The organism is Streptomyces sp. NPDC056628, assembly GCF_042792555.1.
Taxonomy (GTDB): Bacteria; Actinomycetota; Actinomycetes; order Streptomycetales; family Streptomycetaceae; genus Streptomyces.
The window spans coordinates 1-51,731 of sequence record NZ_JBHTWG010000001.1; the positions used below are offsets into that span (position 1 = coordinate 1).

The 51,731-nt window shown below is 72.8% G+C and carries 35 protein-coding genes and 2 rRNA genes; 17 read left to right on the plus strand and 20 right to left on the minus strand.

Annotation, left to right across the window (positions count from 1 at the left end; all coding sequences use genetic code 11):
- Together ACFRAC_RS00005 and rrf are read left to right on the plus strand one after the other, a co-directional pair.
- A 23S ribosomal RNA gene (locus tag ACFRAC_RS00005) occupies positions 1-73 on the plus strand; the annotation flags it as partial.
- An 88-nt stretch (positions 74-161) separates the two neighbouring features.
- Positions 162-278: ribosomal RNA gene (gene rrf, locus ACFRAC_RS00010) — 5S ribosomal RNA — on the plus strand.
- A 109-nt stretch (positions 279-387) separates the two neighbouring features.
- Here rrf and ACFRAC_RS00015 read toward each other — a convergent pair.
- The 5 genes from ACFRAC_RS00015 to ACFRAC_RS00035 are packed head-to-tail and all read right to left on the minus strand — an operon-like array spanning position 388 to position 6,004.
- Positions 388-1,698, minus strand: coding sequence for a DUF58 domain-containing protein (locus ACFRAC_RS00015; protein ID WP_382918995.1), 1,311 nt, complete (start codon positions 1,696-1,698; stop codon positions 388-390).
- Positions 1,698-2,687, minus strand: a complete 990-nt coding sequence (locus ACFRAC_RS00020; RefSeq protein WP_382918996.1) for an AAA family ATPase — start codon at positions 2,685-2,687, stop codon at positions 1,698-1,700. Before ACFRAC_RS00020 ends, ACFRAC_RS00015 begins: the two co-directional genes overlap by 1 nt.
- Complete coding sequence (locus tag ACFRAC_RS00025) at positions 2,687-3,898, minus strand: DUF4350 domain-containing protein (protein ID WP_382918997.1); 1,212 nt, start codon at positions 3,896-3,898, stop codon at positions 2,687-2,689. Before ACFRAC_RS00025 ends, ACFRAC_RS00020 begins: the two co-directional genes overlap by 1 nt.
- On the minus strand, positions 3,895-4,671 hold the full coding sequence (locus tag ACFRAC_RS00030; protein ID WP_382918998.1) for a DUF4129 domain-containing protein: 777 nt from the start codon (positions 4,669-4,671) through the stop codon (positions 3,895-3,897). The genes ACFRAC_RS00025 and ACFRAC_RS00030 overlap by 4 nt, the downstream gene beginning before the upstream one ends.
- A gap of 4 nt (positions 4,672-4,675) precedes the next feature.
- Entirely contained in the window at positions 4,676-6,004 is a 1,329-nt protein-coding gene (locus ACFRAC_RS00035; RefSeq protein ID WP_382919000.1) for a glycerophosphoryl diester phosphodiesterase membrane domain-containing protein, read from the minus strand.
- 140 nt (positions 6,005-6,144) lie between these two features.
- Here ACFRAC_RS00035 and mtnA point away from each other — a divergent pair, with 140 nt between their 5' ends.
- From mtnA to ACFRAC_RS00075, 8 genes are all read left to right on the plus strand, one after another.
- Entirely contained in the window at positions 6,145-7,296 is a 1,152-nt protein-coding gene (gene mtnA, locus ACFRAC_RS00040; protein WP_382919002.1) for an S-methyl-5-thioribose-1-phosphate isomerase, read from the plus strand.
- A 490-nt stretch (positions 7,297-7,786) separates the two neighbouring features.
- Positions 7,787-8,593 carry a hypothetical protein gene (locus ACFRAC_RS00045; RefSeq protein ID WP_382919004.1) on the plus strand — a complete coding sequence of 269 codons (807 nt, stop codon included), beginning with the start codon at positions 7,787-7,789 and terminating at the stop codon, positions 8,591-8,593.
- 320 nt (positions 8,594-8,913) lie between these two features.
- The gene (mtrA, locus tag ACFRAC_RS00050) at positions 8,914-9,603 is read left to right on the plus strand and encodes a two-component system response regulator MtrA (protein WP_382919006.1); all 690 of its coding nucleotides are present in this window, start codon (positions 8,914-8,916) and stop codon (positions 9,601-9,603) included.
- A gap of 1 nt (position 9,604) precedes the next feature.
- Positions 9,605-11,683 (plus strand): MtrAB system histidine kinase MtrB, encoded by a 2,079-nt coding sequence (mtrB, locus tag ACFRAC_RS00055; protein WP_382919008.1) that lies wholly within the window; start codon positions 9,605-9,607, stop codon positions 11,681-11,683.
- The gene (locus ACFRAC_RS00060) at positions 11,673-13,511 is read left to right on the plus strand and encodes an LpqB family beta-propeller domain-containing protein (RefSeq protein WP_382919009.1); all 1,839 of its coding nucleotides are present in this window, start codon (positions 11,673-11,675) and stop codon (positions 13,509-13,511) included. Before mtrB ends, ACFRAC_RS00060 begins: the two co-directional genes overlap by 11 nt.
- A 304-nt stretch (positions 13,512-13,815) precedes the next feature.
- Entirely contained in the window at positions 13,816-14,802 is a 987-nt protein-coding gene (locus tag ACFRAC_RS00065; protein WP_382919011.1) for a ComF family protein, read from the plus strand.
- A gap of 316 nt (positions 14,803-15,118) precedes the next feature.
- Positions 15,119-15,811 carry a ribosome hibernation-promoting factor, HPF/YfiA family gene (hpf, locus tag ACFRAC_RS00070; protein ID WP_382919013.1) on the plus strand — a complete coding sequence of 231 codons (693 nt, stop codon included), beginning with the start codon at positions 15,119-15,121 and terminating at the stop codon, positions 15,809-15,811.
- Positions 15,812-16,010: 199 nt separating this feature from the next.
- Complete coding sequence (locus tag ACFRAC_RS00075) at positions 16,011-16,757, plus strand: response regulator transcription factor (protein WP_361352044.1); 747 nt, start codon at positions 16,011-16,013, stop codon at positions 16,755-16,757.
- Positions 16,758-16,782: 25 nt separating this feature from the next.
- Here ACFRAC_RS00075 and ACFRAC_RS00080 read toward each other — a convergent pair whose 3' ends face one another.
- Together ACFRAC_RS00080 and ACFRAC_RS00085 are read right to left on the minus strand one after the other, a co-directional pair.
- Entirely contained in the window at positions 16,783-17,955 is a 1,173-nt protein-coding gene (locus ACFRAC_RS00080; protein WP_382919014.1) for a winged helix-turn-helix domain-containing protein, read from the minus strand.
- A 73-nt stretch (positions 17,956-18,028) separates the two neighbouring features.
- Positions 18,029-18,610, minus strand: coding sequence for a GNAT family N-acetyltransferase (locus ACFRAC_RS00085; protein ID WP_382919016.1), 582 nt, complete (start codon positions 18,608-18,610; stop codon positions 18,029-18,031).
- Positions 18,611-18,905: 295 nt separating this feature from the next.
- Between ACFRAC_RS00085 and secA the strand changes: the two genes are divergently transcribed.
- Positions 18,906-21,755 (plus strand): preprotein translocase subunit SecA, encoded by a 2,850-nt coding sequence (gene secA / locus ACFRAC_RS00090; protein ID WP_382919017.1) that lies wholly within the window; start codon positions 18,906-18,908, stop codon positions 21,753-21,755.
- Positions 21,756-22,379: 624 nt separating this feature from the next.
- On the opposite strand, the gene ACFRAC_RS00095 is transcribed toward secA, so the two are convergent.
- Positions 22,380-22,985, minus strand: coding sequence for an Rv3235 family protein (locus ACFRAC_RS00095; RefSeq protein WP_382919019.1), 606 nt, complete (start codon positions 22,983-22,985; stop codon positions 22,380-22,382).
- A gap of 341 nt (positions 22,986-23,326) precedes the next feature.
- Here ACFRAC_RS00095 and ACFRAC_RS00100 point away from each other — a divergent pair, with 341 nt between their 5' ends.
- Both ACFRAC_RS00100 and ACFRAC_RS00105 read left to right on the plus strand, forming a co-directional pair.
- Positions 23,327-23,839, plus strand: a complete 513-nt coding sequence (locus ACFRAC_RS00100) for a DUF6912 family protein (protein WP_382919021.1) — start codon at positions 23,327-23,329, stop codon at positions 23,837-23,839.
- A gap of 85 nt (positions 23,840-23,924) precedes the next feature.
- Positions 23,925-24,590 carry an HAD family hydrolase gene (locus tag ACFRAC_RS00105; protein WP_382919023.1) on the plus strand — a complete coding sequence of 222 codons (666 nt, stop codon included), beginning with the start codon at positions 23,925-23,927 and terminating at the stop codon, positions 24,588-24,590.
- 41 nt (positions 24,591-24,631) lie between these two features.
- On the opposite strand, the gene ACFRAC_RS00110 is transcribed toward ACFRAC_RS00105, so the two are convergent.
- A complete protein-coding gene (locus ACFRAC_RS00110) occupies positions 24,632-25,198 on the minus strand; it encodes a DJ-1/PfpI family protein (protein WP_361352023.1) in 567 nt (188 codons plus the stop codon).
- Between the two features lie 673 nt (positions 25,199-25,871).
- Here ACFRAC_RS00110 and ACFRAC_RS00115 point away from each other — a divergent pair.
- Positions 25,872-30,806 (plus strand): NAD-glutamate dehydrogenase, encoded by a 4,935-nt coding sequence (locus tag ACFRAC_RS00115; RefSeq protein WP_382919025.1) that lies wholly within the window; start codon positions 25,872-25,874, stop codon positions 30,804-30,806.
- A 101-nt stretch (positions 30,807-30,907) separates the two neighbouring features.
- Positions 30,908-32,392 carry a hypothetical protein gene (locus tag ACFRAC_RS00120; protein ID WP_382919027.1) on the plus strand — a complete coding sequence of 495 codons (1,485 nt, stop codon included), beginning with the start codon at positions 30,908-30,910 and terminating at the stop codon, positions 32,390-32,392.
- A 5-nt stretch (positions 32,393-32,397) separates the two neighbouring features.
- Here the strand turns inward: ACFRAC_RS00120 and ACFRAC_RS00125 are convergent, their stop codons facing one another.
- From ACFRAC_RS00125 to ACFRAC_RS00140, 4 genes are all read right to left on the minus strand, one after another.
- On the minus strand, positions 32,398-34,059 hold the full coding sequence (locus ACFRAC_RS00125) for a glycosyltransferase family 2 protein (RefSeq protein ID WP_382919029.1): 1,662 nt from the start codon (positions 34,057-34,059) through the stop codon (positions 32,398-32,400).
- Positions 34,056-36,278, minus strand: a complete 2,223-nt coding sequence (locus tag ACFRAC_RS00130; RefSeq protein WP_382919031.1) for a CDP-glycerol glycerophosphotransferase family protein — start codon at positions 36,276-36,278, stop codon at positions 34,056-34,058. The genes ACFRAC_RS00125 and ACFRAC_RS00130 overlap by 4 nt, the downstream gene beginning before the upstream one ends.
- 93 nt (positions 36,279-36,371) lie before the next feature.
- Entirely contained in the window at positions 36,372-37,205 is an 834-nt protein-coding gene (locus tag ACFRAC_RS00135; RefSeq protein ID WP_382919033.1) for an ABC transporter ATP-binding protein, read from the minus strand.
- On the minus strand, positions 37,198-38,118 hold the full coding sequence (locus tag ACFRAC_RS00140; RefSeq protein WP_382919034.1) for an ABC transporter permease: 921 nt from the start codon (positions 38,116-38,118) through the stop codon (positions 37,198-37,200). The genes ACFRAC_RS00135 and ACFRAC_RS00140 overlap by 8 nt, the downstream gene beginning before the upstream one ends.
- A gap of 248 nt (positions 38,119-38,366) precedes the next feature.
- On the opposite strand from ACFRAC_RS00140, the gene ACFRAC_RS00145 reads away from it, so the two are divergent.
- Positions 38,367-38,990: a TetR/AcrR family transcriptional regulator gene (locus ACFRAC_RS00145; RefSeq protein ID WP_361352002.1), complete on the plus strand. Its 624-nt coding sequence runs from the start codon at positions 38,367-38,369 to the stop codon at positions 38,988-38,990.
- Between the two features lie 20 nt (positions 38,991-39,010).
- On the opposite strand, the gene galE is transcribed toward ACFRAC_RS00145, so the two are convergent.
- The 3 genes from galE to ACFRAC_RS00160 form a co-directional block, all read right to left on the minus strand.
- Positions 39,011-39,994, minus strand: coding sequence for a UDP-glucose 4-epimerase GalE (gene galE, locus ACFRAC_RS00150; protein WP_382919036.1), 984 nt, complete (start codon positions 39,992-39,994; stop codon positions 39,011-39,013).
- A gap of 51 nt (positions 39,995-40,045) precedes the next feature.
- Positions 40,046-41,659 (minus strand): glycosyltransferase family 2 protein, encoded by a 1,614-nt coding sequence (locus ACFRAC_RS00155; protein ID WP_382919037.1) that lies wholly within the window; start codon positions 41,657-41,659, stop codon positions 40,046-40,048.
- Positions 41,660-41,892: 233 nt separating this feature from the next.
- Entirely contained in the window at positions 41,893-42,360 is a 468-nt protein-coding gene (locus tag ACFRAC_RS00160) for a MarR family winged helix-turn-helix transcriptional regulator (protein WP_382919038.1), read from the minus strand.
- 155 nt (positions 42,361-42,515) lie between these two features.
- Here ACFRAC_RS00160 and ACFRAC_RS00165 point away from each other — a divergent pair, with 155 nt between their 5' ends.
- Positions 42,516-42,929 (plus strand): organic hydroperoxide resistance protein, encoded by a 414-nt coding sequence (locus ACFRAC_RS00165; RefSeq protein WP_382919040.1) that lies wholly within the window; start codon positions 42,516-42,518, stop codon positions 42,927-42,929.
- Between the two features lie 10 nt (positions 42,930-42,939).
- On the opposite strand, the gene ACFRAC_RS00170 is transcribed toward ACFRAC_RS00165, so the two are convergent.
- The 4 genes from ACFRAC_RS00170 to ACFRAC_RS00185 all read right to left on the minus strand — a co-directional run bounded on the left by ACFRAC_RS00170 (position 42,940) and on the right by ACFRAC_RS00185 (position 51,476).
- Positions 42,940-44,538 (minus strand): hypothetical protein, encoded by a 1,599-nt coding sequence (locus ACFRAC_RS00170; protein WP_382919042.1) that lies wholly within the window; start codon positions 44,536-44,538, stop codon positions 42,940-42,942.
- Between the two features lie 78 nt (positions 44,539-44,616).
- Positions 44,617-46,854, minus strand: a complete 2,238-nt coding sequence (locus ACFRAC_RS00175) for a CDP-glycerol glycerophosphotransferase family protein (protein ID WP_382919044.1) — start codon at positions 46,852-46,854, stop codon at positions 44,617-44,619.
- 1 nt (position 46,855) lies between these two features.
- A complete protein-coding gene (locus ACFRAC_RS00180; RefSeq protein WP_382919045.1) occupies positions 46,856-49,063 on the minus strand; it encodes a CDP-glycerol glycerophosphotransferase family protein in 2,208 nt (735 codons plus the stop codon).
- A 169-nt stretch (positions 49,064-49,232) separates the two neighbouring features.
- Entirely contained in the window at positions 49,233-51,476 is a 2,244-nt protein-coding gene (locus ACFRAC_RS00185) for a CDP-glycerol glycerophosphotransferase family protein (protein ID WP_382919047.1), read from the minus strand.
- Positions 51,477-51,731: the final 255 nt, after the last annotated feature.

Genomic DNA, 51,731 nt, shown 5'->3' on the forward strand with positions numbered 1-51,731 from the left:
GTTGATAGGCCGGATCTGGAAGCACGGTAACGTGTGGAGGTGACCGGTACTAATAGGCCGAGGGCTTGTCCTCAGTTGCTCGCGTCCACTGTGTTGGTTCTGAAACCACGAACAACCCCATGCCTGGTCACGGTGTGGTGCGGTTGAGAGTTTCATAGTGTTTCGGTGGTCATAGCGTGAGGGAAACGCCCGGTTACATTCCGAACCCGGAAGCTAAGCCTTACAGCGCCGATGGTACTGCAGGGGGGACCCTGTGGGAGAGTAGGACACCGCCGAACAATTTTTGGGAAAGGGCCCACACCTTATGGTGTGGGCCCTTTCTGCATTTCCGGCTCCGTGTGGGTCAGGCCCTTTTCTGGTGACAGAGAGGGCCTTTTCCTTTTCCGGCTACAGGCGGCCGGCTGTCTTGAGGGCCAGGTAGGCGTCGGCCAGCGCTGGGGCGAGGTCGTCCGGTGCTGCGTCCACGACGGTCACGCCGTGGCGGCGCAGTTGTTCCGCCGTGCGGTGGCGTTCGGTCTGGGCCTGGGCCGCCGATGCGGCCTCGTAGACGGCATCCGTGCGGCCGCGGGCTTTCGCCATGCCCGCGATGTGCGGGTCCGCCACGGAAGCGAGAAGGACCGTGTGGCGCCGGGTCAGTTGAGGAAGGACCGGGAGCAGGCCCTCCTCGATGGGGGCCGCGTCGAGTGCCGTGAGCAGGACGATCAGGGAGTGGCGGGGAGCCGTACGCAGGGCGGTGGACGTGAGTCCGCGGGCGTCGGTCTCGAGCAGTTCGGGTTCCACCGTGGCCATCGCGTTGACCAGGGAGGGGAGGACGTCTCGGGCCGTGCGGCCCTGCACGAGGGCGCGGACCCGGCGGTCGTAGGCGAGGAGGTCGACGCGGTCCCCGGCCCGGGAGGCCAGGGCGGCCAGTAGGAGAGCGGCGTCCATGGAGGCGTCGAGCCGCGGGGCGTCACCGACGCGGCCCGCCGACGTGCGGCCGGTGTCCAGGACGAGAAGGATGTGGCGGTCGCGCTCGGGGCGCCAGGTGCGTACCGCGACCGCGGAGTGCCGGGCGGTGGCCCGCCAGTCGATGGAGCGGGTGTCGTCGCCGGGGACGTACTCGCGCAGGCTGTCGAACTCGGTGCCCTCGCCGCGGGTGATCAGACTGGTGCGGCCGTCGAGTTCGCGGAGGCGGGCCAGCTTGGAGGGCAGGTGCTTGCGGCTCGTGAAGGGCGGCAGCACCCGGACGGTCCAGGGGACCTTGTGGGTGCCCTGGCGGGCGAACAGGCCGAGGGGGCCGTAGGAGCGGATCGTGACGCGGTCGGCCTGGCGGTCGCCTCGGCGGGTGGGGCGGAGGCGGGTGGTCAGGCGCCGGCGTTCCCCCGCGGGGATCTTCACCTGGTGGCGGGAGGACGTGACCTCGGTGCCGGGCTGCCAGCTGCTCGGTGGCCAGGCGTCGCGGAGGTGGGCGCGCAGCGGGCGGTTCGACGGGTTGGTGACCGTCAGGGTGACGTCGGCCGTGTTGCCCAGGCGTACGGAGGTGTCGCCCGAGCGGGTCAGGCGCAGGCGCCGTACGGGGGCCGCGAGGGCGAAGTCGCAGACGCAGGCGGCTGCCAGGGGCGCGTTGACGGCGAGGATGCCCGTCCAGCCGGGGTCCCAGATGCCGACGGGGAGGGAGCCTAGGGCCGCGAGGAGTGCGGCGCGTCCGGTGAAGGCCATCAACGCGGGACGGGGGCGTGGGCGAGGATCGCGTTGATGACGGAGTCGGCGGTCACGCCCTCCATCTCGGCCTCGGGGCGGAGTTGGACGCGGTGGCGCAGGGTCGGCAGGGCCAGGGCCTTGACGTCGTCGGGGATGACGTAGTCGCGGCCGGTGAGCCAGGCCCAGGCGCGCGCGGTCGCGAGGAGGGCGGTGGCGCCGCGCGGGGAGACGCCGAGGGCCAGGGAGGGCGATTCGCGGGTGGCGCGGCAGATGTCGACGACGTAGGCCGTGATCTCGGGGGAGATGGCGGTCTTGGCGACGGCCGCGCGGGCGGCTTCGAGGTCGGCGGGGCCCGCTACGGGGCGTACGCCGGCCGCGTGCAGGTCGCGCGGGTCGAAGCCCTCGGCGTGGCGGGTGAGGACGTCGATCTCGTCCTGGCGGGACGGCAGCGGGATCGTCAGCTTGAGGAGGAAACGGTCGAGCTGGGCTTCGGGGAGGGGATAGGTGCCCTCGTACTCGACGGGGTTCTGCGTCGCGGCGACGAGGAACGGCTCCGGGAGGGGGCGGGGGGTGCCGTCGACGGTGACCTGCCGTTCCTCCATGGCCTCCAGGAGGGAGGACTGGGTCTTGGGCGGGGTGCGGTTGATCTCGTCGGCGAGCAGGAGGTTGGTGAAGACCGGGCCGGGCTGGAAGGAGAACTCGGCGGTGCGGGTGTCGTAGACGAGGGAGCCCGTGACGTCGCTCGGCATGAGGTCCGGGGTGAACTGCACGCGCTTGGTGTCGAGTTCGAGGGCGGACGCGAGGGTGCGCACGAGCAGGGTCTTGGCGACCCCGGGGACGCCTTCGAGGAGGACGTGTCCGCGGCACAGGAGGGCGACGACGAGGCCGGTCACGGCGGGGTCCTGGCCGACCACGGCTTTGGCGATCTCGGCGCGCAGGGCCTCCAGGGAGGCTCGGGCGGTGCCCTGGTCCCCGGTCTTCCCGGCGTTGTCAGTGGTCGGGTCCATCATGGACGGCGTACCTCTCTTTCGAGGGCGTCGAGTTGGTCGGCGAGGGAGACGAGTGCCGCGTCGTCGCCGGGCGGCGGGCCGAAGAGGAGAGTGTGCAGGGTCTGACCGTCCCCGCCGTGGTGGTGGAGGTGGGCGGACAGCGCGGGGAGCAGTGCCTCGGGCGTGTGCGCCTGGGTGAGGGGGACACCTACGAGGGGGGCGAGGCGGATGCGTGTGGTGGAGCGAAGAGCGGTGGCCGCGCGGTCGCGGGCGTTCGCCTTCCGGTAGAGGCGGGCCCGGCCTTCGACGGTCTCGGAGGCGCGGATCGCCACGGGGAGTTTCTCGGGGACCAGGGGGCCGAGCCGGCGTGCCCGCCACAGGGCGGCCACAGCGGCGGCGACGAAGAGCTGCAGTGTGCCCCAGAACCAGCCCGAGGGGAGCAGGTCGAAGAAGCTGCGCCGGTCGTCCGTGCCGGCGGCCGAGGCGTCGGAGAGCGTGGGGAGGTACCAGACCAGATGGGGGCGGGAGCCGAGGAGTTGCAGGGCGAGCGAGGCGTTGCCCTGCTCGTCGAGGCGGTCGTTGAGGAGGATGTCGGGTGCGCCGATGACGACGGTGTCACCGGTGCCGTCGCCGCCGCTCTCCGGGATGCGCAGGAGGGTGGCCAGGCGGTTGCTGGGGTAGCACTCGTCGGCCGCGAGGTGGGTGGTGGTGTAGCGGATGCCGCCGATCTCGGCGGTGCCGGCCCGGCGTGCGGCGGGCAGGGCGCAGTCGGGGGAGAGCGCCGCGTCGAGGCTGTTCGCGGGGTCCGCGGTGACGCCGGGGGCGAGCCGTTCGACCGACGGGCTGCCGGGCGCGACGAGGATCGTGCGGCCTCCGGCGCCGGCGGTCGCCGTGCGCAGTGCCCTCTGCTGCCTGTGGGTGAGCAGGTCGGGCGCGGCGACGAGGAGGGTGGTGTCGGTGTCGGCGGCGGCGCGGGCCCCGTCCAGGGTGGTGACGACGGTCGTGTCCACCCCGCGGTCGGCGAGGAGTTCGGCGACGGCTCTGCTGCCCTGGCGGTCGGCGGAGCGGGGGTCGAGGGTGCCGTGCCGGGCGTCGGAGCGGATCGTGGCGATCGCGACGGCCGCCGCCAGCAGGAGGACGACGGCGAGGGCGATGCCTCGCGTACGGGTCCACACATGGCGGGCGGTGGGCGAGGCCGAGGTGGACGGGTGCGTGGCCTCGGTCGTCATCCGGCGGCTCCCTGGCGGTCTTGGGCTGCCGTGCCGGGGGCCTGGGCGGCGAGTTGCGGCTTGGTGCTCTCCAGGTCGCGGTCGAGGGCCGCGAGGTTCTCGTACGTCTGCCGGTTCGCGGCCCGTCCGCCGTACGTGACGTCGTCGAAGGCGCGGGCGGCGGCCCGCAGCCGGTCGGTGTGGGCGGGCAGGGAGCGGCCGGCGTCGGCGGCGGCCTCGTCCGCGGTGCGGCCGGGGCGGACGTCGAGGAGCGCGCGTTCCTCCAGGGCGCGGACGATGGCGCGCATGCGCTCCTGGACGGCTCGGTTCCAGTGGCCCTGGGCGGCGTGGGCCTCGGCGGCGGAGCGGTGGTCGGCGGCGCTGCGGGGGCGGTCGTCGAACAGGGCGGCGGACGAGATCGGTTCGCGGCGCGGGGTGCCCAGGCGCCACCACAGGAGGCCGATCACGGCGAGGACGACGAGGATGACGACGACCAGGCCGAGTGGGCCGCCGGGGGTCACCGCCGAGGCGCTGTCGAACAGGTCCTCGACCCAGGCCCAGAAGGCGTCCAGCGCGCGCTGGAACCAGCTGGGGTCGTCCTCGTGGTACATGCTCTTGGACAGCTCGCGCCGGGCCGCCTCCCGCGCGGGGTCGCGCGGCGTCGTCAGCGGCGGCGTGTCGTCCGAGGCCGCCGCCGACGCGCGTACGGCGGTGTCACCGGCGCGCAGGAAGGCGCGTGCGGCTGCCCCTGGCAGCCCCGGTACCGCTGTGAGAACTCCCCCCGACGGACTCACCGATTCAGCTCCCCGGAGTGCCGGTGCCGGGGGCCTGGACGCCGGCCGCGCGGGCCAGTTCGAGGTCGAGTGCCTCGCGGCGGATGCGCTGGTCGATGTAGAGCAGCACGGTCACACCGGCCGTGATGGGCAGGGTGATCATGGAGCCGATCACCGAGCCCACACCGCTGACGATGAGGAACGTCCAGCCGAAGTCGGTGGTCCCGTCGAGGACACTGGCGGCGCCCTCACCGCTGACCGCGCCGGCCAGGAACGTGAACGGGATGACGACGATCGCCGCGACGACGTTCGCGATGATCATGGCGAGGAACTGGATACCGAACACCCGCCACCAGGAACCCTTGACCAGCTTCGCGGAGCGACTCAGCGCCTTCCTGATGCCCTGCTTCTCCAGCATCAGCGCGGGGGAGGCGAGGGAGAAGCGGAACCACAGCCACAGCGCGACGACGGACGCGGCGATCGCTCCCAGGGCGCCCAGGGCGATCCCCGCTTCGCCGGCGCCCGAGGCGGCCAGGACGATGCCCGGGACGACGCCCGCGAGGGCCACGCCCCCGGTCATGAGGAGCAGCACGAACAGCAGGCCGAAGAGGCGCGGCACCTGCGGACGGGCGTCGCGCCACGCCTCGCCGGTGCCGACCGGCTTGCCGAGCACGGCGCGGCTGGTGACGGTCGTCAGCAGGGCGGTGGCGATCACGGTGCCGATCGCCGAGATCAAGAGGATCACGCCGGAGTTGAGCATGGAGTCGCCCATGGCGCGGGTGAGCTCGCCGAGGGTGGCGCTCGGGTCGTTGAGGGCGTCGGTTCTCACACGGTCGTCCAGGAGGAAGCCCTGGACGAGGATGACGAGGATCTCCGTCACGACGGCGACGGTGAGGGAGATGCCGAGGACCGTGCGCCAGTGCGTGCGCATGGTGGAGACGGCGCCGTCGAGGATCTCCCCGACGCCCAGGGGGCGCAGGGGGATCACGCCGGGCTTGGCGGCCGGCGGAGGTCCGCCCCAGCCACCGCCCCAGCCGCCGTATCCGCCGGGAGGTCCGTAGCCCTGGGGGGCGCCGCCCCAGCCGCCGGGCGCGCCGGCCGGGGGCCTGGCGCCCCAGCCCGGGCCGGGCGGCTGGGGCGGCGCCTGGCCGGGGGCCTGGGTGCCCGTGGGGGCGGACCACTGGCCCGCCGGCGGCTGCTCCTTGGACCACTTCGGACCGGGGGCCTGCTCGTCCGCCGGTGGCTGCTGCGTGGAGTCGGCGCTGTCCGCGGGCTCGGCAGGACCGGACGCACCGGGCTCCTGCCCGTCGGACGGGGCGGATCCGGGCGAAGCCCAGCCCGGAGTGTCTTTCATCGTCGCTCCTTCACGGTGCGCGTCCGCGGTCGCGGCGGCAGTTCGGCAGCCATCGTGCCATGGGGCCATCGGGGAGGTACCCGCCGAGGTATGGCCTGCTTCCCTTCAATTGTCCGCCGAATGCGGGGCAGACTGACGGCATGGCTGATCAGTACGCGCATTGTGGCGAGGACGACAGGCCGGCCGAGATACCGGCGATCCGGTGGGACGAGCCACCGGAGGGGCCGGTTCTGGTCCTTCTGGACCAGACGAAACTGCCCGCGGAGGAGGTCGAGCTGGTGTGCACGGACGCTTCCGTGCTGGTGGAGGCGATCCGTTCGCTGGCCGTGCGCGGGGCGCCGCTGCTCGGGATCGCCGGGGCGTACGGGGTCGCGCTCGCCGCCGCGCGCGGGTTCGACGTGGACGCCGCGGCCGACGAGCTGGCGGCTGTCCGTCCGACCGCGGTGAACCTCGCGCTCGGGGTGCGCAGGGCGCAGGACGCCTACCGTGCCGAGCTCGCCGCGAGCGGGGACGCCGAGCGGGCGGCGTCAGCAGCCCTCGCGGCGGCGCGTGCGCTGCACGCGGAGGACGCCGAGGCGAGCGGCAGGATGGCGGAGCGGGGACTGGCCCTGCTGGACGAGCTGCTGCCCGCCGGCGGGCACCGCATCCTCACGCACTGCAACACCGGGGCGCTGGTGTCGGGCGGTGAGGGCACCGCGTTCGCGGTGGCGCTCGCGGCACACCGGGCGGGGCGGGTGAGGCGGCTGTGGGTGGACGAGACGCGGCCCCTGCTGCAGGGGGCGCGGCTGACGGCGTACGAGGCGGCGCGCACCGGCATGGCGTACACGCTGCTCGCGGACAACGCGGCGGGTTCGCTGTTCGCGGCCGGTGAGGTGGACGCGGTGCTGATCGGGGCGGACCGGATCGCGGCCGACGGTTCGGTGGCGAACAAGGTCGGGAGCTATCCACTCGCGGTGCTGGCGCGCTACCACCATGTGCCGTTCATCGTGGTGGCGCCGCTGACGACCGTTGATCCGGCGACGCCGGACGGGGCGTCCATCGAGGTGGAGCAGCGTCCTGGCTTCGAGGTGACGGAGTTCGCCGTGCCACAGGCGCCCGGCGTGGGCGGGAGTCCGGGCAGCGGGATCCCGGTGGCGCCGCTGGGCACGCAGGCGTACAACCCGGCGTTCGACGTGACGCCGCCCGAGCTGATCACGGCGATCGTGACGGAGGAGGGCACCGCGTCTCCTGTGACGGCCGAGGCGCTGGCCCAGCTGCGCGCGAGGGCGGGGTCGACAGCGCGAACGGCATGATCCGGCCGTGGCGGCAGGGTGGGCGGAGGGGGTCAAGCCCCCTCCATGGGTCTCGCATTACGTTGTGGACGAGGGCAGACAGTGCGGATGACCTACGACTGAGGTGAACTGTCCCACCCCTGCCTTCGCCACCGTCATGAGAATGGGATGCTCCCGCCCTGATCAACGGAGACGGCCCCTCTGCCTGCGGCGACGCGCGAGGGAGAGGGGCCGTGACATCCAACAACCCCTCCAGGCCACTGATTCCCAGGCCTAGGAGCGGTCGCAGCCTTCAGCATGCGCTGCGTCATGCTCCAGGCGCATGCTGGATGAGCGGCGACGGACCTGGCTGAGGGGGCAAGGGTTCCGCGACACCGCCTGGGTGGGAGCCGCGATACATGAAGGTCCTGGTGACCTGGGGCGCTGGCGCCGAGCGCGCGCCCGCAGACCTCGCGCCCGAGTATCGCCCGAAGCCCGGGCACGCCTCGATCGTGACCACGAGGAGCGCGCGATGTCGGATCAGTTGAACGTCGCACTTTCCGGACAGGCCCCCACGGCGCTTGCCGAGGACGTCTCTCTCGCGACTCCGCTGACGGCACCCCGCATCGCCGGTCGCGACGCCGCTTCGGCAGCTCTCCGTACGTACCACCAGGCGCTCGCCGCGCCCGAAGCAACAGTCCGGCTCAAGGGAGACGAGCTGGAGGGGGTCGTGTACAGCGCGAGCCCCGGCGGACGAGAGACAGAGATCGCCGCGCTCGCCCGGCACGACGCAGCGGGCCTGATCGCCACCGTCGACGTCTACGGTCGGCCGTGGCCATTCATGGCCGCTCTGCGCGACGTGATCGCGAAGACGGATCCCGCTCTGGCGGACCCGAGCCTCGGATCCGGACCGTACACCCCGGAGGGGCCGACACCGGTCTGGGTCGACCACCCGGCCGTCCCGCCGCTGGCGCAGGACGTCACCCTGTACTCCCCGATCCTGCGCGAAGAGCCGACGGGGAAGGCTGTCGTCGGGCCCGTCCTCGAAGCAGCGGCGCAAAGCTTCAGCGACCTCAAGGTACGTGCCGTCCTCGACATCGTGGGCCAGCCGGGATTCGCGGTGGTGATCGACGAATACGTGGACGGCGGTCACGTTCAGCAACTGGTCGAAGCCTTTACGCTCAACGACGCGGGCGAGGTCGGGGGGATCCGAATCTTCACCCGCCCGTGGCTCGTGACCGCCCACTTCCGGAAGAGCATGTACGCCCTGCTGAAGGACACTCTCGGCCCCGAATTCTGGGAGGCGCCCGAGTCGGAGGATGCCTTCCTGACACCCTGACACCCTGACATGAGGGCCGGACCCTGCCGGAACGGCTGATCAAGCGCCGCCGTTCCGGCGGGGACGGGTGGTCCCTACTGCGGCCCGCAGGATTCGGGGGCCGGAAGATGCGCGTACATCGTGGCGAGTGTGGTGGGGCCGTCCCGTCCGCCGTCGGCCCAGGCGTGACACCTGTGAGTGCTCTCTCGGCCACCTGAGCTGACATCCCTGGGTGACATCAACGGCGGCGGACGAGGGCAGACAGTGACAGCCCAGTACGACTAAGGTCACTGGCCGGTGACCTACCTCACCTGAGTCTTCGCCACCGTTATGAGAATGGGATGATGTCGTTTATGAAGGGACGAGTCCTTGTCGTCGACGACGACACCGCACTGGCCGAGATGCTCGGCATTGTGCTGCGTGGTGAAGGTTTTGAGCCGTCTTTCGTAGCCGACGGCGACAAGGCGCTGGCCGCATTTCGCGAGACCAAGCCCGATCTGGTGCTGCTCGATCTGATGCTGCCCGGCCGGGACGGCATCGAGGTGTGCCGCCTGATCCGTGCGGAGTCCGGCGTGCCGATCGTCATGCTGACGGCGAAGAGCGACACGGTCGACGTCGTCGTCGGCCTGGAGTCCGGCGCCGACGACTACATCGTGAAGCCGTTCAAGCCGAAGGAGCTCGTGGCCCGCATCCGGGCGCGACTGCGGAGGTCGGAGGAGCCGGCGCCGGAGCAGCTCTCCATCGGCGACCTGGTCATCGACGTGGCGGGGCACTCCGTGAAGCGGGACGGGCAGTCCATCGCGCTGACGCCTCTGGAGTTCGACCTGCTGGTCGCGCTGGCCCGCAAGCCGTGGCAGGTGTTCACGCGCGAGGTGCTCCTCGAGCAGGTCTGGGGCTACCGGCACGCGGCCGACACCCGGCTCGTCAACGTCCACGTCCAGCGACTGCGTTCCAAGGTCGAGAAGGACCCCGAGCGCCCTGAGATCGTCGTGACCGTCCGCGGAGTCGGATACAAGGCAGGGCCGAGCTGACATGTCCCAGGACAGTGCCGCTACGGCCCCCGGTCGGACCGGGACCCGTCGGGAGCGGCCTGTCGGCCGGAAGACGGCGGGTTCCCGCTGGGGGCGGTTTCTGGAAGGCGGGCTGCTGCAAGGAGGGGTCCAGGGCAGCCCGGTCCTCCGGCTGCTTCTGCGCTGGGTGCGCCGGCCGTTGCTGCCGGTCATGCGGCTGTGGCGGCGCAACATCCAGCTCAGGGTCGTCGTCTCGACCCTGGTGATGTCGCTGGGCGTCGTCCTGCTGCTCGGCTTCGTCGTCATCGGGCAGGTCCGCAACGGCCTGCTCGACGCGAAGGTGAAGGCGTCGCAGAGCCAGGCGACCGGCGGGTTCGCGGCGGCCAAGCAGCGGGCGGACGAGTCCGCGGCGGGTTCCGCCGACGACGGGGCCGCGGCGGACGAGCGGTCCCGGCAGAACGTCATCCAGTGGATGAGCGACACCGTCTCGTCGCTGTCCAGCGGCGGCCAGGGCGCCTTCGAGGTCGTGACGCTTCCCGCCTCCGCGGGCAGTGAGACCGGGGGGCGCGGCCGGCGTGCCTCCGGCGGGGTCGACCCGACCGCGAGCGTGCCCGAGGGGCTGCGGGAGCGGATCGACGGCGCCACCGGCGTCTTCCAGAGCTACACCCGGATCGTCTACCAGCCGAGCGCCCACAAGGAGTCCCAGCCGGGCCTGGTGATCGGCAAGCAGGTCAGCGACCCCAACGGGGACCTGTACCAGCTCTACTACCTCTTCCCGCTCACGCAGGAGGAGAAGTCGCTCAGCCTGGTCAAGGGGACGCTGGCGACCGCCGGGCTCTTCGTCGTCGTCCTCCTCGGCGCCATCGCCTGGCTCGTGGTGCGCCAGGTCGTCACCCCCGTACGCATGGCGGCGGGGATCGCCGAGCGGCTGTCGGCCGGGCGGCTCCAGGAACGGATGAAGGTCACCGGCGAGGACGACATCGCCCGCCTGGGTGAGGCCTTCAACAAGATGGCGCAGAACCTCCAGGTGAAGATCCAGCAGCTGGAGGACCTGTCGCGGATGCAGCGGCGGTTCGTCTCCGACGTGTCGCACGAGCTGCGCACGCCGCTGACGACCGTCCGGATGGCCGCCGACGTCATCCACGAGGCGCGTGAGGACTTCGATCCGGTGACCGCGCGGTCGGCGGAGCTGCTGGCGGACCAGCTGGACCGGTTCGAGTCGCTGCTCGCCGACCTGCTGGAGATCAGCCGCTTCGACGCCGGTGCCGCCGCGCTGGAGGCCGAGCCGATCGACCTGCGGGAGGTCGTGCGGCGCGTCGTCGGCGGCGCGGAGCCGCTCGCCGAGCGCAAGGGCACCCTGATACGGGTGGTCGGTGACCAGCAGCCCGTCGTCGCCGAGGCGGACGCCCGCCGGGTGGAGCGCGTGCTGCGCAACCTGGTGGTCAACGCCGTCGAGCACGGCGAGGGCCAGGACGTCGTGGTCAAGCTGGCGGCGGCCGGCGGAGCGGTCGCGGTAGCGGTGCGCGACTACGGCGTCGGACTCAAACCCGGCGAGGCGACCCGTGTGTTCAGCCGTTTCTGGCGGGCCGACCCGGCCCGTGCGCGGACCACGGGCGGTACCGGTCTGGGCCTGTCCATCGCGCTGGAGGACGCGCGGCTGCACGGCGGCTGGCTCCAGGCGTGGGGGGAGCCGGGCGGCGGTTCGCAGTTCCGGCTGACGCTGCCGCGCACGGCCGACGAGCCGCTGCGGGGCTCACCGATACCCCTGGAGCCGAAGGACTCGCGGCGCAACCGCGGTCTGGACGACGCCGGTCTGCCCTCCGGGGGCAAGTCCGCGACGGTACCGGCCCAGCCCCAGGGCGAGCAGGGACCGCTGCGGCCGGTGCGCGACCCGATCGCGCCGCGGCAGAGCGCGGCCCCCAAGGCCGACCCGACGGCGCTGCCCGGCAGCGGGGCCCGCGTGGTGCCCCGGCCCGTGTCGGGCACACGGCGGCTGGAGGACACCATCGGGGAGCAGCCCGGCGAGAGGGACGTGCCGGGCGAGGCGGCCGGGAAGGCCGCGGAGTCGGACAAGCAGGGGGAGACATCTCGTGGGCGCTGACCGCAAGCAGGCTGCCCGGCGGTACGGACCGGGGCGTGCGGTGACCTTCGCGGCCTGCGGCGCCGTCCTGCTGGCCGGATGCGCCTCGATGCCCGACAGCGGTGATCTGCGCGGGGTGGAGTCCACGCCGCGGCAGGACGCGCAGGTGCGGGTGTTCGCCGTGCCGCCGCACGAGGACGCGTCGTACTCCGAGATCGTCACGGGCTTCCTGGAGGCGCTGACCAGCGACGACCCGGACTACGAGATAGCCCGCAAGTACCTCACCCCGCAGGCGTCGGCCAAGTGGCACCCGCTGCGGTCCACGACCGTGCTCGCCGACGGCCCCGGCGCCCAGCCCGACCGGGTGAGCCGCGAGGAGAGGGACAGCCTGTCGTACACGCTGACCGGCACCCGCGTCGCCACGGTGGACGCGGAGCAGTCGTACGCGCCCGCCGACGGCGACTACCGCGAGAGCATGCACCTCACCCGGGACAAGAAGACCCGTCAGTGGCGCATCGACGTGCCGCCGCGCGGGGTCGTCATGGGCCGGTCGGACTTCCAGCGCAACTACCTGTCGGTCGACCGCTACTACTTCGCGACGGGCACCAGCGTCGGGACGTCCCCGCACACGGCGGCCGTCGCCGACCCCGTCTACGTGCGCAGGAACGTCGACCCGGTGACCGAGGCGGTGCGCTCCCTGCTCCGGGGTCCCACGCGCTGGCTCGACCCGGTGGTCCGGTCGAGCTTCCCGACCGGTACGGCGCTGCAGGACGCCTCGGAGTCGCTGACCCCGGACGACCAGAACAAGCTGACGGTGCCGCTGAACGGCAGGGCGGCGCGGGCCGGCGTCGACAAGTGCCGGGAGATGGCCGCCCAGCTGCTGTTCACCCTCCAGAACCTCACCCCCACGATGGACGAGGTCGAACTGCGCGCGGGTGGCCGGCAGCTGTGCCACCTCACCGAGGGGGACGCCGAGGACATCGCCGTGCGGGGCTCGGTGAAGCGCGCCGACTATCTGTACTTCCTCAATGACAAGCACCGGCTGGTACGGCTGGCTGCGGCGACCGACGACACCGAGCCCACTCCGGTGCCGGGCGCCTTCGGCGAGGACGTCCAGGTGGGGTCGGCGGCCGTCTCGCGCGACGAGGACATGGCCGCCGGGGTCGGACTCGACGGCAGGGCCCTGTACGTCGGGGCCCTGGTGTCGGGCGGCCCGCTCGGGGACCCCGAGCTGACCAGCGCGGGTCCGTCCGCCGGGAAGCGGCTGTCGGCGCCCAGCTGGGACGCGCAGGGCGACCTGTGGGTGGCCGACCGCGACCCCGGCAAACCGCGCCTTCTCCTGCTGAAGAAGGGCGTGGACGACCCGGTCGAGGTGAAGACCCCGCCGGGCCTGGAGGGCCGTGTCGAGTCGGTACGTGTGGCCGCCGACGGTGTGCGCGTCGCGCTCATCGTGAAGACGGGGAAGAAGTCCTCCCTGCTCATCGGGCGGATCGAACGCGGCGAGGACGGCGGGACCGGCGACGGCTCCGGTGTGTCGGTGCACGAACTGCGCTCCGCGACGCCCGAGCTGGAGGAGGTCACGGCCATGTCGTGGGCCGGGGACAGCCGGCTCGTCGTGGTCGGCCGCGAGAAGGACGGCGTGCAGACGATGCGGTACGTGCAGGTGGACGGCTCCACCCCGGAAGGGCCCTCTCCCGCGGCCCTCAGCGGCGTCAAGGAGATCACCGCGTCCGAGGACGCGCGGCTGCCGCTGGTCGGGTACTCGGAGGACGGGATCGTACGGCTGCCGTCCGGGACGCAGTGGCAGAAGATCGTCACGGACGGGACGGCGCCGGTCTATCCGGGCTGAGCCGGGCGCGGCCGTCCGGTTTTCGGGCGGGCGCCGGGGCGCGGGGACCGGCGCGGGGGTTTTGTGTTCGGAGCGGTGGCTTTCGCCCGGACGGATTGCGCACGGACCCGTCCGGTTTTCCGCGGGTGGGCCCCGGTTGTTTCCTCCGGCGCGCTCCGGGCCGTTGTTTTTCGGATTCGGTGTGGGGTGACGGAATTCAGCCCCGGTCGACGGGAAACCGGTTCCGGAAGTAGCCCTTGCTTTTTCCACAGGCGGTTATCCACAGGGGTGGCCGGTCCGTGCCTCCGTCGGCACAGTGGAGGCCATGCGGGGGTGGTGGCGGGACCTCACCGATCTGGTGCTGCCGGCCGAGTGCGGGGGCTGTGGGAAGCCCCGTACGGTGCTCTGCCCGGAGTGCCGTGCCGTCCTGACCGGGACCGCACCGAGCCGGGTGCGACCGGTGCCGGAGCCGCGCGGGCTGCCCGTGGTGCACGCGGCGGCCCGGTACACGGACGAGGTGCGGGCCGTGCTGCTGGCCCACAAGGAACGCGGCGCGCTGGCCCTGGCGGCACCGCTCGGAGCGGCGCTGGCGCGGGCCGTGCGGGCGGGGCTTCCCGAGAGCCATGACGCCGACGCCCCAGATGCGTCCGTCTGCGCCGGTGGGGACGACCCCGTGCTGCTCGTGCCCGTCCCGTCCGCGCGGGCGGCGGTGCGGGCGCGGGGACACGATCCCGCCCGGCGGATCGCGCTCGCCGCGGCGGGTGCGCTGCGGCGGACGGGGACACCGGTGCGGGTGGCCGCCGTCCTGCGGCAGGCGCGCGGGGTGGCCGACCAGACGGGGCTCAGCTCCCGGCAGCGGCTGGTCAATCTCGCGGGTGCGCTCTTCGTCGTCCCCGGCGGCGGGCGGCTGCTCGCCGGGGGCGGGACCGTGGTGCTCGTGGACGACCTGATGACGACAGGGGCGTCCCTGGCGGAGGCGGCGCGTGCCCTCCGGGAGGCGGGGGTGGCCGGGCCGGCCGGCGACGACCTGGAAATCCGCGCGGCCGGCGGCCGGTCCGGCCGAACGGAGGAGGGCTCGCGCGCGTATGGAGGAGGGTACGAGAGGGACGGGGAGTGCGGTGACGCGTCGACGGCTGTGTATCACGCGGGAAGTCGGGAAGGCAGAGGGGAAGAGAGTGCTGGATCGACGGAGGGTGCGGTGCGGCGAACACGCGTCATGCCGGGAATCGACGGCCGCGGACGGACCGGTTCTGCGATCCGCGCGGCCGTGGTCGCCGCCGCCCCTGATTCCTTCGAAATAAATCGGAACTGACGGGGAAGTTGCATCGTTGCAGGTGACGAGAGGATCAATTCACCTGAACGGAGGTACACGGTAGTAGAGGGTGACGACATCCCTCCGGGCGAGATATGTTCGGTTGTGAGGGAAAGGCGCAGGCCATCCCCGCTGTAGCCGAATGCCGTGCTGTGGGTTTTTGAACCATCACCCTCGGCCATGGGGTGGAGATCTTGCCCATGGGGGAGGAGGAGGTGGAAGTCGCCGAGTCCGAGGTTCCGGGGCCTACCGGAGCCTGGTGCAAAAGGGAGATGCTCCGCCGTCGGAGCGGAGCGATCCGGGAACGGAGTTCTGCGTGGACATCGTCGTCAAGGGCCGCAAGACCGAGGTGCCCGAGCGGTTCCGCAAGCACGTGGCCGACAAGCTGAAGCTGGAGAAGATCCAGAGGCTCGATGCGAAGGTGATCAGCCTCGACGTCGAGGTGTCCAAGGAGCCCAACCCGCGACAGGCCGACCGCTGCGACCGGGTGGAGATCACCCTGCGTTCCCGCGGTCCGGTGATCCGGGCGGAGGCAGCGGCCAGCGACCCGTACGCGGCGCTCGACCTCGCGGCGGAGAAGCTGGACGCCCGGCTGCGCAAGCAGCACGACAAGCGGTTCTCACGCCGGGGCGCACGCCGGCTCACGGCGGCCGAGGTGCCCGACCACGTCCCCGGTGCCGCGACGCTGAACGGCAACGGGCAGACCTTCGAGACCGAAGAGCCGGACGCGATTCCCACCACGAAGATCGGCTCGCTGGAGGTGAAGGGCGAAGGCCCGCTCGTCGTCCGCGAGAAGACGCACGTCGCCTCCGCGATGACTCTCGACCAGGCCCTCTACGAGATGGAGCTGGTCGGGCATGACTTCTATCTCTTCGTCGACTCCGAGACGAAGGAACCGAGCGTCGTCTACCGTCGCCACGCCTACGACTACGGCGTCATCCATCTGAGCACGGACCCGATGGTCACCGAGGTGCAAGCACCAGCGGCCGGTGGCACGCTGGGCGGCTGACCCATCCGGCCGACGGCTGAGCCGGTGCCCCTGGAGCGCGTGTGCGCCCCCAGGGGCACCGGTGTGCGACCACTTCGCGCCCCGCACGTCACCGCACTGTCGGCCAGGCATGGAATCATGACCGGACGGCCCAACCGATGGGCCACTGCCTTGGGTTGGCGATGGCGCGCGACCAGCCACAGCCTCAGGGGGAGGAACCATGACGGACAGCTTCGGACCGCTGCGGGACGAGGATGCCGACGGTGATGTCGTCGGCATGGGCCCGGACACGGGCTCTCCGCGCAAGGAGCCGATCAGAGTCCTCGTCGTGGACGACCACGCCCTGTTTCGCCGTGGACTGGAGATCGTGCTCGCCGCCGAGGAGGACATCCAGGTGGTGGGGGAGGCGGGTGATGGCGCCGAGGCCGTCGACAAGGCCGCCGACCTGCTGCCCGACATCGTGCTGATGGACGTTCGCATGCCCCGGCGGGGCGGCATCGAGGCCTGCACCTCCATCAAGGAGGTGGCCCCCAGCGCGAAGATCATCATGCTCACGATCAGCGACGAGGAGGCCGACCTCTACGACGCCATCAAGGCGGGTGCGACCGGCTACCTCCTCAAGGAGATCTCCACGGACGAGGTCGCCACCGCCATCCGCGCGGTGGCCGACGGGCAGTCCCAGATCAGCCCGTCCATGGCGTCGAAGCTGCTCACCGAGTTCAAGTCGATGATCCAGCGGACGGACGAGCGCCGCCTCGTGCCCGCGCCGCGACTCACCGACCGGGAGCTGGAGGTCCTCAAGCTCGTCGCCACCGGGATGAACAACCGGGACATCGCCAAGGAGTTGTTCATCTCGGAGAACACCGTGAAGAACCACGTGCGCAACATCCTGGAGAAGCTGCAGCTGCACTCCCGGATGGAGGCCGTGGTGTACGCGATGCGCGAGAAGATCCTCGAGATCCGCTGACCCGGGCGGGCAGCGGCCTCCCGGGTCACGCCATCAGGCGTGCGAGCTCCCGGCCGAGCGGTTCGCGCAGCTCCGGGATGTCGACCCGCTCCACCCGCGCGTCCGTGCAGTCGACCCAGCTCGCCGCCTCGGCCAGCGCCTGCGCCACCGCCGGTACCGCCTTCGGGCCAGCCAGCGAGACCTGCTTCGCCACCAGGGTGCGGCCCTCCCGGGCCGGATCGACCCGGCCGACCAGACGGCCGCCGGCCAGCACCGGCATGGCGAAGTACCCGTGGACGCGCCTCTGCCGGGGGACGTACGCCTCCAGGCGGTGGGTGAAGCCGAAGATCCGCTCCGTGCGCGCACGCTCCCAGATCAGCGAGTCGAACGGCGACAGCAGCGTCGTACGGTGGCGGCCGCGCGGCGGAGTGCCGAGAGCCGCCGGGTCGGCCCAGGCCGGCTTGGCCCAGCCCTGCACCGTGACCGGCACCAGCCCCGAGTCGGCTATCACGGCGTCGACCTGCTCGCCCTTGAGACGGTGGTAGTCGGCGATGTCCGCGCGCGTGCCCACTCCGAGCGCCTGACCGGCCAGACCGACGAGGCGGCGCAGGCACTCGGTGTCGTCCAGGTCGTCGTGCAGCAGGGACGCGGGGATGGCGCGCTCGGCGAGGTCGTACAGGCGCTTCCAGCCGCGGCGCTCGACGCAGACCACCTCGCCGTACATCAGGGCGCGCTCGACGGCGACCTTCGCGCCCGACCAGTCCCACCACTCGCTGGTGCGCTTGGCGCCGCCCAGCTCGGTCGCGGTCAGCGGGCCCTCCGCGCGCAGCTGCTTGATCACCTGGTCGTAGGCGCCCTCGGGGAGCTCGTGGTTCCAGTGCGGGCGGGCACGGTAGGCGCGGCGGCGGAAGGCGAAGTGCGGCCACTCCTCCACGGGCAGGATGCACGCGGCGTGCGACCAGTATTCAAAGGCGTGGGTGTCGGTCCAGTAAGCCGCCTCGACCGCCTTGCGGCTGACCGCGCCCAGGCGGGCGTACGGGATGATCTCGTGACTGCGGGCCAGTACCGAGATGGTGTCGAGCTGGACCGCGCCGAGGTGCCGCAGGACGCCGCGGACACCGCCCCGGCGGTCGGGGGCGCCGAGGAAGCCCTGCGCGCGCAGGACGATGCGACGGGCCTCGTCGGCCGAGAGGTGGAGGGTGGGGCGCGGGGTCGTCATGGTGCGCACCTTAGGCCGTGGCACTGACACTCGGGCGTGAGCTGGAATTTCGTCCATGACCGGTCCGGCGAGGCTACGAGGGCGGCCGCCGCGCGGGCAGATAGGGAGCCGTGGACGGCAGGCCCAGGTCGGACGGGAGCAGGGAGCCCACCCAGCAGTCGCGGCGCACGCCCTGGTGGATCAGTGCGGAGCGCAGGGTGCCCTCGACGGTGAAACCGGCGCGCTCGGCCACCGCGCGCGAGGGCCCGTTGCCCGCCTCGGCGCGCCACTCGACGCGGTCCACGAGCAGGTCGGAGAAGGCCCAGCGGGACACGGCGAGCACGGCCTCGGTGACATAGCCGTGGCCGCGGTGCTCCTTGGTGCCCCAGTAGCCGATCTCGGCGGAACTCATGGAACGCATCGTGAGGCCGATCATGCCCACCAGTTCCCCGTCGCGGGGGAGGAACAGCCCCCAGGTGAACATCGAGCCGTTCCGCCAGCCGTCCGGGACCAGTTCGTGCGTGAAGCTGTGGGCGTGCTCGCGCAGATAGGGGGAGGGGATGGTGGTCCAGCGCTGGATGTCGGGGTCCTGGGCGGCCTCGTACACGGCATCGGTGTCGCCCGGGCCGACGGTGCGCATCAGGAGGCGGCCGGTGGTGAGCGTGACGGGTTCCATCGGCCGATTCTCCTCAAAGGGCCCCGCGACGCGCCATCCGATACGCGACGCACGAGCGGGACACGGCCGCGGGGAGTGAGCGCGCGACCGCGTTCGGCACAATTCGCCGGCGGAACGCGGCACCATCCGCCACCCCCGGCCGTTGTCCCTTTGACGGAGATTTGAAGCAGCGGAGGCCCGGCGCCACCGGCAGGCTCCCGGCGCGGCGGGGTCCTCGCATACGATGGCCGTTGCTCAGTCAAGTCAAATGGAAAACCGACCTCCCCAGGCCCGACCGGCAAGGAGACCAACCCCCGTGTCCGTCCTCTCGAAGATCATGCGTGCAGGCGAAGGCAAGATCCTGCGCAAGCTGCACCGCATCGCGGACCAGGTCAACTCCATCGAAGAGGACTTCGTCGACCTCTCCGACGCCGAGCTGCGGGCCCTCACCGATGAGTACAAGCAGCGCTACGCCGACGGCGAGACCCTGGACGACCTGCTGCCCGAGGCCTTCGCCACCGTGCGCGAGGCGGCCAAGCGCGTCCTGGGCCAGCGTCACTACGACGTGCAGATGATGGGTGGCGCGGCGCTCCACCTCGGCTACGTGGCCGAGATGAAGACCGGTGAGGGCAAGACGCTCGTCGGCACGCTCCCCGCATACCTGAACGCGCTGTCCGGCGAGGGCGTCCACCTCATCACGGTCAACGACTACCTGGCCGAGCGCGACTCCGAGATGATGGGCCGCGTCCACAAGTTCCTGGGCCTGAGCGTCGGCTGCATCCTCGCCAACATGACGCCGGCCCAGCGCCGCGAGCAGTACGCCTGCGACATCACCTACGGCACGAACAACGAGTTCGGCTTCGACTACCTCCGCGACAACATGGCGTGGTCCAAGGAGGAGCTGGTCCAGCGCGGCCACAACTTCGCCATCGTCGACGAGGTCGACTCCATCCTCATCGACGAGGCCCGTACGCCGCTGATCATCTCCGGCCCGGCCGACCAGGCCACCAAGTGGTACGGCGACTTCGCCAAGCTGGTCACGCGCCTCAAGCGCGGCGAGCCCGGCAACCCGCTCAAGGGCCTCGAGGAGACCGGCGACTACGAGGTCGACGAGAAGAAGCGCACCGTCGCCATCCACGAGTCGGGCGTCGCCAAGGTCGAGGACTGGCTGGGCATCGACAACCTCTACGAGTCGGTGAACACCCCTCTGGTGGGCTACCTGAACAACGCCATCAAGGCGAAGGAGCTCTTCAAGAAGGACAAGGACTACGTCATCATCGACGACGAGGTCATGATCGTCGACGAGCACACCGGACGTATCCTCGCCGGCCGCCGCTACAACGAGGGCATGCACCAGGCCATCGAGGCGAAGGAGGGCGTGCCGATCAAGGACGAGAACCAGACGCTCGCCACGATCACCCTCCAGAACTTCTTCCGCCTCTACAAGCGGCACGACCACAGCGGCAAGGAGATGCCGGGCCTGTCCGGCATGACCGGTACGGCGATGACCGAGGCCGCCGAGTTCCACCAGATCTACAAGCTCGGTGTGGTGCCCATCCCGACCAACCGCCCGATGGTCCGCAAGGACCAGTCCGACCTGATCTACCGCACCGAGATCGCGAAGTTCGAGGCGGTCGTCGACGACATCGTCGAGAAGCACGAGAAGGGTCAGCCGATCCTCGTCGGCACGACGTCGGTCGAGAAGTCCGAGTACCTGTCGCAGCAGCTCAGCAAGCGCGGTGTGCAGCACGAGGTGCTCAACGCCAAGCAGCACGACCGTGAGGCGATCATCGTCGCCCAGGCCGGGCGCAAGGGCGCGGTCACGGTGGCCACCAACATGGCCGGCCGTGGTACCGACATCAAGCTCGGCGGCAACCCCGAGGACCTCGCCGAGGCCGAGCTGCGCCAGCGGGGCCTCGACCCCGAGGAGCACATCGAGGAGTGGGCCCACTACCTGCCGGCCGCCCTGGAGCGGGCCGGGCAGGCGGTGAAGGCCGAGAAGGACGAGGTCGAGAAGCTCGGCGGTCTGTACGTCCTCGGCACCGAGCGGCACGAGTCCCGCCGGATCGACAACCAGCTGCGCGGTCGTTCCGGCCGGCAGGGCGACCCGGGCGAGTCCCGCTTCTACCTCTCCCTCGGTGACGACCTGATGCGCCTGTTCAAGGCCCAGATGGTCGAGCGCGTGATGTCCATGGCGAACGTCCCGGACGACGTGCCGATCGAGAACAAGATGGTCACGCGGGCGATCGCCTCCGCGCAGTCGCAGGTCGAGACGCAGAACTTTGAAACCCGTAAGAACGTCCTGAAGTACGACGAGGTCCTCAACCGGCAGCGCGAGGTCATCTACGGCGAGCGCCGCCGCGTCCTGGAGGGCGAGGACCTGCACGAGCAGGTGCAGCACTTCATGGACGACACCATCGACGCCTACGTCGCCGCGGAGACCGCCGAGGGCTTCGCCGAGGAGTGGGACCTGGACCGGCTGTGGGGCGCCTTCAAGCAGCTCTACCCGGTGAAGGTCACCATCGAGGAACTGGAGGAGGCGGCCGGCGACCGGGCCGGACTCACCGCGGACTTCCTCGCCGAGTCCATCAAGGACGACATCCGCGAGCAGTACCAGGCCCGTGAGGCGCAGCTCGGCTCCGAGATCATGCGCGAGCTGGAGCGCCGGGTCGTGCTGTCGGTCCTGGACCGCAAGTGGCGCGAGCACCTCTACGAGATGGACTACCTCCAGGAGGGCATCGGCCTGCGCGCGATGGCGCAGAAGGACCCGCTGGTCGAGTACCAGCGCGAGGGCTTCGACATGTTCACCGCCATGATGGAGGGCATCAAGGAGGAGTCCGTCGGCTACCTGTTCAACCTGGAGGTCCAGGTCGAGCAGCAGGTCGAGGAGATCCCGGTCGAGGACACCAAGCCGGTGGCCGACCTGGAGAAGCAGGACGCGGTGCCCGCGCAGGCGGGTGCGCGCCCCGAGATCCGCGCCAAGGGCCTGGAGGCGCCGCGCCGCCCGGACCGGCTGCACTACACCGCGCCCAAGGTGGACGGCGAGGGCGACATCGTCGAGGGCGACTTCGACAACGGCGACGAGCCGGTGCGGTCCGAGGCCGACGGCCTGACGCGCGCCGAGCGCCGCAAGCAGGCGCGCGGCGGACGCCGCCGCAAGAAGTAGCCGGGACGCGCGCGAGCGCGTCGACGGCCACAGGCCGCAAGGGCCGGGCCTCCTTCGGGGGGCCCGGCCCTTCGCCGTGGGTGGCCGAGGCGGACCCGACGGCGGTTACGGGGGCACCGGGGTGATGCCGGGCGCCGCTCACCGGGCTCGCGGCGCCCGACCGCCCAGGCAGCCCTCCGCCGGTCGCATGGGTGTACGTGGGCCGTCCGGATCCACGGTCACACAGCGCCGGCGCAAATCGCTGCCGGCCGTTCCGGCTGGGACGTCACGGCGGCGGGGCTGGGGCCCTGGACGGGCCCGCTGCCGCCTCGTGCCTGCCGTTCAGTCGCTCTCCGCGTGAGGCCCGCGTGGGCGGCCTAGTTCCACGGCTGTGCAGCGCCGGCGCAGGTCGCTGCCGCCCGTTCCGGCTGGAATGTCACGGCGCCAGGGCCCCGGGGCCCTGGACGGGCCCGCTGCCGCCTCGTGCCTGCCGTTCAGTCGCTCTCCTCGCGAGGCCCGCGTGGGCGGCCCAGTTCCACGGCTGTGGAGCGGCCGGCGCAGGTCGCTGCCGTTCGCTCCGGCTGGGACGTCACGGCGGCGGGGCTGGGGCCCTGGACGGGCCCGCTGCCGCCTCGTCGCTGCCGTTCAGTCGTCCTCCGTGCGAGGCCCGCGCGGGCCGCCCAGTTCCACCGCTGTGCAGCGCCAGCGCAGGTCGCCGCCCTGTTCCAGCCGGAACGCCATGGCACGCAGCTGGTCTCCGGCGCCGATGCGGGCGAAGACCTCGACGGCGCCCGGGCGGGGCTCGAACCAGCCGATGTCCCGGACGACCGGGCGGGTGCCCCGGGTGCGCAGCGGGCCGCGCTCGGCCAGCCGGGCGAGATCGTCGTAGGCGCGGCCCGCGGTGTGGCGGAGCATCGAGTGGACGGGGCGCTGGCCGCTCAGGACGAGGAGCAGCCGGTCGGCGAAGACGTCGGTGGGCCGGGGGTGGGGGAGCGGTCCGGGTACCGGAGGAGTGGCTGTTCCCCTGCTCGGGGCGGTGGCGGAGGGGGCCGGGCGGCCGTCCGCGGGTCGGGTGCGGGACCGGGGCGGCGTGCTGCCGGGGGAGCCCGGAGGCCGGGCGCCGGGGGACGTCGTACGGGAGGAGCCGCCGCTCGGTGTGCGAGGCGGGGAGCCGGCGGGCCGGCGTGTGTCACCGCGGGCCGGAGGGCGGCTGGCGGGGCGGTGCTGGGCCCTGGTCATGACCTTGTTCATGGAGTCCCCGATCGGCGGGCCCGGCTCATACCGGGCGGTAACTTCGCGTTCGCTGATCTTGTACGGGGTCGCCCGGGGTGGCGGCAAGGAAGAGGGGGTCCGGGTCGGAGCGGGCGGAAGGTTCACCTATCAGGGTGACGGGCGGGCGCTCGGGCCCGTGCCGGCGGGGCGGCACCGGGTGAGTCGCCGGACGAGGGTGGACGCGGGCGCAAGAGGTGACGGGGACTCGAAAGGGGACGCCCCCACGTATCCTGAAGGCCGCCTCGGACGGCATGGAAGCGGCCCGCCCGGGGTCCTGCGGAGCCTCACGTGTACGAGCGAGTACGAGAAAGCGGTCAGTCATGCGCGTCTACGTCCCCCTGACCCTCCCCGGTCTCGCCGAGGCGTACAAGACGGGCGACCTGGGGGCCGGGCTCGTCGCGTACGCGGTCACCCCGGCGTTGCGCGAGTGGTATCTCTCCGAGGACATCGAGGAGCTGGAGTACGCCGCGCTGAACCGGGCCGCCGTGGCCTCGCTGCGGCTGCTCGCGGCCGACCCCGGCGCGCGGCGCCGCCGGGTCGTGGTCGCCGTCGACGTGCCCGACAAGACGGCCGTCGCCGACCCGGACCGCGGGCTGGACCCGTCGGCGCTGGGCGAGGTGCGGGTCTCCGGGAGCGTGCGGCTGGCCACGGCCGCCGCGGTGCACGTGGACGCCGACGACGCCGAGGCGGACGTGGCGGCGGCCGCGGGGGCGCTGGAGGCGGCGGACGGCGGGGACGACGACGCCCAGTTCGTCGTGGACGGCGCGGAGGACCACGAACTGCTCTGGTACGCCACGCAGGAGATCCCGAACCTGGTGGACCTGCCGGACTGAACCGGTCGCGCGGTCCTCCTCGGAGTGCCGGCCGGACGACCTGGCCCTGTCTTGATTGCCGGTGCGGCCGGGTACGTTTTTCGACATGGGGAAGCAGTCAGGGGCGCACATCGTCTGGGACTGGAACGGGACGCTGTTCCACGACAACGACGCGATCATCGGGGCCACCAACGCGGCCTTCGGGGAGCTGGGGCTCGCCCCGATCACGATCGAGCAGTACCGGGCGCTGTACTGCGTACCGGTGCCGAAGTTCTACGAGCGGCTGCTCGGACGGCTGCCGACGGACGCCGAGTGGGAGGTCATGGACCTGACCTTCCACCGCCACTACGCCGAGCACCGGGTGTCGTGCGGACTCACCGAGGGCGTGGCGGAGCTGCTGTCGGGCTGGCGGTCGGCGGGGCGCAGCCAGTCGATCCTCAGCATGTACGTGCACGACGAGCTGGTGCCGCTGGTGCGGCGATTCGGCATCGAGGGGCACTTCCTGCGCGTCGACGGCCGGGTCGGGCCGTCCGGGGGGAGCAAGGCCGACCACATGGTGCGGCACATCGAGGCGCTGGCGGGCGTGGACCCGACGCGCACGGTGGTGATCGGGGACGCCGCCGACGACGCGGTGGCCGCGCTGCACGTGGGGGCGCGGGCCGTGCTCTACACCGGCGGCTCGCACAGCCGGGCGAGCCTGGAGACGGTCGGCGTGCCGGTCGTGGACACGCTCGCGGAAGCCGTCGCGGAGGCGGAGCGGCTGGCCGCCTGAGGCGGGCCCGGTGCCGGCCCGCCCCGGACCGGTGGCCGGCCTCAGCTCACCGGCGCCTTCGCCCGCAGCACCGTCAGGAACTCCCGCATCCACGCGGAGTGGTCCGGCCAGGCGCGGGACGAGACCAGCGTGCCGTCGACGACCGCCTCGGTGTCCTGGAAGGTGGCGCCCGCGGCCTGCATGTCCAGCTCCAGGGCCGGATAGGCCGTCACTCGGCGGCCGCGCAGGGTGTCGACCGCGGCGGTGATCAGGGGGCCGTGGCAGATCTGCGCGACCGGCTTGTCGGAGTCGAAGAACGACTTGAGGATCTTGCGCAGCTCCGGATCGTTGCGCAGGTACTCGGGGGCCCTGCCGCCCGGGATCACGACGGCCGCGTACGCGCCGGGGTCGACCTCGGAGAAGGCGAGGTCGGCCGGCCAGGTGTAGCCGGGCTTCTCGGTGTACGTGTCGAAGCCGGGTTCGAAGTCGTGCACGACGAACTGCAGCTTCTTGCGGGTGGGCGCCGCGATGTGGACCTCGTAGCCCTCCTCGCGCAGGCGCTGGTAGGGGTAGAGCACCTCCAGCGACTCCGCGGCGTCGCCGGTGACGATGAGGATCTTCGCAGTCATGGCGGGTGGGCTCCTCTCCTTGCCCGGCCGGCGGCTCCGTCGGCCGGCCTGGGGGCAACGTGCCGCCGCGCGCGGGACGTGGCAAGCCCCTGCGGCGGGGAGACGACCGCTGTTTTCGGACGCACGGCTCCTTCGGACGGCCGGTTGTCCGTGCCGCCCTGCGGCTCCGGTGCCGCCGCGCCTGCTCACCAGGCTGCCCCCGGGTGCCCCGCCCCGCCAGTTACGCCTCGCGCGCCCCGATCGCCCCTGTGCAGAACGTCAAAGTTCGCCCCCCGGTTTTGTACACATACGGCTCATGACGGGCCCCCCGTGCGGAGCGATAGCCTGGGTGGCGTGATCAGCGCGATAGTTCGCGGGGGCGACGATGCCCCTGCCCCGCGCCCGGCGACCACGGAGGACATCCGTGACCGGGCGCCGCTCGCTGGTCTTCACGGGCGGGAGGGGGGCGTACGGGCCCCCGGGACGCGATCGGTCTCCCGGGCCCGGGTGCCGCAGAGAGCGGCGTCACACCCCTTGGGCAGCTCAAGAATGGCTCATATACCCCCGCTCATCTCACCTCTCGGCATAGCGTCGAAGCAGACCGGACACCCCGCGTCGCGGCGTTACACCGGAGAGGAAGAGACCGTACTTCCTTCAACGTCACGCAACGGCGCGCGACAGGAGCCAGAGGACAATGCAGACCAAGCTGGACGAAGCCAAGGCCGAGCTGCTCGAACGGGCCGCCCGGGTTGCTGAGAACAGCCCGGTCGGGGGGCACCTACCGACCGGGACCAAGGACGAGGGCGGTTCCGGCACCCCGGACCACGACACGGTGCTCTCGTTCCTCCAGCGCTACTACCTGCACACCGCCCCGGAGGACCTGGCCGACCGCGACCCGGTCGACGTCTTCGGAGCCGCCTTCTCGCACTACCGGCTGGCCGAGAACCGCCCGCAGGGCACGGCCAACGTCCGGGTCCACACGCCGACGGTCGAGGAGAACGGCTGGACCTGCAGCCACTCGGTCGTCGAGGTGGTCACCGACGACATGCCGTTCCTGGTGGACTCCGTCACCAACGAGCTGACCCGGCAGGGGCGGGGGATCCATGTGGTCATCCACCCCCAGATCGTCGTCCGCCGCGACCTGACCGGCAAGCTCATCGAGGTGCTGCCCGCGGCGCCCGCCGGAGACCTTCCGCACGACACGCACATCGAGTCCTGGATCCACGTCGAGATCGACCGCGAGACCGACCGCGGCGACCTCAAGCAGATCACCGCCGACCTGATGCGCGTCCTGTCCGACGTCCGTGAGGCCGTCGAGGACTGGAGCAAGATGCGGGACGCGGCCCTGCGCATGGCCGACGAGCTGCCCGGTGAGCCCCACTCCGATCTGCGCGAGCAGGAGTTCGAGGAGGCCCGCGAGCTGCTGCGCTGGCTGGCCGACGACCACTTCACCTTCCTCGGCTACCGCGAGTACGAGCTGCGCGAGGACGACTCGCTGGCCGCCGTGCCGGGCACCGGCCTGGGCATACTGCGCTCGGACCCGCACCACTCCGAGAGCGACGCCCACCCCGTCAGCCCGTCCTTCGAGCGGCTGCCCGCCGACGCCCGCGCCAAGGCCCGCGAGCACAAGCTGCTCATCCTCACCAAGGCCAACAGCCGGGCCACCGTGCACCGGCCGTCGTACCTCGACTACGTCGGTGTGAAGAAGTTCGACGAGAACGGCGAGGTCGTCGGCGAGCGCCGCTTCCTGGGCCTGTTCTCCTCGGCCGCCTACACCGAGTCCGTGCGCCGCGTCCCCGTGATCCGCCGCAAGGTCGACGAGGTGCTCAGCGGCGCCGGCTTCTCCCCGCACAGCCATGACGGGCGCGACCTGCTCCAGATCCTGGAGACCTACCCGCGCGACGAGCTGTTCCAGACCCCCGTCGACGAGCTGCGGTCCATCGCCACCTCGGTCCTCTACCTCCAGGAGCGCCGCCGGCTGCGGCTGTACCTGCGCCAGGACGAGTACGGCCGCTACTACTCGGCCCTCGTCTACCTCCCCCGCGACCGCTACACCACCGGCGTGCGCCTGCGGATCATCGACATCCTGAAGGAGGAGCTCGGCGGCACCAGCGTCGACTTCACCGCCTGGAACACCGAGTCGATCCTCTCCCGGCTGCACTTCGTGGTCCGCGTCCCGCAGGGCACCGAGCTGCCGCAGCTGTCCGACGCCGACAAGGAGCGCATCGAGGCCCGGCTGGTGGACGCCGCGCGGTCCTGGGCCGACGGCTTCGCCGACGCGCTGAACGCCGAACTCGGCGAGGAGCACGCCGCCGAACTGTCGCGCCGCTACGGCAACGCCTTCCCCGAGGGCTACAAGGCCGACCACGGGCCGCGCTCCGCGGTCTCCGACCTCGTCCACATCGAACAGCTCACCGAGGAGAAGGACTTCTCGCTCAGCCTGTACGAGCCGGTCGGCGCCGCCCCCGAGGAGCGCCGCTTCAAGATCTACCGCAAGGGCGCGGCCGTCTCGCTGTCCGCCGTCCTGCCGGTGCTCAGCCGGCTCGGCGTCGAGGTCGTCGACGAGCGGCCCTACGAGCTGCGCTGCTCCGACCGCAGCGTCGCCTGGATCTATGACTTCGGCCTGCGCATGCCGAGCGAGGCCGCTGCCACCGACTACGCGGGCGACGACGCGCGCGAGCGGTTCTCCGAGGCGTTCGCCGCCACCTGGACCGGCAAGGCCGAGAACGACGGCTTCAACGCCCTCGTGCTGAGCGCCGGGCTGACCTGGCGGCAGGCGATGGTACTGCGGGCGTACGCCAAGTACCTGCGGCAGGCCGGGTCCACCTTCTCGCAGGACTACATGGAGGACACCCTCCGCCACAACGTCCACACCACCCGGCTCCTCGTCTCCCTGTTCGAGGCGCGGCTGTCGCCGGACCGCCAGCGCGCGGGCCTCGAGATCGTGGACGCGCTGCTCGAGGAGCTCGACGCGGCCCTGGACCAGGTGGCGAGCCTGGACGAGGACCGGATCCTGCGGTCCTTCCTCACCGTCATCAAGGCGACGCTGCGCACCAACTTCTTCCAGGAGGCGGCCGACGGAGGGCCGCACGACTACGTCTCCATGAAGTTCGACCCGCAGGCCATCCCGGACCTCCCGGCGCCGCGCCCGGCGTACGAGATCTGGGTGTACTCGCCGCGCGTCGAGGGCGTGCACCTGCGCTTCGGCAAGGTCGCGCGCGGCGGTCTGCGCTGGTCCGACCGCCGTGAGGACTTCCGCACGGAGATCCTCGGCCTGGTCAAGGCGCAGATGGTGAAGAACACCGTGATCGTGCCGGTCGGCGCCAAGGGCGGCTTCGTCGCCAAGCAGCTGCCCGACCCGGCCGCGGACCGGGACGCCTGGATGGCGGAGGGCATCGCCAGCTACCGGACGTTCATCTCGGCGCTGCTCGACATCACCGACAACATGGTGGCGGGCGAGGTCGTGCCCCCGGCCGACGTCGTCCGGCACGACGGGGACGACACCTACCTCGTCGTCGCCGCCGACAAGGGCACCGCGAAGTTCTCCGACATCGCCAACGAGGTCGCCGAGTCCTACAACTTCTGGCTCGGGGACGCCTTCGCCTCCGGCGGCTCGGCCGGCTACGACCACAAGGGCATGGGCATCACCGCCCGCGGTGCCTGGGAGTCGGTCAAGCGGCACTTCCGCGAGCTCGGCGTCGACACGCAGAGCGAGGACTTCACGGTCGTCGGCATCGGCGACATGTCCGGTGACGTGTTCGGCAACGGCATGCTGCTCAGCGAGCACATCCGGCTGGTCGCCGCCTTCGACCACCGGCACATCTTCATCGACCCGAACCCGGACGCGGCGACCTCCTACGCCGAGCGCCGGCGCCTGTTCGAGCTGCCGCGCTCCAGCTGGGAGGACTACGACACCTCGCTGCTGTCGGCCGGTGGCGGCGTCTTCCCGCGCAGCGCCAAGGCCATCAGCGTCAACGCGCACATCCGCGAGGCCCTGGGCATCGAGGGCAAGGTCTCCAAGATGACCCCGGCCGAGCTGATGCGGGCCATCCTCCAGGCCCCGGTGGACCTGCTGTGGAACGGCGGCATCGGCACCTACGTCAAGGCCAGCACCGAGTCGAACGCCGACGTCGGCGACAAGGCCAACGACGCCATCCGCGTCGACGGCGCCGACCTGCGCGTCAAGGTCGTCGGCGAGGGCGGCAACCTGGGCCTGACCCAGCTCGGCCGGATCGAGTTCGCGCGCAACGGCGGCCGGATCAACACCGACGCCATCGACAACAGCGCGGGTGTGGACACCTCCGACCACGAGGTGAACATCAAGATCCTGCTCAACGGCCTGGTCGCCGACGGTGACATGACGGTCAAGCAGCGCAACAAGCTGCTCGCCGAGATGACCGACGAGGTCGGCCACCTGGTCCTGCGCAACAACTACGCGCAGAACACGGCGATCGCCAACGCCCTCGCCCAGTCCAGCGCCATGCTCCACGCCCAGCAGCGCTTCATGAAGCACATGGTCAGGGAGGGGCACCTGGACCGTGCGCTGGAGTTCCTGCCCACGGACCGGCAGATCCGCGAGCGCCTGAACTCCGACCACGGCCTGACCGGCCCGGAGACGGCCGTGCTGATGGCGTACACGAAGATCACGGTCGCCGACGAGCTGCTGCACACCTCGCTGCCGGACGACCCGTACCTGAGCACGCTGCTGCACGCCTACTTCCCGACGGCGCTGCGCGAGCGGTTCCCCGAGCACCTCGTCAGCCACCCGCTGCGGCGTGAGATCACCACGACCGTGCTGGTCAACGACACGGTCAACACGGGCGGTACGACGTATCTGCACCGGCTGCGCGAGGAGACCGGCGCCTCGCTGGAGGAGATCGTCCGGGCGCAGACCGTGGCCCGCGCGATCTTCCGCTCGGCGGAGGTGTGGGACGCGGTCGAGGCGCTCGACAACAAGGTCGAGGCCGCCGTCCAGACCCGTATCCGGCTGCACTCGCGGCGTCTGGTCGAGCGCGGCACGCGCTGGCTGCTGAACAACCGGCAGCAGCCGCTCGCACTCGCCGACACCGTCGACTTCTTCGCCGACCGGGTGGAGCAGGTGTGGTCGCAGCTGCCGAAGCTGCTGCGGGGCGCCGACCTGGACTGGTACCAGCAGATCCACGACGAGCTGACCGACGCCGGGGTGCCCGTCGAGCTGGCCCAGCGGGTCGCCGGGTTCTCCTCGGCCTTCCCGACGCTCGACATCGTCTCGGTGGCCGACCGCATGGGCAAGGACCCGATGGACGTCGCCGAGGTCTACTACGACCTCGGTGACCGGCTGCACATCAGCCAGCTCATGGACCGGATCATCGAGCTGCCGCGGTCCGACCGCTGGCAGTCCATGGCCCGCGCCTCCATCCGCGAGGACCTGTACGCCGCCCACGCGGCGCTCACCTCGGACGTCCTGGCGGTCGGCGACGGCGCCGCGACGCCCGAGCAGCGCTTCGAGGCATGGGAGCGCAAGAACGCCGCGATCCTGAGCCGGGCGCGCACCACGCTGGAGGAGATCCGCAGCTCGGACGCGTTCGACCTGGCCAACCTCTCGGTGGCGATGCGCACCATGCGCACGCTGCTGCGGTCGCACGCCTGAGCCGCCCGGCCGCCTGAGGCGGACGCGCGGCGGAGCGCCCCGGACCCACCCGGTCCGGGGCGCTCCCGCATATCGGATATAACGGGAATTACAGTGCCGGTGTGAGCACGATCCGGGCCACTCCGCCGAAGACGGCGGTCGTCGCGGGGGCCGCCGGCGCGCTGGTCCTCGTCCTGCTGCTCCTGGTGATCGTCCGGCTGCCGTGGGCCGGGGACCTCGGCATACACGCGGCGACCGTCGAACGGCTGCGCCACAGCCTGGCCGACCCCGGCAATCCCCTGGTCGACGCGGACACGCCCAGCCCCTACTACTCGCCGTGGATGCTGGTCCTCGGCTGCGTGGCGCGGGTGACCGGGCTCTCGGTCTTCGTGGTGCTGCGGCTCGGCGCCCTGGCGGGACTGGCGCTGCTGGTCACCGGCGTCTGGCGGTACGTGCGGACGCTGAGCGCCGAGCGGGCGGCTCCCGCGCTCGCCCTGCTGTGCCTGGTGTTCCTGTGGGGGACGACCCTGTTCGCGTGGAGCGGCTTCCTGGGGCTGAACTCGCTGGCGCTGACGGTGTCGTACCCGAGTCTGTTCGCGCTCGGGGCGGCCTTACACCTGTGGGCGTGGCTGGCACGGGCGGTACGGACGGAGGCCGGCTGGGGGGTGTGGCTCGGGCTCGGCCTGCTGTGGGCGGTGATCCTGCTCTGCCACCAGTTCTCCGGGGTCGTCGCCTCGCTCGGCGCGCTGGCCACGGTGGTCGCCGGGCGGCCGGGACGCGCGGTGGGGACACGGCTCGCGGGCGCCCTCGCCGTCGGCGCCGTGGTCCTGTGGGCGTGGCCGTACTACGACTTCTTCGCGCTGTTCGGGGCGGGGGCCGACCTGGAGTCGGTGCACCGGGGCCTGTACCGGGACCTGCCCGGGCGGTACTGGCTGGTGCTGCTCGGGGTGGCGGCGCTCGTGCCGAGATGGCGGCGGGACCGGCTCGATCCGCTGGTGCTGTTCTTCGGGCTGGGCGTGCTGGTCGTCGCGGCCGGCTGGCTGGGCGGGCACTACTCGTGGGGGCGTGCGCTGCCCGCCGTGCTGATCCCGGCGCAGCTCGCCGCCGCGCTCGCGGTGGCCGGGGCACGGCCCGGCCGGTGGCGCACGGCCTGGGCGGCGGCACTGACGGCGGCGCTGCTGGCCGGTGCGTGGACGCAGATCGGCACCGTGGGCTACGTCGTGCCGCGCAGCGCCCTGCCGCAGGCGGTCGCCGAGAAGTACCGGGAGCCGTGGGCGGGGTACCACTGGCTGACCCCGTGGGTGCGGTACGGGGACGTCGTCATGGCCCGCACCCTGCCCGCCCGGCAGATCCCGGCGTACGGCCCGTACACCGTGGCGCCCGGCTACCCCGACTTCTTCCTGCCGGACGAGGACCGGCGGGCGGCGGCCGTGCGGACGTACTTCGCGCCGGGCACCCCGCGGGAGGTGCGGCGCGCGATCGTGCGCGCGTACGGGGTGCGCTGGGTGGTGGACCGGGGGAGCCCCGCGGTCGAGGGGCTGCGCGGGGTGGCCCGGGGCCCGGACGGGCAGGTGCTGTACGAGGTGCTGACACCCCCGGCAGGCTGAGCGCCCTACCGCAGCACGGTCCGCGCCAGCCGGGCCGCCCTGCGCACCCTGGGCCGGTCGAGGCGCCGTACCAGCGGGCGCACCAGCCGGGCCGTCACGCCGACCGGCTGCCAGCGGATCTGCAGTCGCCCCGGGCCGCGGTTCTCCGGTTCGATCGTCACCCGGTGCGGGGCCGTGCCGGAGTGGTGGCCGATGCGGGCGGTGAGGACGGGGAAGGACAGGGGGGCCAGCAGGACGGCGCTGTGGGCGAGGCCCTGGTGCTCGACGCGGAGCAGGGGATGGCGGACGCCCGCGAAGCCGTGGTGGGGGATCGGCGCCGACGCCAGGTCCATGTGGACCCGGCCCTCGAAGACGCCGGGGCGCACCGGGGTGAGCCGGAAGGGCACCTTCAGGCGGCGCGGGCCCGGCGCGACGACGAGGCTCGCCCGTATCGGGCCCACGGGCAGGCGCAGCCCCGGGTCGTAGGTGCGCACGGCGAGGTCGACCGAGGCGCCGGGCCCCCGGGTGAGCTCGGTGATCTCGTGCCGGAACAGGGCGCTGCGGAAAGGGCGTGTGTCCAGCTCCAGGTCGGTGACGTCCAGCTCACGGCGGGCCCTCTCGTCCGTGGGGACGGTGTCCCCCCAGTAGGTGCGCCCGTCGGCGTCCGGCGTGACCTGTCGCGGGGCCACCCCGTGGCCGAGGCCGCGCGCGGCCAGCCGGGCCTCGGGCAGTCGGCGCTCGCGGACCAGCTCGAGCACCACGCGCTCCGGCCGGGGCAGCCGGGCGTAGGCCGCCGGGGAGAGGGTGTCGAGGTAGGGCGTCATGAGGTCGGCGAACGAGGCCAGCCAGCGGTCGTCGCGGTAGGGCAGGTCGCCCGCGTACATCCGGAAGTCGTGCTTGAGGAACTTGTAGTCCTTGTCCTCGCGTAGCCCGGCGTGCCCGCTCTCGGTGAGGAAGCCGTCGATGAGCCGCTGGACGGCGACCCGGTCGCGGACGTTGTCGAGCCGGTCGCGCTGGTTGGAGATGGAGGCGGAGTCCGCGGCCGCGAAGGGCGCGATGTGCCAGCGGTACACCGGCTCCGGGATGATCGTGAACTCCTTGGCGAGGCAGTACGCCTGCGTGCTGAACAGCTGGTCCTCGTAGTGGATGCCCTCGGGGAACCGCAGGTCGTGCCGGTCCAGGAAGGCCCGCGCGTACATCTTGCTCGTCGACAGGTGCTCGAAGAGCAGCCGGGGTTCGGACTCGATCCCGAGGACCGTGCGCCGCTCGGCGACCAGGTGCGGCATCCACCGCGTCCGGCGGCCGCCGTCCTCGCGGACCCGGACGACCGCGCCCATGGCGAAGTCGATCTCCCGTTCCCGGTGGGCCGCGAGCAGCAGCTCGACCGCGTCCTCGGTCAGTTCGTCGTCGCTGTCGAGGAACATCACGTACGGGGCCGTCGCGACGTCCAGGGCGCGGTTGCGCGGGGCACTGCACCCGCCGCTGTTCTCGGGCAGCCGCAGATGCCGGACGCGGGGGTCCCGGGCCGCGAACTCCCGGGCGACGAACGGCGTCCCGTCGGTCGAGTGGTCGTCGCTGATGATGATCTCGATGTCGCCGTGGGTTTGCCGGAGCACCGACTCCACGGCCCGGGGGAGACGGTCGGCGTCGTTGTAGACGATGATCGTCACCGTGACGTCCGGAGTCATACGGCCTCCCGGGGGCTCGGCGCGGGCGTGCGGTCCTCCAGCGGGACCACCGGCGGCAGGGTGTCCTCGCTCTCGCCGAGGAAGACCCGGCGCACGACGCGTTCGGCGGCGTGCCCGTCGTCGTACTCGCAGAAGCGGCGGCGGAACGCGGCACGTGCCTTCGCGGCGCCCTGGTCCTGCCAGGCCTCGGTGGTGAGGATCTCGGTCAGCTCCCCCTGGGTGCGGGCCACCTGGCCCGGCGGCTCGGCCATCAGGTCGAAGTAGACCCCGCGGGTGGAGCGGTACGTCTCCCAGTCGTCGGCGTACACGACGATCGGGCGGTCCAGGTTGGCGTAGTCGAACATGATCGACGAGTAGTCCGTGACCAGGGCGTCCGAGGCCAGCGCCAGGTCCTCGACCGGGTCGTAGGAGGAGACGTCGATGATCCGGCCGGTGCGGCGCAGGGCGGTCAGCGGGGAGGGCGTGCCGTCGTAGAAGTAGTGGCCGCGCACCAGCAGGACCGTGTCCCCGCCCAGCCGGTCGGCGAGGGTGGCGAGGTCGAGGCGGGGGGTCCAGCCGGCCTCGTAGTCGCGGTGGGTGGGGGCGTAGAGGATCGCGCGGCGCTCCGGGGCGATGCCCAGGCGGGCGCGGATCGCCCGGATGTCGGCCGCGGTGGCGCGGTAGTAGACGTCGTTGCGCGGATAGCCGTGGTCGAGCGAGACGAAACGGGACGGGTACGCGCGCTCCCACATCCGGGTGGAGTGGCTGTTCGCGGAGACACTGAAGTCCCACTTGTCGATCCGGGACAGCAGGGCCGGGAAGTCCAGCGCCTTGGCGGCGGCCGGGAAGTCCATCTGGTCCACGCCCATGCGCTTGAGCGGGGTGCCGTGGTGGGTCTGGAGGTGGACGGCGTCCGGGCGCTTCACGACGGAGTTCGGGAAGTTGACGTTGTTGACCAGGTACTTCGCCGTCGCGAGCACCTCGCGGTAGCGGGGGGTGCCGGGGAGCACATGGTCGGTGTGCGGGGGCAGGAGCGCCGCGTTCTCCGGGGTCACCACCCACACGGGCTGGATCTGCGGGGCGAGTTCGGTCAGCTTGGCCGCGATCGCCGCCGGGTTGCAGGCGACGCCCCGGTACCAGTACGCGGCGAACACGGCGAGTCCCGGGTCGACGGGCCGGGACAGGGACGCCCGGTACTGCCGGTCGCCGCGCGCGTCCGCGATCCGGCGCCGCGTGGTCCGTACGGCCGCGCGTGTGGTGCGGCGGGCCCGGTTGGCGGCCTGGAACGCCCGGTACCTGCTGTACGCGTTCTCCTCCAGCAGGGCGCGGCGCATGCCCTCGGGCCCGGAGGGGCGGCGGTATCCGGGCGGCCGGTACCGCACGGCCGCGTCGGCGGCCCGGCGGAAGAACTCCCGGGCCACGGCGTCCGGCAGGGCGGTGCGGGCGAAGGTGCGCAGACAGGTGCGGACCATGACGTCGTACAGCACGGCGTACGGCACCTGGGCGGCCGCTCCGGGCCGGGCGTCGGCACGCTCGCGCGCGAGGTCCAGGAGTGCCGTGTACCTCTCGACGAGGGCGTAGTGGTCCTCGGGGGCGACCGGGGGCAGGCTCTCGGCGCGCAGTTCGTGGTGGAGGTACGCCACCTGGTCGCAGGCGGCGACCTGGCCGGCGAGCAGCAGGGCGGCGTACGCGGCGAACGCCTCGTCGCCGGCGGTGAGCCGCTCCTCGTGCGCCCGCCAGAAGGAGGCGCGCAGCGCGCGGTTGCCCAGCAGCGGGGTGACGCGCAGCGCGCTGCGGGCGATGTCGTCCAGGAGGCGGGGGGCCCGGCCCGCGCGGGCGAGCGGGCGGCCGTCGGGGGAGGGCAGGCCGGTGGTCTCCCAGGTGGAGCGGACGTGGTCGAGGAGGAGGACGTCCACCTCGTCCGGCAGCTCCGCGACGCGTTCGGCGACCAGGCGCGGGCCGCCCGCGGGCAGACCGTCCGCGGAGTGCACGAAGTGCAGCCAGCGGCCCGAGGCGCGGGCCGCCCCCGCCGCGCGGGCCGCCGCGTCGCCGGTCCCCTCCGGCAGCGGCAGCACCAGCAGGTCCGGGGTGTGGCGCCGGGCCGTCTCCTGGGCCCAGGCGCCGACCGCGGCGACGACCACCTCGACGTCGTGGTGGGGGTGGCCGGCGAGGGAGTCCAGGAGCCCGGTCAGCCGGTCCTGCGTGTTCGGCCCGTGGACGACGACGCTGAGTTCGGGCATCGCATGGACTCCTTCACCTTCGTCATCGCCGCGGGGCATCCTGCTCGGCCATAGTGGCACTTATAGGACGAAAGGGTGAGCCCGGATTACGCCTCACGAGGGAACGGGAGCCGCCGTCCGGGGCTTCGGCTTCGGCTTGGCCGCCTTGTCGCCGGTGAACGCCTCGTACTCCCTCAGCACCTCGTCGGTCGGCCCGTCCATGCGCAGTTCCCCCCGCTCCAGCCAGAGCACGCGCTCGCAGGTGTCGCGGATCGACTTGTTGTTGTGGCTGACGAGGAACACCGTGCCGGCACGCTTGCGCAGCTCGCGGATACGGGCCTCGGAGCGCTTCTGGAAGGAGCGGTCGCCGGTGGCCAGCGCCTCGTCGATCAGGAGCACGTCGTGGTCCTTGGCGGCGGCGATGGAGAACCGCAGCCGGGCCGCCATGCCCGAGGAGTACGTGCGCATGGGAAGGGTGATGAAGTCGCCCTTGTCGTTGATGCCGGAGAAGTCGACGATCTCCTGGTAGCGCTCCTTGACCTGCTCGCGGGACATGCCCATCGCGAGCCCGCCCAGGTGGACGTTGCGCTCCCCGGTCAGGTCGTTCATCAGGGCGGCGTTCACGCCGAGGAGGGAGGGCTGGCCGTCGGTGAAGATCCGGCCGTTCTCCACGGGCAGCAGGCCGGCGACCGCCTTGAGCAGGGTCGACTTGCCCGAGCCGTTGGTGCCGATGAGGCCGATGGCCTCGCCCCGGTACGCGACGAAGGACACGTTTCGCACGGCGTGCACCGTGCGCACGCCGGCCGCCTTCTCGGCCCGACCGCGGCCCAGGATGCGGTTGAGCGCGGCGGTGGCCGAACCCCGGCCCGCACCCGTGCCGTTGACGCGGTAGACGATGTCGACGCCGTCGGCGACGACGGTGGGGACCCTCTCGCTGTGCTCAGCCACGGCCGTACGTCTCCTCAGCCTTCCAGAAGTAGATGAAACCGCCGACGCCGGCGAGCAGGGCCCAGCCGGCCGCGAGCGCCCAGACGTGCGGCGGGAGCTGGCTCCCCCGGAAGCTGTCGATCAGGGCGAAGCGCATCAGGTCGATGTAGACGGCGGCCGGGTTGGCCTGCAGGACCGCGGTCACCCAGGAGGGCGCGTCCGTGTGCTTGGTCATGATGTGGCTGATGCTGAACATCACGCCGGACGCGTACATCCACGTCCGCAGCAGGAACGGCATCAGCTGGGCGATGTCCGGCGTCCTGGCGCCCATCCGGGCCACGACCAGGGAGACGCCCGCGTTGAAGGCGAACTGCAGCACCAGCGCCGGGAGCGCCAGCAGCCAGGAGGCGGCGACCGGGACGCCGAAGCACAGCAGGATCACGACCAGCGCCGCCATCGAGAACAGCAGCTGCTGGAGCTGCTGGAGGCAGAAGGAGATCGGCAGCGCCGCCCGGGGGAAGTGCAGGGCGCGCACCAGACCCAGGTTCCCGGAGATCGCGCGGGTGCCCGCCATGATCGAGCTCTGTGTGAACGTCCAGACGAACACGCCGGTGACCAGGAACGGGACGAAGTCCGGCACGCCCCGGCTGGTGCCCATCAGCTTGCCGAAGATGAGGTAGTACACCGCCGCGTTCAGCAGCGGCGTCAGCACCTGCCAGACCTGGCCGAGCTTCGCCTGGCTGTACTGGGCGGTGAGCTTGGCGGTGGAGAACGCCGTGATGAAGTGCCGTCGCGCCCACAGCAGGCGGACGTACTGCGGCAGCGTGGGGCGGGCGCCGCTGACCGACAGCCCGTGCCAGGCGGCCAGGGCCGCGAGGTCGGTCCCGGGCGGCGTCTCGGCCGTCCGGGGCGGTGTGTGCAGGGCTTGAGTCACATCCGCTGCTTTCACTGGGAGAGGGGCGGGAGGGGGCGAAGGGGGCGAGAGCCGGTGCGGCCTGCTCACTGTTCTCATCGCCCTCTCTTACGTCGGGACGGGACCGTTTCGTCGCCTCGTGAGCGTAGGACGCTTCGGCGTCGGAACGCAACCGTTTCGTCGTGACGGGAGGATGGACGGCGGGCGAACGGGCGGTGGCCGCGTGCGTGGGGACGGTGCCGTATCGTCGTGACGCCTATGCTGTCCGCATGACCGACGCCGATCAGTCCTCGACGCCGCCGCGCCGCCGGGCGCCCGCCGGAGCGGCCGTGCTCCGGGAGGACGTGACCGAGGCGATCCGGGCGGCCGTCTTCGAGGAACTGGCGGCCGTCGGCTACGCGCGGATGTCGATCGAGGGCATCGCTCGCCGCGCGGGCGTCGGCAAGACGGCCGTGTACCGGCGCTGGCGTTCCAAGCTGCACCTGGTGCTCGACGTGGTCTCCGCGGTCGCGGTGCTGGGCCTGCCCGTCCCGGACACCGGCACCCTGGAGGGTGATCTGCGGCTGCTCTACGAGGTGACCGCGCGGGCCCTGCGGCATCCCCTGGCCTCGCAGATCCTCCCCGATCTGCAGGCCGAGGCCGCCCGCAGTCCGGAGATCGCCGAGGCCGTGCAGAAGGCGCTGCGCGACGGTCAGGCGAGCGTCGCCAGCACCATCGTGCGGGCCGCCGAGCAGCGCGGGGAGGTCCGGGCCGGCCTCGACGAGGAGCTGGCCCTCGACCTGATCTCCGGCCCCCTGTACTGGCGCTCGGTCGTCATCCGCAGCCCGAGGCTGCCCAAGGGCCACCTCGACGCCCTGTCCCGCGCCACCTCGGCGGCCCTCAAGGCCCTCTGACCGCGCCCGGCGGCCCGCGCTCAGTCCCGGGCGGCCCCGGGGTGGCTGTGCACCCAGCCGGCCCAGGCCGACGTGATCATGTCGCGGACGTCGTACTTCGCCTTCCAGCCCAGCTCGGTCGCGATGCGGTCGGCGGACGCGACCACGCGCGCCGGGTCGCCGGGGCGGCGCGGGGTGACCGTCGGCGGGCGGTCGTAGCCGGTGACGGCGTTGATGAGGTCGATCATCTCGCGCACCGACACGCCTTCGCCCCGGCCGATGTTGAGGGTGAGGGAGTGGCCCGGCGAGGACTGCAGGGCGCGGGCCGCGGCCACATGGGCCTCGGCGAGGTCGACCACATGGATGTAGTCGCGGACGCAGGTGCCGTCCGGGGTCGGGTAGTCGTCGCCGAAGATGCGCGGGGCCGCGTCCTGCGTCAGCTTCTCGAAGACCATCGGGACGACGTTGAAGACACCGGTGTCGGCGAGCTCCGGGGCGGCGGCGCCCGCCACGTTGAAGTAGCGCAGCGACGCCGTGGACAGGCCCGTCGCCCGGCCCGTCGCCCGGACCAGCCATTCGCCCGCCAGCTTGGTCTCGCCGTACGGCGAGATCGGCGCGCACGGCGTCTCCTCGGTCACCAGGTCGACGTCCGGCGTGCCGTAGACGGCCGCCGAGGAGGAGAAGACGAAGGAGCGCACGTGGGACGTGGCCGTGACCGCTTCCAGCAGGACGCGCAGGCCCTCGACGTTCTCCCGGTAGTAGAGCAGCGGCCGGTCGACGGACTCGCCGACCTGCTTCTTCGCCGCCAGGTGGACCACGCCGGTGATCCGGTGGGCGGCGAGGGCGCGGGCGACCCGGTCGCCGTCCAGGGTGGAGCCCACGACCAGCGGGACGCCGTCGGGCACCCGGTCGGCGATGCCCGTGGACAGGTCGTCGTACACCACGGCACGCTCGCCCGCCTGGGTCATCGCCCTTACCACGTGTGCTCCGATGTAACCGGCGCCGCCGGTGATCAGCCAGGTCATGTGCGGCCGTCCCCTCATCAGTGGCCTGTTCGTGCATGGTCGGTGTCGCTGTCAGTGAAGCAGGCGGCGGAGTCTGCCGCGTACGACGGACAGGACTCCCCGCAGTCCCGGGGCGACGCGTACGGCGAGCGCCCCGGAGTGGGTGGCGTACGGCTGGACGAGGACCACGGTGTGCCCGGCGCCCAGGACCGCGCGGCGGCGCAGCGCGCCGGTGCCCGCGAGGGCGCGCGCGGTGACCTCGCGGTCGGCGCCCTCCCGGAAGCGGACGCGCAGCCGCAGGTCCCAGGTGCCGGCGCCGAACGCGGCCCAGCGCACCGGGCTCTCGGCCCGCCAGGTCCCGCCGTCCGGCTCCGCCAGCCGCACCGGCGCGGGCGGCCCCGCCGTGTGCCCCGTCTCCCGGCACCGCCACTCCACCTCCAGCGCCTCGGGCCCGGCGCGTGCCACCCGCCCGTACATCTCGTGCAGACGCAGCCGCAGGACGGCGGTGCGCGCGCCGGGGCGCAGTTCCGCGTCCACGGCGAGCGGGAGGACGTCGACGGGCCGCGTCAGCAGCGGTTCCAGGGTGACCTGGGGAAGCCCGGCCGACCAGACCGGGGTGCCGTCGGCGGCCCGGGCGTACGGCGGCAGCAGGCGGGCGGGGCGGGAGGCGAGGTCGCGCAGCCGGGGCAGGTCGAGAGGCTCGGGTGAGGCCAGGACGATCCGCCCGATCAGGCGGCCCGGCGCGGTCGGGTTGTGCGCCCAGTCCGAGGCGTCGTACTCGGCGAGGTACGCACGGGTGTGCGCCCACCACGCGCGCTGGTAGGACGCGTCGCGCAACCCCAGCTCGCGGGCGTACATCCGCAGCTCGTGGTCGAGGAACTTGGCGCGCGCGGCCCGGGCCAGCTCCTTCTGCCCGGAGCCCAGCAGGATCTCGTGGGCGAGCCGGCTCGCCTCCGTGCGGGCCCGCCAGTTGCTGACGTCCGCGCGGTCCAGGGAGATCGACAGACGGCCCGCCGCGCGGCGCACGTGCCAGACGTAGACCCGGTCGGGGACGAGGGCGACGCGCGGGCGTGCGGCGAGGACGCGCGCGGTGAAGACGAAGTCCTCGTAGGGGAAGCGGCCCTCGGGGAAGCGGATGCCGTGCGCGCGCAGGAAGTCGGTGCGGTAGAGCTTGTTCACGCAGAGGGTGTCGTGGACCAGCCGGGGGCGCTGCGCGGGGCTTTCGAAAACGGCGGGCGCGGCGTACAGGGACGGCTCCCAGGGCACCTCGCGCCCCTCGGGCAGCTCCCGCCGTACGCACAGGCCGCCCGCGACCTGCGCGCCGGCGCCGTCCGCCGCCGTGAGCAGGGCGCGGGCGGCGCCCGGAGGGAGGACGTCGTCGCTGTCCAGGAACATGACGTACGGCGCGCTCACCCGGTCCAGGCCGGTGTTGCGCGGGCTGCCGCAGCCGCCGCTGTTGACCAGCCGCCGCACGACCCGTACGCGCGGCTCGCCGGCGGCGAGGGCGGCCAGCCGGGCCGCGCTGTCGTCGGTGGAGCAGTCGTCGACGGCGATCACCTCCCGCACGACGGGGCCCTGGGCCAGCGCCGAGCGGACGGCGGTCGTCACATGGGCGGCGTCGTCGTAGCCGATGACGACCACGGCGACCTGCCGGTCGGGCGGGGTGGGCGGGGGCGGTGGGTGCATGGGGCCACGGTCCGGGTCGTAGGGATGGTGCGGCAGATCCCGTGGGGCGGGAGGTGCGGCCCGTGGCGGAAGACGATGACGACCGCGGGCCGGTTCAGTACTCGTCACCGCGGATCGTAGGACGGACAAAAGGAGCGGATGCGGAGATACGCCGCAGCCGCTCCTTGAATGTCAGCTAATAGTACGAATGGTGGCCCCTGAGTGGCCCGGAGGCGGCCCGGGTGCTGACATCCCTAACTTCGCGCCTCCTCCAGCGCCGCCGCGTCCAGCGCGGAGGTGAGCTGGTCGAGCCGCTCCCGCAGTTCGCGGATCTCGTCCACCCCGAACCCGGTGGCCGCGGCGATCCGGCGCGGCACCTGGAGCGCCCGCTCGCGCAGGGCCTCGCCCTCCCCCGTCAGCCGCACCTCCACCGAGCGCTCGTCGCGGGCGCTGCGCTCCCGGTGCACCAGGCCGGCCGCCTCCAGCCGCTTGAGGAGCGGCGACAGCGTGCCGGAGTCCAGGCGCAGCTGCTCGCCGAGCCGCTTCACGGGCAGTTCGCCCTGCTCCCACAGCACCAGCATCACCAGGTACTGCGGGTAGGTGAGGCCGAGCTCCTTCAGGATCACGCGGTAGACGCCGCCGAAGGCGCGCGAGGCCGCGTTCAGGGAGAAGCAGATCTGCTGATCGAGGCGGAGCCAGTCGGCCGTGGGCGTGGTCGTCATGCCTCCAGCGTAACTCCCCTGTGTGCCATTCAGTTGCACACAATTGAATTGCGTGCTCTACTTGCCGTCATGCGGCGGCCCCGGGACGGAACGGGGCGGGCCGCTCAGTCACGGACGCCCGGCGTCCGTCACGACCCACAGAAGGATGGTTCTCCATGGACGCGCTCTACACCGCAGTCGCCACCGCCACCCACGGCCGTGACGGTCGCACCGTCTCCAACGACGGCCGCATCGACCTCAAGCTGGCCCCGCCGGTGGAGCTGGGCGGCAACGGTCAGGGCACCAACCCGGAGCAGCTGTTCGCCGCCGGGTACGCCGCCTGCTTCGGCAGCGCGCTCGGCGTCGTCGGCCGCCAGGCCAAGATCGACGTCTCCGAGGCCGCCGTCACCGCCGAGGTCGGCATCGGCAAGCAGGGCGAGGGCTTCGCCCTCAAGGTCACCCTGCGCATCGAGCTGCCCGACACCCTCGACGAGCCGACCGGCCGCAAGCTGGTCGAGCAGGCCCACCAGGTCTGCCCCTACTCCAACGCCACCCGCGGCAACATCGCCGTCGAGCTCGTCATCGAGTAACCCCGGCCCGTCAGCCGATCCGCGCCAGCACCTCCCCCGTCTCCCGGCTCCACGCCACGACGACCGCCTCCTCCGGCACCTTCTTCCAGCGCGTCAGCAGCAGCCAGCGCGCGTGGTACCGGTGGGCGACGGCCGTACGCGTGGCGCGGGTCGAGTCGGGGGAGAGGTACGCGCGGACGTCGGCGAGCCGGCGCTCCCGCTCCCGCTCGTCCAGCGCCGGGTCGGGCCACACCGGCGCGGCGAGGTTCACCCCGTAGCCGGGCAGGGAGCGCGGGGCGTAGTGCCCGTCGGAGACGACCACCTCGCCCTTCGCCACATGCCGTGCCACCCACGCGTACGACGGCCAGCGCGACGGCTGCTCCAGCCCCAGCGGATCCAGGGCGCGCGGCAGCACCGCCCCGCCCTGCACGGTGAGGAACGCGGCGCAGGCACCGGCCGCGGCGGCCAGGCCCAGCGTCCGGCGCGCCGCGCCCCACGGCCGGGGCGCCGCCAGCTCCACCGCCAGCGCGAACTGGAGCGGCACCAGGGTGAGCCCGAGGATCCTGCCGTAGGTGTAGCGGCCGCTGACCCAGCCGTACGCCACCAGCAGGCAGTCGAGGGCGAACAGCAGCACCAGCGGATCCCGCCAGGACGCGCGGCGCCCGCGCAGCCACAGCGCGGGCAGGCCCAGCAGCGCCAGCCAGAACTGCCCGCCCAGGTGCTCGTACAGCTGCCGGTGCATCGCGTCCACGCTGCCGTCCCCGGCCAGCGCGAACACGTCGTAGTACGGCCAGGACGCGGCGACGGCCGCCGCCACGGCCGCCGTCAGCCCCCAGCGCGGCACGGCGGCCGCGTGCCACGGACCCCGCCGGCCGGCGACGAACGCCACCGCCCCCAGGGCCGCGGCCACCGCCGTGATCGGATGGATCAGCACGATCAGCCCGTAGAGCACACCGAGCCCGGCGTACCCGGCCCAGCCGGGCTGGCCGCTCGGCCCGACGTACCGGACCGCCCGCCCGCCGCGGGCGCGCGCCCCGGTCAGCGCCCAGGCCCAGAAGGTGAGCCCGATGGCGAACGCCGAGGGATACCCGAGGTTCCCCGTCATCGACATCAGGTTCAGATAGCCGCTCCACCAGGCCCGTTCGGTGCCCCACAGCAGCGTCATCGCGCCCAGCGCCAGCACCGGCGCCCACGGCCGCGGGGTCAGCACGCGCGTCAGCCGCCCGATTCCGGTCAGCAGGACCAGCAGGTTCAGCACCCCGGCCAGCCGCACCACCTCCCAGCCGCCCAGCCCGGTGAGCAGCGCGAACACGGCCTCGGCGACCGCGTACGGGGAGTAGTAGGGGCTCCCCGCGCCCGGCAGGTCCGCCATCGGATGGCGCGGGTGGAACAGGTCCGCCCGCAGCCGCTCCACGACCGCCGCGTGCTGCCCCGCGTCACAGCACAGCGGCACCGCCCAGTACGCCAGCAGCATCACCAGGCAGAACACGAACCCGACGGCCTGGTACGGCGTCGGACGCGGGCCGCGACCGCCGCGCAGCGCGCTCGCGCCGCGCACGGCCCTCCGCGCGAGGGTCCCCGCGGGGGCACCCGCGGCTCGGGTCGAGGAGGGTGTCGGGGTTCGAGGCATCTGCCGAGTGTCCCCGCCCGGGTCAATGACTCTGACGCTCGTCACCTCTTCGGGTGAGTCCCGTGCTGCGGATGCCGGTCAGCGCGCGTCAAGGAGCGACCGCGGGCCCGCCGGACCCGGCACCCGGCCCGTCCCCGCCGCCCGTCCCGGCATCGGCTCGCCCAGCATCAGCGTCCGCACGACCCGCTCGGCGGCCAGGCCGTCGTCGAACTCGCAGAACCGCTCCCGGAACCGTCGCCGGGACCGCGCCGACTCCCCGTCCCGCCACGCCCCGGACGCGAACACCTCCGCCAACTCCCCGTACGAACGCGTCACATGCCCCGGCGCCTCGGCCGGGAGGTCGACATAGGCGCCCCGGCTCGCCGTGAACGCCCCCCAGTCGTCCGCGTGGACCACGAGGGGCCGGTCCAGCAGGGTGTAGTCGAACATCAGGGACGAGTAGTCCGTGACCAGGACGTCCGCCGCGAGCAGCACGTCCTCGGCCCGCGGCACGTCCGTCGCGTCGACCAGCACGCCCCGGCGGTGCAGATCCGCCAGCCCCAGCCCCCGCGCGACGCCCTGCGCGAGGGACGGGTGCAGCCGCACGACCAGCGTGCGATCGTCACCGAGGTCGCGGGCGAACCGCGCCAGGTCGATCCGGTCGACGTGCCCGCCCTTGCGGTAGTCACGCCGGGTCGGCGCGTACAGCACCACGGTGTTCCCGGCCGGCACCCCGAGCCGCTCCCGGGCCGCCGCGATCGCCTCCGGGCCCGCGGTGACCAGCACGTCGTTGCGCGGGCTGCCCGTCCTGACCGAGGTGAAGTGACACGGGTAGGCCCGCTCCCACACCAGCTCCGCGTGCCGGCTCGCCACCAGGCTGTAGTCCCAGCGGTCCGCCCGCCGCAGCATCTTCGGCACGTCGAACCCGTGCCGGGCGCCCGGCTTGGTCAGCAGGTCGGCCCCCATGTACTTCAGCGGGGTGCCCCGGTGGGTCTGGATGTGCACGGTGCCGGGCCGCTTGGCCAGCGTGCCCGGCCAGTTGACGTTGTTCACCCAGTACGTAGCCCGCGCCATGACCTCGTGGTAGCGCCGCGAGCCGGGCGTCACGAAGTCCGTGCCGTCCGGCAGCTCCGCCACCGCGTCCTCCCGGACCACCCACACGCCCCGCAGGTGCGGGGCGATCTCCCGCGCCTTGGCGTGGATCGCCGCCGGATCCCCCAGCACGCCCCGGTGCGAGAACGCCGAGTAGACGGCGAGATCCGGATCCAGCGGGCGCTGTGAACAGGCCGCGTACCAGGCGCGGTGCGCCCGCCCCGACACCGCCCGCGTCACCTTCCGGCCACCGCCCCCGGCCACCCGCCGCAGCTCGCGCAGTCCGCGGACCGCCGCGTACGAGGCGTAGGGCGCCGCCGCCAGCAGCCGCATCTCCGTGCCGCGCCGGCCCTCCGGCGGGACGAAGCCCTCGGGGAGGTGCCGGGCGTGGAAGGCGCGGATCTCGCGGTGGAAGTCCGGCCGGTCCGCGGGCCGCACCCGGTCCTCGCGGGCCAGCACGAACAGCATGTGGTCCAGCGCGCGCTCGAACAGCAGGGGCCGCGCCCACGCCAGGTCCGGTCGCTCCTCCAGGAAGGCGAACAGGCCGTCGTACTGGGGAAAGATGTCGAAGTGGCGCCGCCCCGGCGTCCTGGTGATCGCGCCGCGCCGGCGCTGCCGGTACTCGACGCCGATCCGCTCCAGGCACACGATCCGGTCGGCCAGCACCATCGAGCGGTAGGTGACCGGCGCGTCCTCGTACAGGCCCGGCGCGTACCGCAGCCCGTGCTCCAGGAAGAAGTCCCGGCGGTACGCCTTGTTCCAGGCGACCAGGAACAGCCGCAGGTACTGGGGGCTCTCCCGGACACGGACGACGTCCGTCCCGGCCGCCGCCAGCAGGTCGGCGGCCTCACTGCGGCCCCCGCGGCCCCACCAGTGGGTGCGCACATGGTCGAAGACCAGGAGGTCCGGCTCGTCGGCCGCCGTCAGCCGGGCGTCGACCGCCTCCAGCAGACCCGGCGTGTAGCGGTCGTCGCTGTCCAGGAACAGCACGTAGTCGCCGCTCGCCTCCGCCAGACCCGCGTTGCGGGCCCGGCCCAGGCCCACGTTCTCCGGCAGGTGCAGCACCCGCACGCGGGCGTCGCGCTCGGCGTAGCCGTCCAGGATGGCGGGGCAGCCGTCGGGGGAGCGGTCGTCGACCGCGATCACCTCCAGATCGGTGTACGACTGCCCGAGCACCGAGTCCAGGCACTCCCGCAGGAAGCCCTGCACCTTGAAGACGGGCACGATGACGCTGAAGCGGGGCACGTCAGCTCCTGGCGAGGGTCGTCGCGGCGGGGGAGGGGGCGGGGACGCGCTCGGCGAGCGGGACCACCGGGGGCAGCGCCTCGGGCGGCTCGCCCAGCAGCACCCGGCGCACCACGCGCTCGGCGGCACGCCCGTCGTCGAACTGGCAGAAGCGCTCCCGGAACGCGGCCCGCAGCGCCCGGGCCTCCTCGTCCGCGTACGAGCCGTCCCGCAGCAGCGCCGCCAGCTCGCCCGGGGTGCGCGCCACCCGGCCCGGCGGGGCCTGCATCAGGTCGAAGTAGACGCCCCGCACCTCCCGGTAGACGTCCCAGTCGTCGGCGTACACGACGATCGGCCGGTCCAGGTTGGCGTAGTCGAACATGATGGACGAGTAGTCGGTGATCAGCGCGTCCGCGGCCAGGCACACCTCCTCCGAGGACAGGTGCCCGGTGACGTCGATGATCCGGCCCGAGCCCCGCTGGTCGCCCCGGTCGTAGAAGTAGTGGGCGCGCAGCAGCACGACGTACTCGTCGCCGATCTCCTCGCACAGCGCCCCGAGGTCCAGGCCCGGCTCGAAGCCGGAGGCGTGGTCGCGGTGCGTCGGCGCGTACAGCAGGGCCTTCCTGCCCTCGGGGACGCCGAGGTCGCGGCGGACGCGGGCGACGTCCTCGGCGGTCGCCGTGTAGTAGACGTCGTTGCGCGGATAGCCGTACTCCAGCGTCTCGTGGGCGGCGGGGTAGGCGCTCTCCCACATCTCCGTGGAGTGCCGGTTGGAGGTCAGGTTGTAGTCCCAGCGGTCCACGCGGGCCAGCAGCCGGGCGAAGCTTCCGGTCGCGGCGGCCACCACCGGGTACGTCGCCTGGTCGGCGCCCATCCTCTTCAGCGGCGTGCCGTGCTGGGTGGACAGGTGCACGCTCCCCGGGCGCTTGACGACCGCGTCCGCGAAGTTGGCGTTGTTCACCAGGTACGCGGCGCGGGCCAGCACGTCCCAGTACGTGCGGCTGCCGATCACCGCGTACTCCACGCCCTCGGGCATCGTGGCCGCCTGCGCCGCCTCGACCAGGAACACCGAGCGCAGGTGCGGGGCCAGTTCGCGGGCCTTGGAGTGGATCGCGGCCGGGTTGCAGAGGTAGCCGCGGCCCCAGTACGCGCAGTACACCGCGAGGTTGCGGTCCAGGGGGCGGCGCAGCTGGAGCCGGTAGCGCAGCCGGGTGCGCGGCCCCTGCGGGCGCGGCACCCGCGCGAGGATCCCGCTCACCGCCCGGTTGGCCGCGCGCAGCGCCCGGAACGCGGCGTACGCGCCGCCCGCCAGCAAGCGGTGCTGCACCCCCAGACTGCCGCCCGGCGCCGGGAACCCGGCCGGGCGGTGCCGCCGGTACAGCACACCGGCCCGGCGGAAGAACGCGCGCCGCCCGTGCGGCAGCCGTCGCGGATGGGCGGCCGTCTTCAGCACGGCCGCGAACAGCTCCATGAACAGCGGCCCGTGGCGGCGCGCCGGGAGCCCCCGTTCGGCGGCCCGGGTCAGCACCAGTTCCACCTGGTCCAGCAGCTCGGCGTGGTGCGCGCCCGGCCGGTTCAGCCGGCTGCCCTGCCGCCGCAGCCGGTGCCGTACGACGACCCGGCGCAGCACCGCCATCCGCTCGGCGGCCAGGGCGGCCAGTCCGCCGAAGCCGACGTCGGTGAAGTGGCCGCCGGGGAAGGCGATTCCCTGCTCGGCGAGGAAGGCCCGCCGGTAGGCCGCGCTCCAGGCGGGCAGCCCCACCCCGGTCAGCCAGGGGACCCGCGCGGGCGGGAACACCCCGTCGGGGGCGCGGGCCAGCAGCGGCGCGGCCGGTTCGGCCGGCTCGCCCGTCCACCAGGGGACCCGCTCGTGCCCGTAGTACACGACGTCCGGGGCGCCGGTCTCGGGCAGCCGCCCGGCCAGGGCCGCCAGCGCGCCCGGCGCCAGCTCGTCGTCGCCGTCCAGGAACAGCACCCAGTCACCGGTGGCGGAGCGCAGCCCCGTGTTGCGCGCCCCGGCCGTCCCCTCCGACGGGGGCGCGTGCACCGGCACCACCCGGCGGTCCCGCCCGGCGTACCGGGAGACGACGTCCGCCGCCGGGCAGTCGGGGCCGTCACAGACCGGGATCAGCTCGACGTCGCCGAAGGACTGGGTGAGGACCGAGTCCAGCGCCCGGGACAACCGGCTCGCGACACCATGGGACGGAACGACGACGCTGAAGCGGGGCATACTGCTCTTTCTGTCGAGGTGCGGGGCGGCCGTGCCGACGACGGTTCGGACCGGGTCAGCGGGCCCGGCACCGGCCGGGCCGCCCGGCGGGGCGCCGGGTCTGCGGACGGCTCGGTGTGGGCCGTGACGGACTGGAGGGCATGCGGACTCCTCTCGGGGACAACGCTGTTCAGTGGCTCTCGGTGACGGTCCGGGGCGAAGCCGGCTGCGGCACCGCCCCCAGCGGGGCCCGCGGACGCGACGCGACCGGGGGCGGCACCGGCCGCCGGGCGGGCGGCACCACCGGAGGGCTGCCGGGCTCGCCGAGCACCACGTGCCGGACGACCCGCTCGGCGGCCCGGCCGTCGTCGTGCGGGCAGAAGCGCCGGCGGAACGCGCTCCGCAGCTCCGCCGAACGCGACCCGCGCCAGTGACCGGACGCGAAGATGTCGATCAGCTCGTCCTCGCCGCGCGCCACCGCGCCCGGCGGACAGGCCCGCAGATCGACGTAGGTGCCCCGGACCGCCTCGTGGGTCTCCCAGTCGTCGGTGAGGAGCACGACCGGCCGGTCCAGGCAGACGTAGTCGACCATGATCGACGAGTAGTCCGTGACCAGCGCGTCCGAGGCGAGGCACAGCTCCTCGACGCTCGGGTGGCCGGTCACGTCGAGAACCCCGTCCGAGGGGGCGGCGAGCGGGCCGTCGTGGCCGTGCGGGGCGCGGGCCAGGACGATGTGGCGCGGCCCCAGCCGGCGCAGCACGCGATGCAGGTCGACCGGGGTGCGGCGGTAGGCGCGGGAGGTCGGGGCGTAGAGGATCACGACCGCGTCCTCCGGCACGCCGAGCTTCCGGCGGACCCGGCTCATGTCCGCCGCGGTGGCCCGCAGGAACACGTCCGCGCGCGGGTTGCCGTACTCCAGGACGGTGTACGCGCCCGGGAAGGCGCGCTCCCAGGTCAGGGTCGCGTGCCGGCTGGGGGAGACGAGGTAGTCCCACCGGTCGACGTCCTCCAGCAGCCCGCCGGGGTCCGGGTCGGCGCCGGGGCGCCCGCGCAGGTCGAGGCCCGTGCGCTTGAGCGGGGTGCCGCGCCGGGTCTGCACCAGCACCTGGCCGGGCCGCTTGACCAGCCGGCGGTCGAAGGCCGCGTTGTGCACCAGGTACCGGGAGCGGGCCAGCGCCGTCCAGTAGGCGGCGGTGTCCGGACGCAGCGGGCGCACACCGGACGGCAGGGCGCCCCGCTCCCCGGCACCCGTGACCCAGGCGGTGCGGATGTGCGGGGCGTGGGCGCGGAACGCCCGCTCCAGGGCGCCGGGGTGGCAGCCGTGGCCGGGCACGCCGTGCGCGGCGAACACGGCCCGGTCCGCGCGCACCGGCAGACAGCGCTGCACGCGGTAGTGCAGGCGCAGGGCGCCCGCCCGCAGGGCCCTGCGCAGCCGGACGGCCGTCCGCGCGGCACGGCGGAGCAGGGCCGCCGTGCACCGCAGCACGTGGTACGTGCGGTGCAGCCCCATCCGGACCAGGGCGTGGTGCAGCCGCGCCCGCGGCGGCAACGGTCCGGCGGGGCAGTGGTAACGCCGGTAGTACGTACGGGCCTTGCGCAGGAACTCGGCGCGGTTGCGGCGCGGCAGGCGGTCCCGGCGGGCGAACACCACGACCAGGTGGTCCACCATCCGCCGGAACAGCAGCGGCCGCCAGCGGGCGAGCTCGGGGCGCTTGTCGACGTACGCGAAGACCCGGTCGTACTGCTCGAAGACGTCGAAGTGCCGGCGGCTGACCGTGCCGAGGATGCCGCCGCGGCGCCGCTGCCGGTAGTGCACGCACACCCGGTCCAGGGTCGCGATCGACCCGGCCGACATCAGCACCGGGTACGTCCAGGGCGTGTCCTCGTAGTAGCCGGTGGGGAAGGCCAGCTCCTCGGCCTCGACGAACTCCCGGCGGTACGCCTTGTTCCAGGCGACCATCAGCAGCCGCAGCAGACCGGGCCGGTCCGTCAGCCGGAAGGGCGCCGGGCCCTCCTCGGCGAGCTGGGCCGCGGCCTGGTTGCGCACCGTCTCGCCGGTCCAGAAGGTGCGCGCGTAGTCGTAGACCAGGACGTCGGGGTCGCCGGTCTCCTTCAGCCGGTCGGCGACGGCCTGCAGGGAGCCCGGGGTGAGGGTGTCGTCGCTGTCGAGGAAGACCAGGTAGTCGCCGGTGGCCTCGGCCATGCCGGCGTTGCGCGCGGGGCCCAGACCGCGGTTGCGCGGCAGGTGCACGGCGCGCACCCGCGGGTCGCGGGCCGCGAACTCGTCGATGATCGCGCCGCACGCGTCCGGCGAGCAGTCGTCCACCGCGATCAGTTCGAGGTCCGGGTACGACTGGGTGAGCACCGATTCCAGGCACTCGTGCAGATACGCCTGCACCTTGTACGCGGGGACGATGACACTGAACCTGGGCAAGGCACATCCACTCGGTCGGCCGGGGACGACGGGCGCTGTCGCCGTGCCGGGAACGGCCGATGGAGTGAGTTGGTTACGCGATCCGAGGCATCCGAGGGACCCGGTCAGGTGAACGGCGGGGGGGGGGGGGGGGGGCGCCCCCCCCCCCCCCCCCCCCCGGGGGGGGGGCGCCCCGGCCCCCCCCCCCCCCCCCACCCCCGCCCCCCCCCCCCCCGGGGGGGCGAAGAAACAAACACCGGGGGGACAAAAAGAAAG

Bases quoted from the DNA above. Each gene is read 5' to 3' on its own strand.
- ACFRAC_RS00015 (WP_382918995.1), bottom strand. From the start codon at position 1,698: ATGGCCTTCACCGGACGCGCCGCACTCCTCGCGGCCCTAGGCTCCCTC.
- ACFRAC_RS00020 (WP_382918996.1), bottom strand. From the start codon at position 2,687: ATGGACCCGACCACTGACAACGCCGGGAAGACCGGGGACCAGGGCACC.
- ACFRAC_RS00025 (WP_382918997.1), bottom strand. From the start codon at position 3,898: ATGACGACCGAGGCCACGCACCCGTCCACCTCGGCCTCGCCCACCGCC.
- ACFRAC_RS00035 (WP_382919000.1), bottom strand. From the start codon at position 6,004: ATGAAAGACACTCCGGGCTGGGCTTCGCCCGGATCCGCCCCGTCCGAC.
- mtnA (WP_382919002.1), top strand. From the start codon at position 6,145: ATGGCTGATCAGTACGCGCATTGTGGCGAGGACGACAGGCCGGCCGAG.
- ACFRAC_RS00045 (WP_382919004.1), top strand. From the start codon at position 7,787: ATGTCGGATCAGTTGAACGTCGCACTTTCCGGACAGGCCCCCACGGCG.
- mtrA (WP_382919006.1), top strand. From the start codon at position 8,914: ATGATGTCGTTTATGAAGGGACGAGTCCTTGTCGTCGACGACGACACC.
- mtrB (WP_382919008.1), top strand. From the start codon at position 9,605: ATGTCCCAGGACAGTGCCGCTACGGCCCCCGGTCGGACCGGGACCCGT.
- ACFRAC_RS00065 (WP_382919011.1), top strand. From the start codon at position 13,816: ATGCGGGGGTGGTGGCGGGACCTCACCGATCTGGTGCTGCCGGCCGAG.
- ACFRAC_RS00075 (WP_361352044.1), top strand. From the start codon at position 16,011: ATGACGGACAGCTTCGGACCGCTGCGGGACGAGGATGCCGACGGTGAT.
- ACFRAC_RS00080 (WP_382919014.1), bottom strand. From the start codon at position 17,955: ATGACGACCCCGCGCCCCACCCTCCACCTCTCGGCCGACGAGGCCCGT.
- ACFRAC_RS00085 (WP_382919016.1), bottom strand. From the start codon at position 18,610: ATGGAACCCGTCACGCTCACCACCGGCCGCCTCCTGATGCGCACCGTC.
- ACFRAC_RS00095 (WP_382919019.1), bottom strand. From the start codon at position 22,985: ATGAACAAGGTCATGACCAGGGCCCAGCACCGCCCCGCCAGCCGCCCT.
- ACFRAC_RS00100 (WP_382919021.1), top strand. From the start codon at position 23,327: ATGCGCGTCTACGTCCCCCTGACCCTCCCCGGTCTCGCCGAGGCGTAC.
- ACFRAC_RS00105 (WP_382919023.1), top strand. From the start codon at position 23,925: ATGGGGAAGCAGTCAGGGGCGCACATCGTCTGGGACTGGAACGGGACG.
- ACFRAC_RS00110 (WP_361352023.1), bottom strand. From the start codon at position 25,198: ATGACTGCGAAGATCCTCATCGTCACCGGCGACGCCGCGGAGTCGCTG.
- ACFRAC_RS00115 (WP_382919025.1), top strand. From the start codon at position 25,872: ATGCAGACCAAGCTGGACGAAGCCAAGGCCGAGCTGCTCGAACGGGCC.
- ACFRAC_RS00125 (WP_382919029.1), bottom strand. From the start codon at position 34,059: ATGACTCCGGACGTCACGGTGACGATCATCGTCTACAACGACGCCGAC.
- ACFRAC_RS00130 (WP_382919031.1), bottom strand. From the start codon at position 36,278: ATGCCCGAACTCAGCGTCGTCGTCCACGGGCCGAACACGCAGGACCGG.
- ACFRAC_RS00145 (WP_361352002.1), top strand. From the start codon at position 38,367: ATGACCGACGCCGATCAGTCCTCGACGCCGCCGCGCCGCCGGGCGCCC.
- galE (WP_382919036.1), bottom strand. From the start codon at position 39,994: ATGACCTGGCTGATCACCGGCGGCGCCGGTTACATCGGAGCACACGTG.
- ACFRAC_RS00155 (WP_382919037.1), bottom strand. From the start codon at position 41,659: ATGCACCCACCGCCCCCGCCCACCCCGCCCGACCGGCAGGTCGCCGTG.
- ACFRAC_RS00160 (WP_382919038.1), bottom strand. From the start codon at position 42,360: ATGACGACCACGCCCACGGCCGACTGGCTCCGCCTCGATCAGCAGATC.
- ACFRAC_RS00165 (WP_382919040.1), top strand. From the start codon at position 42,516: ATGGACGCGCTCTACACCGCAGTCGCCACCGCCACCCACGGCCGTGAC.
- ACFRAC_RS00170 (WP_382919042.1), bottom strand. From the start codon at position 44,538: ATGCCTCGAACCCCGACACCCTCCTCGACCCGAGCCGCGGGTGCCCCC.
- ACFRAC_RS00180 (WP_382919045.1), bottom strand. From the start codon at position 49,063: ATGCCCCGCTTCAGCGTCGTCGTTCCGTCCCATGGTGTCGCGAGCCGG.